The organism is Cryobacterium sp. TMN-39-2 (genome assembly GCF_004402745.1).
In the GTDB taxonomy this organism is placed as follows: domain Bacteria; phylum Actinomycetota; class Actinomycetes; order Actinomycetales; family Microbacteriaceae; genus Cryobacterium; species Cryobacterium zongtaii.
Genome location: NZ_SOFX01000045.1, coordinates 56753 through 113407, shown reverse-complemented (window position 1 = coordinate 113407; position 56655 = coordinate 56753). Strand labels below are relative to the sequence as shown.

The window sequence follows — 56655 nt, the reverse complement described above, 5'->3', positions numbered from 1 at the left end:
TTCCTTTACGGCTCTGGACGAGCTGTTCACGAAAATAAAGCCTGAGTTCGAAGCCGCCAACCCCGGGGTCATCGTCGAGCTCGAGCCGATCCAGGCCAACGACGACGACTACTCCACCAAGCTCGCGCTCTCGCAGAAGTCCACCGAGACCGCACCTGACGTGTTCTACGAGGACACCTTCCGGCTGCGCTCCGACATCGACGCGGGCTACCTGCTCAACATCGACGACCAGCTCGCCGACTGGGACGAGTGGGCGCAATTCAACGAGGGAGCGAAGGCCGCTGGGATGGGTGACGACGGCAGCGTCTATGCGGTGCCGCTTGGCACCGACACCCGGGGCATTTGGTACAGCAAGCCGGTCTTCGCCGCCGCCGGCATCGAGTTGCCGTGGCAGCCGGAAACCTGGGACGACATCCTGACGGCCGCCCGCGCTATCCAGGAGACCCAGCCCGACGTGGTGCCGTTCAACATGTACGCCGGCAAGGGCACCGGCGAGGGCACCGTGATGCAGAGCTTCTACGAGTTGCTCTACGGCACCGGAGACACCCTCTATAACGAGGACGACCAGAAATGGGTGGTCGAATCCCAGGGGTTCAAGGACTCCCTCGAGTTCCTAGAGACGCTCTACGCGGAGAAGCTCGCCCTTGATCCGTCCGAGGCGCTGGACCCGAACGTGTGGAAGAAGGTCTTCGGCGAGTTGTTCCCGCAGGGCAAGCTCGGCGGCACCGTCGAAGGTTCCTACACCCCGTCGTTCTGGCAGACCGGTGGCTCGTACGAGTGGCCGGCGTACACCGAGGACATGGCCGTCGCGACGTTCCCCACCCAGAACGGTGAGGAACCCGGGGGTGTGAGCATGTCGGGTGGCTGGACCCTCGCGGTGGGGGCGAAGACCGCGAACGCCGATCTCGCGTTCGATTTCCTCGCCCTGGCCGTCAGTCAGGAGAACGCCCTCTGGTACGCGATCAACAATTCCCAGATCGCCGTGCGCACGGATGTCGCAAGCGAACCGACCTACCTCGCCGCGAACCCGTTCGTGGCCGACGTGACCGAGCTGGTGGATGTGACCCACTACCGCCCCGCGACGAGCGACTACTCCAAGATCTCCGCTGAAGTGCAGGCGGCCACCGAGGCCGTCATCACCGGGCAGATGAGCGTGGATGAGGCCGCCGCCGCGTACGACACCGCCGTGGAGGGCATCGTGGGCGCCGACAAGGTCACCACGAAGTAGTCCATGACCGCCAACACCGTTTCCCGCCCTCCTCGTGAGACCGTGACCGGGTCGGGACCCTCGGGTTCCGGCCCGCGCCGGCGGCCCCGGGGCCGCACCCTGACCCGGGTGCTGCCCCTGGCGCCGGCCGTTGTGCTCCTCGCGATTTTCTTGCTCGGGCCGGTCATCTGGTCGTTCTACGGCTCCTTCACCGACGCGGCCCTCACCGGCTCGAGCGCGCAGGACCCGCAGTGGGTGGGCCTGGACAACTACCTCACCCTGTTCACAGACCCGGTTTTTCCGCTGTCGCTGTGGCTGACCTTTGTGTTCGTGGTCGCCTCCGCCATCGTCGGCCAGAACTTCCTCGGGCTGGGCATCGCCCTGCTGATGAACCGGGCCAGCAAGGTGGTCAGCGCCGTGGTCGGCACGGCCGTCGTCGCGGCCTGGGTGCTGCCCGAGATCGTCGCCGCCTTCGTCGCCTACGCCTACTTCAGCGAGGACGGCACCCTGAACCAGGTGCTCGCCGCGGCGGGGATGACCGGACCGAACTGGCTGTACAGCTTTCCCATGCTCTCGATCATCCTGGCCAACGCCTGGCGGGGCACCGCGTTCTCGATGATGGTCTACCGGGCGGCGTTGAACGATGTGCCGGTAGAGGTGACGGAGGCCGCCATGATCGACGGCGCCGACGGCATCAAGCGCCTCACCTGGATCACCATCCCGATGATCAAGAACAGCATCGCCACCAACCTGATGCTGATCACCCTACAGACGCTGTCGGTGTTCACCCTGATCTGGGTGATGACCGCGGGCGGACCCGGAAACGAAAGCACCACCCTGCCGATCATGGCCTTCCAGGAGGCATTCAAGTTCGGTGACATCGGCTACGGCACCGCCATCGCGACGGTCATGCTGCTCATCGGTGCCGCTTTCTCGCTTGTCTACATTCGGGCGCTCCGCCCAGAAAAGGTCTGAGCCGATGACCGTCAGCACCCTCGCAACCTCGGTGGCCTCGCCGCGCAAGGCCACCGCCGCGATCCTGGCCAATGCCGTTCTCATCGTCATCGCGCTGTGCTTCCTGCTGCCGCTGGCCTGGCTGGTCCTGGCCTCCCTCGACGTGAAGGCCACCTACCAGACCCAGATTCCCGAGCAACTGTCCCTGGACAACTTTGCCGCGGTGTTCAACCCCGAGCTGACGTTCCTGCCGCTCTGGAACAGCCTGCTGCTCTCCGGCGGCGCCGCCGTCGTCACTGTGCTGGCGTCGGTGCTGGCTGCCTACCCGCTCTCCAGGTACACCATGCGCTTCAACAAGCCGTTCATGTACGGGGTCCTCTTCGGCACCTGCCTACCCATCACCGCAATCATGGTTCCGGTGTACAGCCTGTTCGTTCGCCTGAATCTGCTGGACTCGATTCCTGCCACGATCTTCTTCATGGCGGCGACCTCGCTGCCGATGGCCATTTGGATGACCAAGAACTTCATGGACTCGGTTCCGGTCAGCCTGGAGGAAGCCGCCTGGGTCGACGGGGCGTCCGCGATGAACGCCCTCCGGCGCATCGTTGTGCCCCTCATGCGCCCCGGACTGAGCGTGGTGTTCATCTTCGTGTTCATCCAGGCCTGGGGCAATTTCTTCGTGCCGTTCGTGTTGCTGCTCTCGCCGAGCAAGCAGCCGGCCGCCGTGAGCATCTACAGCTTCTTCGGCCAGTACGGTGCCATCGCGTACGGTCAGCTCGCCGCGTTCTCCGTGCTGTATTCAGTCCCGGTGATTCTGCTCTACGTCCTCGTTTCCCGCGGCATGGGCGGGTCATTCACCATGTCAGGCGCGATCAAGGGTTAGGAACGGTACCAGTCATGCATGATGACAGCACGCTCGTGGAGTTGCGGATCAGCCGGTTCGTCCGGGAACGGCTCCGTCCAGCCCTCAACCGGGCCGCGGTGCCCCTCACCATCGAATCCTGGGATGCTCCGGGTGAGCCCGTACCCTTCATGGACGCCATCCGCCAGGACTACAGCCCGTTCGGTACCGGCCAAACCTGGGGGCGGCCGTGGGGAACGACCTGGTTGCACGTCACCGGCAGTGTTCCGGCCCAGTGGCCGGTCGACGACTCCCTACGGGTCGAACTCCTGGTCGATCTCGGCTTCAGCAAGGCGACGCCGGGGTTCCAGGCCGAAGGCCTGGTCTGGTCCCCGGACGGTGTCATCCTCAAGGCGGTCGAGCCCCGCAACCGCTCCGTCCCTCTGACGGTGGGACCCGGTGGGCGCATCGACCTCTACATCGAGGCGGCCGCCAACCCGGATGTCACCTCCGGCTTCACCTTCGTCGCCACCGATAAAGGCGACCCCGCCACGGCCGGAGCCAACCCGATCTACCGGCTCCGGCAGGTGGACGTGGTGCTCAAGGACCAGACCGTGTGGGAGCTCCTGCAGGATTTCTGGACCCTGACCGGTCTCATGCGTGAGCTTCCCACGGGTCTCGCCCGGCGGGCGGAGATTCTACGGGCGCTGGAACGCAGCATCGACGTCGTGGACCCTGACGACGTCGCGGGCACGGCGTCCCGTGGACGCGCCGCGCTCGCCGAAGTGCTCGCCCGACCGGCGAACGCGAGCGCCCACCATCTGCACGCCGTGGGCCACGCCCACATCGACAGCGCCTGGCTCTGGCCGGTGCGGGAGACCGTGCGCAAGGTGGCACGCACCTTCTCCAATGTGCTGGCCCTGATCGAGGCGAACCCGGACTTCACCTTCGCCGCGTCATCCGCCCAGCAGTATGCCTGGCTCAAGGAGCACTACCCGGAGCTGTTCGCCAGGGTCAAGGCGCAGGTCGCGGCCGGCACGTTTGTGCCGGTGGGTGGGATGTGGGTGGAGTCGGACACCAACATGCCCGGTGGTGAGGCGCTGGCTCGCCAATTCGTCGCCGGGAAGCGTTTTTTCATGGAGGAATTCGGCGTCGAGCCGCTGGAGGTGTGGCTGCCCGACTCGTTCGGCTACTCGGCGGCGTTGCCGCAGATCGTGGCGGCGGCCGGGTCCCGGTGGTTCCTGACCCAGAAGACCTCCTGGAACGAGACCAACCTGATGCCGCACCACACCTTCCGCTGGGAAGGCATCGATGGCACCCGGATTTTCACCCACTTCCCTCCCGTCGACACGTATAACGCGGAGTTGTCGGGGGAGGAGCTGGCGCGAGCGGAGCACCAATATGCCGAGAAGGGGTCGGCCAACACGTCGCTCGTGCCATTCGGATGGGGGGACGGCGGCGGCGGACCGACCACGGAGATGATCGCCGCCGCCCGCCGAACCGAGTCGCTGGAAGGCTCGCCGACGGTGGAGCTGTCCAGCCCGCGACGCTTTTTCGAGGCGGCCGAGGCCGAGTACCCCGAGCCGCCGGTCTGGCTCGGCGAGTTGTACCTCGAGTTCCACCGGGGCACCTACACGTCCCAGGCGCGCACCAAACGCGGCAACCGCCGCAGCGAGCACCTGCTGCGCGAGGCCGAACTGTGGGCGGCCACGGCATCCGTGCGCTCGGGGGTCGCGTACCCCTACGACTTGCTCGAGCAGACCTGGCACACCGTGCTGCTGCAACAGTTCCACGACATCTTGCCCGGCTCCTCCATCGCCTGGGTGCACCAGGAAGCCGAACGCAACTACGCCGCCGTCGCCGACACCCTGACCGACCTGATCGAGACCACTGTGCGGCAGCTGTGCTCCACCGGCGACAGCACCGTGCTGCTGAACGCGGGCCCGTACGCCCTTGACGGCGTGGCGGGCCTGGCCGGCGCGGATGCCGCCCACCCCGATCCGGCGGCGCCGGCGGCTGACGTCACCCTGACCCGCACGGCGGCCGGCCTCGTGCTCGACAACGGACTCGTGGCCGTCACCATCGACGCCGATGGGCTCTTCAGCTCGGTGTGGGACGTGATCGCGCACCGCGAGCTGGTGCCGGCGGGTTCCCGGGGCAACCTGCTGCAGCTGCACCGGGACACCCCCACCCAGTGGGACGCCTGGGACATCGACGAACACTACAAACGCAACACCGTGGACCTGACCACGGCGGAGTCCGTCGAGGTGATCCTGGACACGCCCGACCGGGCCCGCGTGCGGGTGACCCGTGCCTTCGGGACCTCCCGCGTGGTCGAGGACATCACCCTGTCGGCGGGGTCGCCGGCGGTGGACCTGCACTTCGACCTGGACTGGCACGAACGGCAGAAGCTGCTCAAGCTGGCCTTCCCGCTCGACGTGAACGCCGACCGGGCCGCCTCGGAGATCCAGTTCGGCCACGTCTTCCGGGCCACGCACACCAACACCTCCTGGGATGCCGCCCGGTTCGAGACGGTGGCGCATCGGTGGGTGCACGTGGGCGAGCCCGGCTACGGGGTGGCCGTGGGCAACGACTCCACCTACGGACATGACATCAGCCGGTCTCCGGACGGCGCCGGCCGGTCCGCGACCACGGTGCGGCTGTCGCTGCTGCGCGCGGCGGTGTTCCCCGACCCCGCCGCCGATCAGGGCCGGCATGAGCTGCGGGTCTCCCTGCGGGTGGGCTCCGGCATCCCCGAAGCCGTGGCCGAGGGGTACCGGCTGAACCTGCCGCTGCGCACCGTGACCGGGGTGGCCGACGCTGTCGTCGAGCCCCTGCTCCGGGTCGACAACCCGGCTGTGGTGATCGAGGCGGTCAAGCTCGCCGAAGACCGGAGCGGGGATGTGATCGTGCGGCTGTACGAGGCGCACGGCAATCGGTCGACGGCGCGGCTCATCCGGCATTTCGAGGCGACGGATGTGGTGGAGACCGACCTGCTCGAGCGCCCGCTGGCCGAGCCCCGCGTCGAGCTCGCCGCCGGGGCGCCGCTCCCGGTGGAGTCGCACGCCCTCACCCTCACCCTGCGCCCGTTCGAGATCGTCACGCTGCGCTTCATCCGCCGCCAGTAACTCGCGAAAGCGGCCACGTGGTCGTGTCGCGGGTGCGGAGGCAGCCACGTGCCCGCTCTCGCGGGGAGAGCGGACCTCGCGGAAGACCTCGCGAGTGCTGTTAGACCAGCAGCTGGTGCTTGGCCAGGTCGCGGTACAGCGGGGTGGAGAGCACCAGCTCGGAGTGGGTGCCGGTGCCGACGACCTCGCCGTGGTCCAGGACCACGATCTGGTCAGAGTCGACCACGGTGGAGAGCCGGTGCGCGATCACGATCAGGGTGCGGTCCACCGCCACGGCGTCGATGGCCTCGCGCATCAGCTGTTCGTTCATGCCGTCCAGGCTCGAGGTGGACTCGTCCAGCAGCAGGATCGGCGGGGCGGCGAGCAGCGCCCGGGCGATGGCGAGGCGCTGGCGTTCGCCGCCGGAGAGTTTGACGCCGTCTTCGCCGACCGCGGCACCGAGTCCGGCCGGGTCGCGGTCGAGCACCTCGCCGAGGTTCACGGCGTGCAGCACGGCCACGCACTGCTCGTCGGTGGCGTCCGGCGTGGCGAGGGTGAGGTTGTCGCGCAGCGAGCCGGCCAGCACGGGGGCGTCCTGCTCCACGTATCCGATCTGACCGCGCAGGTCGGTGCGGTCCAGGCTGCGGATGTCGAGGCCGCCGAGCCGCACCACGCCGGAGTCGGCGTCGTAGAACCGCTCGATCAGCGCGAGGATGGTGCTCTTGCCGGCACCGGACGGGCCCACCAGGGCGGTGCGCAGACCGCGGGGGGCGCTGAACGAGACGCCGCGCAGCACCGGTGCCGGGGTGGCCGGGCCGACAGCAGGGGCCGTCGTATCGGTACCGGCGAACTCGGTGGAGGCGTCGGGGGTGCTGCCGTCCTCGGCGGCGAGGACCGCCTGGGCGACCGGGCCGGGGCGCACGGCAGCCAGCTGCTCGCCGGTGGCGGCATCCGTCGTGGCGAGCACGGTGGGGGCGTAGTGGAAGCGCACGTCCTCGAACGAGATCGCCGGCGCCTCCGGGTTGACCTTGGCGTTCGCGGCGCCCACCACGATGGCCAGCGGCGCGATGTCGCGGTCGAACTGGTCTTCGCTGGGCAGGTCGATGATCTCCTGGATGCGGCCGAGGGCACCGAGCGCCGAGTTGACCGAGGTGATCGCGCCGAAGAACTGGCCCAGCGGCATGATCATCATGAACAGGAACAGGATGAACGACACCAGGTCGGCGATGGTGATGCTGCCGTCCGCCACCCGGAAGCCCCCGACGCCGAGCACCACGAGCAGCGACACCTGCAGCGCGATGCCGGCGATCGGCACGACCAGGGCCGAGACCTTGGCGACCTTGATGCCCATCTGCCAGGCACCCTCGGCGTCCTTTTCGACCACCGCGATCTCGCGGGCGGTGGCGTTGGCGGCGCGCACCGTGCGTACGGCGCTGATGGCCCGTTCAACGCTGGCGGCCAGGTCGCCGACCTTGGTCTGGGCGGCCAGGCTGGCGGTGCGGATGCGCCGGGACAGCAGCACCACGGTAACCACTGACACGGCGATCACGAGCACCGTCAGGCCCAGCAGCACCGGGTCGATGATGAGCATCGCGATGATGGCGCCGATGAACGTGAGCGAGCCGCCGATGGCCTCCACGGCGCCCTGGGTGAGCACGGCGCGGAGCAGGGTGGTGTCCGAGCTGACCCTGGAGACCAGGTCGCCGGTGCGGCGGGCGTCGAACTGGCTGATCGGCAGGTTCAGCATTCGCCCGATCAGGCGGCGGCGGCTGGAGAGCACCACGCCCTCGCCGGTGCGCTGCAGCAGGTAGTGCTGGTAGCCGCTGATCAGCGCGGAGACCACGACGAGCGCGACGAGCCCCGTGACAATGTTGTCCAGCGGGTCGCCGGCCTCGACGAGGGTGATCACCTGGCTCACCAGCAGCGGCTGGGCCAGGCTCGCGGCGGCGCCGAGCACGCTGAGCACTACGACAACGCTGAGCACGGCCCGGTGTTCGGACAGGTAGGGCAGCAACTGGCTGAAGGATGCCCGCGGCCCTTCGGTCGGGGCGCCGCGGCGGCCCATCCGGGAACGTGTTCTGGGTGCGGGGGTGTCGGACGCGGGGGTGCTGGTGCCGGGGGGTGTCGTACTCACCAGTCGAGCTTAACCGGCGCCCGCGCGGATGCGGGCCTCGCCGGGTGCAGGCTAGCCACGGCCGTACTTCTTGTGCACGGCCTGCCGGGAGACCTCCAGGGCCAGGGCGATCAGCTGCCAGGGTGCATTGGCGTTGCGTGCCCGCCGCACGGCCAGGGCCTCGGCGCGGTCGAGTTCGCCGCGCATCCGCTTGATTGCCCGCAGTGTCTCGATCGGGTCGCCTGAGCCGGCGTCGCCCACCAGTGTTCGTCCCGTGTCATCCAACATGTGTCAACCGTAATTGACAGATCCAATTCGTGTCAACTCAAATTGACATCCGATTGCGCGAAAGCGGCCGTGTGGCTACCTCAGCGAACTGAGACAGCCACATGACCGCTTTCGCGAGCTCTAGTGCGAGCGTGGGCCGAGCCGCGCGGGTCAGCGCTCGAGGTCGAGGTCGCGGGTCTCGCGGCTGAGGTAGAGCGCCACCAGGGTGATCAGGCCCATCACCGAGAGGTAGATGCCCACCCAGAACGGGCTGCCCTCGCCGAGGGTCCACAGCCACACGGCGATGAACGGGGCCACGGCCGCACCGAGGATCGAGCTCATGTTGTACGCGAACGCGGAGCCCGTGTAGCGCACGTGGGTGGGGAACAGCTCGGGCAGCAGCGCGCCCATCGGGCCGAACGTCATGCCCATCAGGGTGAAGCCGAGGATCAGGAAGATCATCACGCCGAGGAACCCGGCGCCCAGCAGCGGCACGAACAGGAACCCGAACACGACGATTCCCGCGGTCACCCAGAGCAGCGTGCGGCGGCGGCCGAACCTGTCCGCCCATGGCCCGGAGGCGAGGGTGAAGATGCCGAAGAACACGACGCCGCCGATCATCATCAGCACGAACGTGGTGTAGCTGTAGCCGAGGCCCGCCACCGGCGCATCCGTGGCGGCACGGCCGTAGCTGAGGCTGAACGTGGTCATCAGGTAGAACAGCACGTAGGTGGCCAGCATGATGAAGGTGCCCAGGATGAGTTCACGCCAGTTGGACTTGAACACCGCGGCGAGCGGCAGCTTGGCGACCTTCTTGGTGGTGACGATCTTGGTGAAAGCGTCGCTCTCCACCAGGCGCAGGCGCACCCAGAGGCCCACGATCACCATGACGGCGCTGAACAGGAACGGCACCCGCCATGCCCACTCGAGGAACGCATCCGACGGCCGGGTCGGGTCGTCGGAGGGCAGCAGCAGCGCGATGAGCAGGAACAGGCCGTTCGCGATGATGAAGCCGAGCGGGGCACCGACCTGCGGGAAGGTGCCGTACCAGGCGCGCTTGCCCTTGGGGGCGTTCTCGGTGGCCACCAGGGCCGCGCCGCTCCACTCGCCGCCGAGGGCGAAGCCCTGGGCGAGGCGCAGGATCACCAGCATCGCCGGGGCGAGCCAGCCGACCATGGCGTAGGTGGGCAGCAGCCCGATCAGGAACGTGGCGATCCCCATCGTGAGCAGCGCTCCGACCAGGGTGGCCTTGCGGCCCTTTTTGTCGCCGAAGTGGCCGAAGAACAGGGCGCCGAGCGGCCGGGCCACCATGGCGGCGCCGAACACCGCGAAGGAGGCGAGCAGGGCGGCGGTCTCGTTGCCGGACGGGAAGAACAGGTGTGGGAAGACCAGCACCGCGGCGGTGGCGTAGACGTAGAAGTCGTAGAACTCGATGGTGGTGCCGATGAGGCTGGCCAGGATGACGCGGCTGCGAGGATTCGTGGGCGCGGGGGCGACGGACGTGGCCGCCGCGGTGGATGCTGACATGAGTGTGGGCGCTCCGAATGAAGGAAATGGCGTGGCTGAGTCTGGGCGCGAGACGGCGGTCAGTCGTCTGGGGCGGACGGGGTGACGCTCAGAAAGACGGCGGCCGCTTGTGGCGGCCTGGTTCACCCTACATTCGGGTGGTCGTGCTGGGCGAATCCGTTTCGGTCGTGGTGCCCGACCGGAGCGGCGAGACGCGGGGGAGGGCCACGGTGACGTGGGTGCCGGTGTGGCCGTCCGACTGCAGGTCGATGGTGCCGCCGAGCCTGTCGACGAGTCCCTTGGTGAGGGGGAGCCCGAGCCCGGTGCCCGCCAGCAACTCGGCGCTCGCCGATCTGAAGAACCTGTCGAAGACCCGCTCGATGTCCTGCGGCGGGATGCCCACTCCGTTGTCGCTGACGGTGAGCAACATGCCGTCGGTGTCGGTCGTGCAGCCGACCCAGACCTGCCCGTGCGGGGGAGTGAACTTGACGGCGTTCGAGACCAGGTTCGTGAGAACCCGACGCAGGTCGGACGCCGAACTGCGCACATCGAACGGTCCGGCGCCGTACTCGGCGGTCAGGCTCACCCCGGCGGCGTGCGCCTGCGGGGCCTGCTCCTCGACACATTCGGCCACCAGCGCCGCCAGGTCAACGGCCTCGTCCTGCCCGGTGTCGGTGTGGGTGCTCATTTTGGAGAGGTCCAACAGGTCCTCCACCAGCTGCGCCAACCGGTGCGAGTTGCGCACGATCACCCGGGTGAACCGGGCCTGATCGGCGTCGAGAGTGGTTTCCTCGAGCTCCTCGGCAAAGCCCAGGATGCTCGTGATCGGGGTGCGCAGCTCGTGGCTGACCGACGAGACGAAGTCATCCTTCTGCCGGTTGAGCTCGCGCAGGGCCTGCACCACCTCCCGTTCCCGGCTGAGGACGTCGTCGCGCTGGGCCAGCTCGGCGGCCAGCAACAGCATCGAACTCGCGAAGGTGACCAGGAAGATTTGCACGTACGGTCCGCTCGTGCCGGTGGCGCCGCTCTGCGCGGCGCTGAAGTAGCCGATCCCGAGCGAGGTGAGCCCCGACGCGACCAATGCCGTGCCGCAGACTTCCCAGGCCACGATCCGGATCCCGAACCTGAAGGCCGCCCAGGTGAGCAGCGGCAGGATGAGGAAGGAGATCGGCAGTGACCGGCCCGGCCCGTACACCACTCCGAGCACCAGCATCATGGCGCCCACCTGGATGAGCAGCTCCAGGCGACGCTCCGCCCGCGCCTGGCTACGGCGCACCAGGGCAAGAGGGACGAGCACAAAAACGGCGAAGGCGTGCGACGGGATGGCGGCAAGCAGCACCGGGCCGAACGAGGCGCCCTCGAACAGCGTCACCGTGCTCGCGGCGACGAGCCCGATGGCGACGGCGCCACACAGAACGGCGATGGTGAACCGCAGCACGTCCCGCACGGTGTCCAGGCGGGCCGGTTCGTCCCGGCGAGCGACGATGGCGCTGAACACCCAGGCCTCGAGGGCGTTGGCGAGACCGAAGCCGAGGGCAACCGGCAGGGGACGGCCGCCGCCGAGGTTCGCGGCCACGGTGACCACGGCCACCAGTATCGCCACCACGGCGCGTTCCCGGCCCCTGGCTACACACATCGCGAGCACGGCGGCGGCCGCGGCGGGCCACCACTGGGCGACACCGGTCGGCGAGGGCGGCGCCGCGAGGGAGGCCCGGCCGAGGCCGTAGGCCACCAACAGAAGCATAAGGATGGCCGCGTAACGCCAGCGGCGCGGCGCGGCCCACAGCGACACGACAAGATTGTTCACTCGCGTGGTGCCTTCCCCGTGAAGCCGACCGCGGCGCGATTGGATATTGTCAACATAGTGTGTCGTGTGCCCAGTGCGGGTGACACGCGCTGAAGATAGACCGCCGAACCAGGGGACACGCCGTATGTCACGCATTTTGATCGTCGAGGACGACGAAGACGTCAGGGCCCTGATCGGCCACAAACTGCGCCGGGCCGGGCACGAGGTGTCCGAGGCGGGCGACGGTGAGGAGGGCCTCGCGGCCGCCCGCGCCGTCTCGCCCGACCTGATCGTTCTGGACTGGATGATGCCCAAGCTCACGGGCATCGAGGTGTGCGCGCAGGTGCGGGCCGACACCGCGCTGACCCAGCCGCGCATCCTGTTGCTCACCGCCAAGTCGCAGGACAGCGACATCGCGCTGGCCCTGGCGACGGGCGCGGATGGCTACCTGATCAAGCCGTTCCGCGCCAACGACCTGCTCGAACGGGTCACCGCGCTCCTCGAATCCCGCTAGGGCCTAACGCTCGCGGAGGGCCTTGAGCACCAGGGCCGTGGCCAGCGCCGCGGTGGCGGCTTCCTCGCCCTTGTCCTCCTTCGAGCCGGGCAGTCCGGCCCGGTCCAGGCCCTGCTGCTCGTCGTCGAGGGTGAGCACGCCGAAGCCCACCGGCTTGCCGGTGTCCAGCGCCACCCGGGTGAGGCCGTCCGTTGCCGCCGCCGACACGTACTCGAAGTGCGGGGTGCCGCCGCGGATGATGACCCCCAGTGCCACCACAGCGTCGGCGCCGTTCTCCAGCGCCACCTTGCTCGCCACGGGCAGCTCGAAGCTGCCGGGTACCCGCACGAGCGAGAACGTCGCCCCGGATGCCTCGAGCACCCGGGTGGCCCCGGCGATGAGACCGTCGGTGATCACGTCGTGCCAGCGGCCGGCGACGATCACCACCTCCAGCCCGGTGCCGTCGACGTCGATGGCGGGGGATCCTGCTCCACTCATAGTGCGAGTCCTTTCACGATCTGGTGTGCTGAGATTTCGTGGCCCATCCGGTCACGCTTGGCGGCGAGGTAGTCCTCGTTGTGGCTGCCCACGCCCACGACCAGCGGCACCCGTTCGGTGACCGTCACGCCGTAGGCCTGCAGCTGGCGCACCTTCTCCGGGTTGTTGGTGAGCAGCCGCACCGAGCCCAGGCCCAGTTCGTCGAGGATGGCGGTGGCCGCGCCGTAGTCGCGGGAATCGGCCGGCAGGCCCAGCGCGAGGTTCGCGTCGAGGGTGTCCAGGCCGTCCTCCTGCAGCTTGTATGCGCGGAGCTTGTTGATCAGGCCGATGCCGCGACCCTCCTGGCCGCGGAGGTACACCACCACACCGCCCTCGCGTTCGATGGTGTCCAGCGCGGCCTGCAGCTGCGGCCCGCACTCGCATTTGAGCGAGCCGAAGGCCTCGCCGGTGAGGCATTCGGAGTGCACCCGCACGAGGGCGCCGTCCCGCGGGCTGCCGGAGACGATGGCGACATGGTCGGCCCCGGTCATCCGGTCGCGGTACGCGCGAATCTGGAACGAGCCGTGTTCGGTGGGCACCGTGGTCTCCACCTCGAAGTCCACCCGCGGCGATTCGCGGATCGGGCTGACCGAGGCGAGGTCGTCGTCGCAGTGGAACTCCTGCAGGTGCGCGATGAGGTCGGCGATGGTGATCACCGGCACGCCCTCCCGCTCCCCGAGGAGGAGTAGCCCGGGTAGGCGCATCATCTCGCCGTCGTCTGCGACGATCTCGGCGATCCCGGCGACGGGGGTGAGACCGGCCAGCTTCATCAGGTCGACCGCGGCCTCGGTGTGGCCGTCGCGTTCCCGCACTCCGCCGTCCATGGCCCGCAACGGCAGGATGTGGCCGGGCCGGTTCAGGCTGGCCGGCGTCGAGCTGGGTTCGGCGAGCACCCGCAGGGTGTGCGCCCGGTCGGCCGCGCTGATGCCGGTGCTCAACCGGTCGGCAGCGTCGACGGTGACGGTGTAGTTGGTGCCGCGCGGGTCCTCGTTGTTGAGCACCATGACGGGCAGGTCGAGGGTGTCGGCGATGTCGTTGGTCATCGGCGCGCAGATGAAGCCGCTCGAGTGCCGCACGGTCCAGGCGATCCACTCCTGGGTGGCGAGTTGGGCGGAGATGATCACGTCGCCCTCGTTCTCGCGGCCCTCGTCGTCGGCGACGATGACGGGCTTGCCGAGCCGGAGTGCCGCCAGTGCGGTGGGGATATCGGCGAGGCTCATGGGGTGCTCCTTAGAACTGCGGATGGTGCGGATGTTTCGGTCGAGGGGGCTGCGGCGCTCGCCGCGAGGGCAAGCATCCGTTGCACGTGCCGGGCGAGGATGTCGGTCTCCAGATTGACCCTGTCGCCCACCGTCAGGCCGCCCAGGGTGGTGGCGGCGAGGGTCTCGGGGATCAGCGACACCTCGAACCACTGGTCGGGCTGGGCGGCCTCGGAGATGCTGCTCACCGTGAGGGAGACCCCGTCGATGGCGATGGAGCCCTTGTCCACCACCAGCGGCGCCAACGCCGGATCGAGGCTGAACCGCACGACCCGCCAGGCATCGCCGGGCACGACGGCCAGCACCGTGCCGGTGCCGTCGATGTGGCCCTGCACGATGTGGCCGCCGAGCCGGCCGCCCACCAGAGCGGCGCGTTCGAGGTTCACCGGGGTGCCCGCGGTGACGCCGGCGAGGGTGGACATCGACAGGGTCTGCGCCATCACGTCGGCGGTGAAGGTCGAATCGGTCTGCTCCACCACGGTGAGGCAGACACCGCTCACCGAGATGGAGTCGCCGTGTCCGGCGCCGTCGACCGCGAGCGGGCCGCGGATGGTGAGGCGGGCGGCATCCTTCGTTCGCTCGATGCGCTCGACGGTGCCGAGCTCCTCAATGATTCCGGTGAACATAGTGGTCCTTCAGCTCGTCTGTGTGTCGGGGCGTGTGCCGGGGTGTGCCGCGGCGGCCCGGGTGGTCTGGTCGGTGGGGCTGGTCTCGGCGGTAGTGGCATCGGTGTCGGCCGGCCGGGCGACCAGCAGCAGGTCCTCGCCGAGGTGCTGCAGCTCTCCGATCCGCAGCCGGCGCTGGGCGTCGATGCCGGTGACGCCGATGTCGCCCAGGGCCAGCCTGTCGCCGCCGAGCAGGGTGGGCGCCAGGTAGACGAGGTACTCGTCGACCAGGCCGGCCCGTACGAAGGCGCTGGCCAGGGTGGGGCCGCCCTCCACGAAGACCCGGCGGATGCCGCGCTCATGCAGCTCAGCCAGCAGCGCGGCGACGTCGTGCCCGGCCAGGAACCACGGGGTGAGCGGATGCCGGTGCACGGCGGCGTCGGCCGGCACCGGGCGGCGCCCCACCACCACGGGCCGCGGCTGATGCGGCAGCAGGGTGCCGTCGGCGGCGCGCGCGGTGAGCGACGGGTCGTCGGCCAGGGCGGTGCCGGTGCCCACCAGGATGGCGTCCGCGCGGGCGCGGCGCTCGTGCACGTCCCGCCGGGCGGCCGGGCCGGTGATCCACTGGCTGGTGCCGTCGGCGGCGGCGGCGCGGCCATCCAGGCTCGACGCCCACTTCACGGTCACGAACGGGCGGCCCAGGCGCGCAGAGACCAGCCAGTCGGCCAGGAAGGCCGCCACCTCGTCGGCGAGCAGGCCGCCGGCCACGTCGATGCCGGCCGCGCGCAGCCGGTCGCCGCCGCCCGACGAGTGCGGTCCGGGGTCGGCGACGGCGTAGACCACCCGGCTGATGCCGGCGTCGATGAGGGCCAGTGCGCACGGCCCCGTGCGGCCGGTGTGGTTGCAGGGTTCGAGGGTGACCACGGCGGTGGCGCCGCGGGCATCGGCCGGGTCGAGCCGGGCGAGGGCATCCACCTCGGCGTGGCAGGTGCCGGCGCCGCGGTGCCAGCCCTCGGCGATGATCTCGCCGGCCGGGCTGAGGATCACGCAGCCGACCCGGGGGTTGACCCCCTCGGCCGGGCCGTTGCCGGCCAGCTGCAGGGCTCGGCGCATCGCGCGCTCGAGCGTGTGCTGCTGGTGCATTCCCTGTCCCGTCGTTTGGGCGCTCCGGGAGGGGATTTCGCGTACGCGAAAACCGTCGACGGTCCACAACGAACCATCGACTCGTGCGCCTCCCATCCGGACTTTAACCGTCGGTGCTGGAATTTCACCAGCTCAACCGGGACCCGAAAAGCAGGTTCCAGCTCGCGGACTTTCACCGCCGGTTCGGATTCTCACCGACCCCGGAGCACGTATCTACTGTCAGTTATATCTCAACGCGTACCGGTCCGGCGTATTCCCGGCGTAACCCGACGACGTCCGCGGCTGGGTCAGGCGTTGGCGACCAGGGCCCGGGCGGTGCTCTCGTCCACGAACAAATCGGTGATCAGGTCGGCTTTCAACGCGCCGCGGAGGCTGGCAAGCTTGGCCGTTCCCGACACGACGCAGAGCCGTCGTGGGGTCTGCCTGAGTACCGTGAAGTCCGGGCCGGTGCCGCGGGCGTTCAGCTGGATGCCGTCGGTGGACCCGTCGGCCCGGTAGAAGATGGTGGCCACATCGCCCACTACCTCCGAGCGGCTGAGCGAGGCGTAGTCCGCCTCCTCGAGGTAGCCGCCGGCGTAGACGTGGCTGGGTACCTCGGAGAACGGCGAGCCGAGGCCGAACAGGGCCACGTCCATCCGGGACTGCATCTCGAGCAGCCGGCTCACGCTGCGTTCGCGCCAGAGGGCCTGCTTGGTGGCCGGGTTGTCGAAGAACGCCGGCACCGGGAACTGGTGGACGTGTGCGCCGAACGCGTAGCCGAACCGGCCGAGGATCTCGCTGGCGTAGCTGAGGCCGGTGGTGCGCATATTGCCGGCGCCGTTGAGCTGGATGATCTGCGACCCGTGGGTCTGCTTGGGTGTCACGTGACGGCTGATGGCGTTCATCGTGGACCCCCAGGCGATGCCCATCACCATGTTCGAGTCGAAGAACTGACCGAGAATCCGTGCAACCGAGAGGGCCACCCGCTCCAATCTGTCCACATCCGTGGCGTGATCGGGCACCGGAACGACGTGCGCGGTGATGTGGAAGCGCTCCTGGATGAGCAGTTCGAGGCGGCTCGGTGCGTCCAGCGGGGAGCGGATCTGGATGTCGACGAGGCCGGTCGCGCGGGCGTGACTGAGCAGGCGGGACACCGAGGAGCGGGAGGTGTGCAGCTCGTGGGCGATGGCATCCATGGTCAGGTCCTGCATGTAGTACAGGTGCGCGGCCGTGAGGGCATCCCGCACCCGATCGGACTGCGCTGACTCGTCGACGAGGCTCACAGCCCCTCCTTGCACGTTTGTTCACCCGGCTTGACCGGATGTGATTGATCTACTCAAGCTTGATTAATCCATATGGAGGGCCCCCGCGCAAACCCGGCTGGGCCGTCCGCACCAATTCAGCCGAACAGCACAGGGTCATCCATCGGCCGAAGAACGAACAAAGGTAGTGAACAGTGCAGTCCATCCCCGTTTCCTCGCCCGCTGATTCCGCCCGATCCGCACTGGCCGCGCGTCCGTCGGCGAAGGTCCTGATCATCGGGGCCGGCATCAACGGCATCGCCACGTTCCGCGACCTGGCGCTGCAGGGCGTCGACGTCACCATCGTCGACAAGGGCGACTTCGTGTCCGGCGCCTCCGCGGCGTCCTCGCACATGATCCACGGCGGCATCCGTTACCTGGAGAACGGCGAATTCAGGCTCGTGAAGGAGTCGGTCACCGAGCGCAACGGGCTGCTCAAGATCGCCCCGCATTACGTCAAGCCGCTGAAGACCACGGTGCCGATGTTCTCCGCCCTGTCCGGGGTGCTCGCCGCGCCGCTGCGCTTCCTCACCCACAAGCAGGGCAAGGCGCAGGAGCGCGGCGCGCTGCTGATCAAGGTCGGCCTGGTGCTCTATGACTCCTTCTCCCGCGACGGCGGCTCGGTGCCCAAGCACGAGTTCCACGGCCGCAAGAAGTCGCTCGAACGCCTGCCGCGCCTGAACCCCGGCCTCAAGTACACCGCCACCTACTACGACGCGTCGATGCACGACCCGGAACGCCTCGCCCTTGACGTGCTCCGCGACGGTCTCGACACCGGCGCGCACGCCCGCGCCGCCAACTACGTCGAAGCTGTGGGCATGGATGCCGACGGCGTGCGCCTGCGCAACACCGTCACCGGCGAGGAATTCAGCTTCGCCGCCGACGTTGTCGTGAACACCTCCGGCCCGTGGACCGACCTGACCAACTCGGCGCTCGGCCAGGCCAGCACCTACATGGGCGGCACCAAGGGCTCGCACATCGTGCTCGACCACCCCGAACTGCTCGCCGCGACCGGCGGCGGGGAGATCTTCTTCGAGAACAACGACGGCCGCATCGTGCTGATCTACCCGCTCGCCGGCCGGGTGCTCATCGGCACCACCGATCTCGAGCACGACATGAGCCAGCCGATCCGCACCACCGAAGACGAGATCGACTACTTCTTCGACCTGGTCAAGCACGTCTTCCCCGACATCGTGGTGGACCGCTCGCACATCGTGTTCAGGTTCTCCGGGGTGCGTCCGCTGCCCCGGCACGATGACGAGGCGCCCGGCTTCGTGTCGCGGGACTACCGCATCGAGTCCAGCCCGTTGGGAGCGCGCCCCGGCACCCTGCTCAGCCTGGTCGGCGGCAAGTGGACCACCTTCCGCGCTCTGGCCGAACACCTCAGCGGTGACATCCTCACCCTGCTCGGCGTTCCGCGCACGGTGTCCACCGAGGGCCTCGCCATCGGCGGCGGCAAGGGCTACCCGGCCACCCCGGCCGCGCACACCGTCTGGCTCGCCGCCAACGGCGACGAGGTCGGCCGCCCCCGCGCCCAGGCCCTGCTCACCCGGTACGGCACCCGGGCCGGCGCGATCATCGACTTCCTGACCGAAGCCCCGGATGCGCCGCTTTCGCACAATCCGCTCTACACCCGCCGGGAGATCGAGTACCTGGCGCGCGAGGAGTCGGTCACCCACCTGATCGACCTGCTGCTGCGCCGCACCAGCCTGGCCTTCGTCGGCGGGCTCACCGTGGCGCTGCTCGACGAGCTGGCCGGGGTGCTCGCGCCCGTTCTGGGCTGGGATGCCGCCACCAGCGCCGACGAGGTGGCCCAGGCCAGCCGGGAGCTGCGTGAGGTGCACGGCGTCGACCTGGCCGCCACGGACGCGGTGAACGCGCTCTAGTTTTTCGAGGTGAGTTGCGGAGGACTTCTCCGCTCCTCACCGCTTGCTGCACGACGGTGTGCGCGGAACCTTCCGCGTGCGCTGAGAACACGAAAGGTCAATGTGGACAATCTCAGTGTGGTATTCCTCTCGGAGCTGGTGGGCACGGCCCTCCTGGTGCTCCTCGGCTGTGGCGTCGTCGCCAACGTCGCCCTCACGAAGACCAAGGGCTTCGGCGCCGGCTTCCTCATGGTCACCCTGGGGTGGGGCTTCGCGGTCTTCGCCGGTGTGATCGTCTCGTACAACTCCGGCGCCCACCTGAACCCGGCGGTGACGCTGGGCCTGGTGGCCTCTGGCGCGACCGAGTTCGGCTCCGGTGTGCCGGTGAACGTGCTGTCGGTGCTCGTGTACATCGCCGCCCAGATGCTCGGCGCGGTGCTCGGCGCTGTCGTGGTCTGGTTGGCGTACAAGCAGCACTTCGACCAGGAGCCCGACCCGGCGAACAAGCTCGGCGTGTTCGCCACCGGGCCGGCCATCCGTTCGTACGGCTGGAACCTGGTCACCGAGATCATCGGCACCTTCGTGCTGGTGCTGGTGATCATCGGCTTCAGTGACGGACGCCAGGGCGAAAACGGTGGCATGGCGGCGCTCGGTGCCCTGCCGGTGGCGTTCCTGGTGATTGTGATCGGCACCTCGCTGGGCGGGCCGACCGGCTACGCCATCAACCCGGCCCGTGACCTCGGCCCCCGCATCGCACACGCGCTGCTGCCGATCCCGGGCAAGCGCGGCTCCGACTGGGCCTACTCCTGGGTTCCCGTGGCCGGCCCGGTCATCGGCGGAGTGCTCGCCGGCTGGGCCTCGCTGGTGCTGCTGCCCATCCTCACCTGATCCTCCGGCATCCCGCCAGACCCTTTCCATCCCTCATCCCATTCCAACCACGTCCCGACACAGGAGTTCCGACATGAGTGACAAGTACATCTTCGCCATCGACCAGGGCACCACGAGCACCCGCGCCATCATCTTCGACCACGCCGGCTCGATCATCTCCACCGGCCAGCTCGAGCACGAACAGATCTTTCCCCGCGCCGGCTGGGTCGAGCACGACCCGATGGAGATCTGGGGCAACACCCGCCAGGTCATCGGCCAGGCCCTGTCCAAGGCCAACCTCACCCGGCACGACATCGAGGCCGTCGGCATCACCAACCAGCGCGAGACCGCCGTGGTCTGGGACCGCACCACCGGCCTTCCGGTCTACAACGCCATCGTCTGGCAGGACACCCGCACCCAGCCCATCGTCGACCGTCTCGCCGCGGATGGTGGCGGTGACAGGTTCAAGGCCACCGTGGGCCTGCCGCTGGCGACCTACTTCTCCGGCACCAAGATCGTCTGGATCCTGGAGAACGTGGAGGGCGCCCGTGAGAAGGCCGAGCGCGGCGACCTGATGTTCGGCACCACCGACTCCTGGGTGCTCTGGAACCTCACCGGCGGGCTGGAGGGCGGCGTGCACGCCACCGACGTCACCAACGCCAGCCGTACCCTGTTCATGAACCTCGAGACCCTCGAATGGGACGACGAAATCCTGGCTGCCTTTGGCGTTCCGCGCTCGATGATGCCGGAAATCCGCTCCTCCAGCGAGGTCTACGGCACCGTCAACGAGCACAGCCTGCTGCGTGAGGTGCCCATCGCGGGCATCCTCGGTGACCAGCAGGCCGCCACGTTCGGCCAGGCCGCCTTCGACCAGGGTGAGGCGAAGAACACCTACGGCACCGGTAACTTCCTGATCTTCAACACCGGCACCGACATCATCCACTCCAAGAACGGCCTGCTCACCACCCTGGGCTACAAGCTCGGCGACGCCGAACCGCATTACGCGCTGGAGGGGTCGATCGCCGTCACCGGGTCGCTCATCCAGTGGCTGCGCGACAACCTCGGGCTGATCAATTCGGCGAGCGAGATCGAGACTCTCGCCGCCACGGTGGACGACAACGGCGGCGCCTACTTCGTGCCGGCGTTCAGCGGCCTGTTCGCGCCGTACTGGCGTGCGGATGCCCGCGGCGCCCTGGTGGGACTGACCCGGTTCGTGAACAAGGGCCACATCGCCCGGGCGGCGCTGGAGGCGATCGCGTTCCAGACCCGTGAGGTCATCGACGCGGTCAACGCGGACTCCGGGGTGCCGCTGACCGAGCTTAAGGTCGACGGCGGTGCCACCGGCAACAATCTGCTGCTGCAGTTCCAGGCCGACATCCTCGGCGTGCCCGTGGTGCGCCCGGTCGTGGCGGAGACCACCGCGCTCGGCGCCGCGTACGCGGCCGGCCTGGCCGTGGGCTTCTGGAGCGGTCTGGGCGAGCTGCGAGCCAACTGGCAGGAAGACGCCCGTTGGGAGCCCGACATGGAGGACGCCGAGCGCGAGCGCCTGCTGCGCAACTGGAAGAAGGCCGTCACCAAGACCCTCGACTGGGTCGACGAAGACGTCCTCTAGCCGACGGCCGCATCCGCCGCTCTTCCGAGCTGTGCGGGTGCGGCGCCGTTATGCGGGTGGCGCGCCACCCGCATAGCGGCGCCTGCCCCGCATATCGCGGCGCCGCCCCCGGCTAGCGCGGCGCGAGGAGCTGCGGCAGGGCGTCGAGGGTGGTGAGGCGGATGACGCCCAGCCGGCGGGCCTCGGCGAGGTCGTCCTCTGGCGGGGGAGGGCCGGCCGTGCCGACCCGGTCCAGCCACACGCCGGTCAGTCCGGCGGCGGCGGCGCCGATGGCGTCGGTGCGCAGCCGGTCGCCCACGTACACGGATGCGTCAGGGTCGGCGCCGAACAGGGCGCAGGCGTGCAGGAAGATCTCCGGCCGGGGTTTGCTCAGGCCGAACTCGGCCGACGTCACCACGTGCTCCACCCGGGCGTCCAGGCCCGTGTCGGCCAGCTTGACGCTTTGGTAGGCGAGCTCCCCGTTGGTGATCAGGCCGAAGCCCACGCCGGGGATGCGCCGGGCCAGCTCGTCGAGGCAGGGCAGTGCGTCTTCGTGCAACCGCCAGTGCGCCCGGTAGTGCACGAAGTAGTCCTCGAACCAGGCACCGGCCTCTGCGTCGGTCAGAGTCACGCCGTGTGCGGCCGCGAAGTCGCGGGCCCTGGCGCTGCGCTGCCCGGCGAAGTCCAGGTCGCCGGCGAGGTAGGCGTGATAGTGCTGCTCCTCGAGCGCGTTCCAGAGTGCCACGACGGTGTGCGGGTCGGCGGTCGCGCCCCGGCCGCCCTGCGCGGCGATGTGCCCGAGGATGCCGTCGGCCACGGCCGCCCGGTGCGCGAACAGGGTGTCGTCCAGGTCGAACAGCACCAGGGCGGGCACGGTCACGGCAGTCTCACCGGCCACAGGCGGCCCAGGGCGGGCACGGCGCCCGTCACGCGCCCACGACCTCGGCCGGCCAGTCCGCGGGCGGTGTGCGGTCGTCGGCGGCGTGCAGCGCACCCTTCCACGACGGCGGATGCGTCCCGTCGCGGTACGCGATTCCGGCGGGTCCCTGTCCGGTGTAGCGGAACCCGGCCTTCCGGGCGGTCCGGGCCGACGCGAGATTGCCGGCGACGCACTCCCAGTGCACGCTGTCGCAGAGGCCGGTGCTGAAGCCCCAGTCCAGCACCAACCGTTGGGCCTCCACCATCAGGCCCCGGCCACGGTGGGCTGCACCCAACCAGAACCCGATCGAACCGGCACGCTCCGCCGCATCTCCGGCCGGCACGCTCAGGCTGATCACGCCGAGAAGCTCCGGTGCCGCAGGATCGCGTACAGCCCAGGTGCATTCCTGGTCGTTCGCCCAGGCCGACGGCACGTACCCGGTGATGAAACCCGTCGCGTCCTCGAGCCGGTACGGCCAGGGCAGGCGGGCCAGATACTGCGGCATCACCGGGTCCTGGCAGTACTCGAACACCCGCTGGGCGTCGTCCGGGCGCGGTTGGTCCAGCCGCAGCAACGGCGAGGACAGCTCGACGGGGTGCATCAGCGCCGCGCCAGGAAACCCATCCGGTCGAACGCGGTCGCCAGGGTGACATCGGCTACCGCGGCAGCCCGGTCGGCGTTGGCGGCGAGGATCCGGTCGAGTTCGGCCGGGTCGTCGAGCAGCTCGAGCACCCGGCCGCGGATCGTGCCGAAGGTCTCGGTGACCACCTCGGCCAGGCCCTTCTTGAAGTCGCCGTAACCGCGACCCGCGTACTCGTCCTCGAGGGACTGGATGGAGCGCTCCGCCATCACGGAGTAGATCGTGAGCAGGTTGGCGACCCCGGGCTTGTTCTCCCGGTCGAAGACCACACCGCCCTCGGCGTCGGTCACGGCCCGCATGATCTTCTTGGCCGTCACCGAAGGCTCGTCGAGCATCCAGATCACGCCGGCGTGCGACTCGGCTGACTTCGACATCTTCGCGGTCGGGTTCTGCAGGTCATAGATCTTCGCGGTGTCGCGGATGATGCTGGCCGTCGGCACCGTGAAGGTGTCGCCGAAGCGGGAGTTGAACCGGGCGGCCAGGTCGCGGGTCAGCTCGACGTGCTGGCGCTGGTCCTCACCCACCGGCACGATCTCGGTCTGGAACAGCAGGATGTCCGCGGCCATCAGCACCGGGTAGGCGAACAGGCCCACCGTGGTGGCGTCGGCGCCCTGCTTGATCGACTTGTCCTTGAACTGGGTCATCCGGCTGGCCTCGCCGAAGCCGGTGAGGGTGTTCAGCGCCCAGGCCAGCTGCGCGTGCGCGGCCACGTGCGACTGCACGTACAGCGTCGACGCGGACGGGTCGATTCCCGCCGCGATGTACTGCGCGGCCGTGGCGCGGGTGTTCTCCCGCAGCTTGGCCGGGTCCTGCGCCACGGTGATGGCGTGCAGGTCCACGATCGAGAAGAACGCGTCGTGGGTCTGCTGCAGTTTCTTCCAGTTCAGCAGCGCACCGATGTAGTTGCCGATCTGCAGCGAGTCGGCGGAGGGCTGCATGCCGGAGTAGAGGCGGGTCTTGGTCATGAGGGGGTGTCTTTCGTCAAGAGTGAGGCCGCGCGAGCGGCGGAAAAGAGGATCAGATGGCGTAGTCGACGACCACGGGGGCGTGGTCGGACCAGCGCTGGTCGTAGGCATCCGCCCTGTCGACGGTGTAGTTGACGACGGATGCCGCCAGCGCGGGCGTCGCGAGCTGGTAGTCGATGCGCCAGCCGGTGTCGTTGTCGAACGCCTGGCCGCGCCAGGACCACCAGGTGAACGGCCCGTCCATCTCGCCGGCGGCCTTGCGGCCCACGTCGACCCAGCCCAGGCCCGCGCCGTTGTTGTAGTCGGCCTCGTCCTCGGCGCCGAGGATGCGGTCGAAGTAGGCGCGCTCCTCGGGCAGGAAGCCGGCGCGCTTGACGTTGCCCTTCCAGTTCTTGATGTCGAACTTGCGGTGCCCCACGTTGAGGTCGCCGAGCACGACGACCCTCTCGCTGTGCGCGGCCAGTTCGGGCAGCCGGGTGAGCATGGAGTCGAGGAAGGTGAACTTCTCCACCTGCTTGGGGGTGTCCACCTCGCCGGAGTGCACGTAGGTGCTCACCACGGTGACGATGGTGCCGTTGACCTCGTAGTCGGCCTCGAGCCAGCGGCCGGCGCTGTCGAAGTCGGGGTGGCCCAGTTCGACCCGGTGGATCGAGGCGGTCTTTCGGCTGGCGATGGCCACGCCGGCGCGGCCCTTGGCGGTGGCGGGGTCGTGCAGGATGTTCCAGTCCGGGCCGAGCAGACCCTCGATGTCTTCGGTCGAGGCGCGCACCTCCTGGATCGCGAGGATGTCGACGTCGCGGGTGGCGAGCCAGTCGCCCATGCCCTTGCGGAACGCGGCACGGATGCCGTTGGTGTTGATGCTGGCGATGCGCAAGGGGCGGGTGGTCTCGGATGCGGGAGAAGACGGCATGCGCCGATTCTACCGAGTGCAGCCGACCCGGGCCGGGGCGGTTACCGTTCCGCGGGCTCGCTGACGCCGTATTTTTCGGCCCGCTGCTTGGCCTTCCGCAGCCGTCGGTTGCTGCCGGGTCGCTGCAACCAGGATGCGCTCTCCCGCGCCAGCCTGGCCTGCCGCAGCTCCACGGTGGCAGCCAGACGCAGCGCCTCCGCTTCCTTCTGGTCGGTCAGCTTCTTGGCCTCGTCGGCGCTCAGCGTGGACGGCGGGATGCCGGCGTCCTGCATGCCGACGGCGATCCAGGCCGCGGAGATCAGGGTGACCGTGGAGGTGAGGTTGAACCAGATCAGCAGACCGATGATCACCGCGAAGCCGGCCAGCAGCGGGTTCCGGGCCGCGCCGCCGAGCAGGGCGGCGCCGAGTACCTTGAGCACACCCAGCGCCACGGCGCCGAGCACCGAGCCGACCAGCAGGTTCCGGAGCGGGATGCGCACCCTGGAGAGCACCCTGAACAGGGCGGCGAGGGTGATGGTGTCGATGATCAGCACGATCAGCAGGGCCACGGCCTGGCTCGACGCGACGAACCAGAACGAGTCGGTGCCCTGGCCGAGCAGGCCGAGGAACCCGCGGAGCAGTTCGGTGCTGATGATCGAGATGACGGCCGACACGACCAGGGCGAGGCCGAAGGCCAGGCCGAGGCCGAGTTCGCGCAGCTTGACCAGCACGAAGAAGGTGGTCTCCTGGCCCATCCCGAAGATGCCGCGAACGGCCTGGGAGGTGGTGTTCAGCCAGCCGAGGGTCGTCGCGAGCAGGCCGATGAGCGCGATGGCGCTGGCCCAGGTGAGGGCGCCGGTGTCGCCGAGGGTATCGGGGTCGATCACCCCACCCTCTTCAATCAGCCCGGGAACCGACTGGTTGATGATCACGAACAGTTGATCCATCAGGGCAGGATTGCTCGCCAACCAGATCCCGGCGACGGAGAAGACCAGCCACAGGGCGGCGAAGATCGCGAAGATCGCCTGGTAGGCCATGCCCGCGGCCAGCACCGGCCCGCGGCTCTGGTTGAAATGGGTGAACACTCGAACGGGGCGGGTGTTCGTGATGCGCGTGACGATGTCGCCGATCTTCATCGCTCCAGCCTAGCCAGCGCGCGCAGCCGCCCAGGGCGGTTAACGACGAACGGCGGCCCGTGGGCCGCCGTTCGTTAGGAGTCCGTAAGAGTTACGGCTTGCCCCGCATGATGGCCTGTTTGACCTCGGCGATGGCCTGAGTCACCTGGATTCCGCGCGGGCAGGCCTCGGTGCAGTTGAAGGTCGTGCGGCAACGCCAGACGCCTTCCCTGTCGTTGAGGATGTCCAGGCGGACGGCGGCGTTCTCGTCGCGGGAGTCGAAGATGAACCTGTGTGCGTTCACGATCGCGGCGGGCCCGAAGTACTGTCCGTCGGTCCAGAACACCGGGCAGCTCGACGTGCACGCGGCACAGAGGATGCACTTGGTGGTGTCGTCGAAGCGTTCACGCTGAGCGACGGTCTGGATGCGCTCCTTGCCGTCCTTGGGCGTGTTCTGTGCCATCAGGAACGGCTGCACCTCGCGGAAGGACGCGAAGAACGGCTCCATGTCCACGATCAGGTCCTTCTCCAGCGGCAGGCCCTTGATGGCCTCCACCGTCACCGGCTTGGTGATGTCGAGGTCCTTGATCAGGGTCTTGCAGGCCAAACGGTTCCGCCCGTTGATCCGCATCGCGTCGGACCCGCAGATGCCGTGCGCGCAGGACCGGCGGAAGCTCAAGCTACCGTCCTGTTCCCACTTGATCTTGTGCAGGGCGTCCAGGATGCGGTCCGTCGCGTACATTTCGACGTCGTAGTTCTCCCAGTGCGGGTCTTCGTCGATTTCGGGGTTGAAGCGTCGCACCGACAGGGTGACCGTGAACGAGGCGATCTCGTCGGGAACCGCGGGGGGCGATTCGAGGGTGGGGGTGCTCACTAGTACTTCCTCTCCATCGGCTGGTAGCGCGTAATGGTCACGGGCTTCCAGTCGAGCGAAATGTGGTCGGCAGCATCCGCGGACAGGGCGTCACCCGACAGGTAGGCCATGGTGTGCTGCAGGTAGTTGACGTCGTCGCGCAGGGGGTAGTCGTCGCGCATGTGGCCGCCGCGGCTCTCCTTGCGGTTGCGGGCGGAGTACACGACGACCTCGGCCAGGTCGAGCAGGAAGCCCAGCTCAACGGCCTCGAGCAGGTCGGTGTTGAACCGGCGGCCCTTGTCCTGCACGCCGATGTTCTTGTAGCGCTCGCGCAGGGTGTGGATGGTCTCGGTGACCTCACGGAGGGACTCGTCGGTGCGGAACACCTGCGCCTTCTCGTCCATGATCTCCTGCAGCTCCCGGCGGAGCACGGCGATGCGCTCGGTACCTGTGGAGGTGCGGATGGTGGTCAGGAGTTCGCGCACGAACTTGGCCGGGTCCTCGGGCAGCGGCACGAACTCGGCCGTCTTGACGTACTCGACGGCGTTGTTGCCGGCGCGCTTGCCGAACACGTTGATGTCCAGCAGCGAGTTGGTGCCGAGCCGGTTGGAGCCGTGCACCGAGACGCAGGCGCATTCGCCGGCGGCGTAGAGGCCGGGCACGACGGTGGTGTTATCGCGCAGCACCTCCGCCTTGACGTTGGTCGGGATGCCGCCCATGGCGTAGTGCGCGGTGGGCATCACCGGCACCGGTTCGGTGACGGGGTCCACGCCGAGGTAGGTGCGGGCGAACTCGGTGATGTCGGGCAGCTTGGTCTCGAGCACCTCGGCGCCCAGGTGGGTGCAGTCCAGGTAGACGTAGTCCTTGTTGGGGCCGGCGCCGCGGCCTTCCGCGACCTCCTTGACCATGCAGCGGGCCACGATGTCACGCGGGGCGAGGTCCTTGATGGTGGGCGCGTAGCGCTCCATGAACCGCTCGCCGGAGGCGTTCCGCAGGATCGCGCCCTCACCGCGGGCACCCTCGGTGAGCAGGATGCCCAGGCCGGCCAGGCCGGTCGGGTGGAACTGGAAGAACTCCATGTCCTCCAGCGGCAGGCCCTTGCGCCAGATGATGCCCACACCGTCGCCGGTGAGGGTGTGCGCGTTGGAGGTGGTCTTGTAGATCTTGCCGAAACCGCCGGTGGCGAAGATGAACGCCTTGCCGGAGAAGACGTGCAGCTCGCCGGTGGACAGGTCGTAGGCGACCACGCCGGACGGCTGGTCGACGCCGTCGACGTTGGTCATGATCAGGTCGAGCACGTAGAACTCGTTGAAGAAGTTGATGCCGCGTTTGACGCAGTTCTGGTACAGGGTCTGCAGGATCATGTGGCCGGTGCGGTCGGCGGCGTAGCAGGCGCGGCGCACCGGGCTCTTACCGTGGTCGCGGGTGTGACCGCCGAAGCGGCGCTGGTCGATCTTGCCCTCGGGGGTGCGGTTGAACGGCAGGCCCATGTTCTCGAGGTCGATGACGGCGTCGATGGCTTCCCTGGCGAGGATCTCCGCGGCGTCCTGGTCGACGAGGTAGTCGCCGCCCTTGACGGTGTCGAAGGTGTGCCACTCCCAGTTGTCTTCCTCCACGTTCGCCAGCGCGGCGGCCATGCCGCCCTGCGCTGCGCCGGTGTGCGACCGGGTGGGGTAGAGCTTGGAGATCACGGCGGTGGATGCGTTCGGTCCGGCCTCGATGGCGGCTCGCATGCCCGCCCCTCCAGCCCCGATGATCACGATGTCGAACTGGTGGTAGTGCACCCCGTCGACGATGGTGGACTCGGGCATGTTGGTCACAGGTGCATCCGTCATGAAAGTTTTTGCAGCTCCTCGAGGGCCTAAACGGCCTGGCAGAAAGTGGGCAGAAGGTCGGCGGGCTGGCCGGCCGGGCAGGCGTCGAAGGTGAACACCACGAGCGTGCCGAGAACGATCAGGATGACCACGGCGGCGAGGATCGACGATTTGAGGATGCCGCGGCTGATGCGCGTCGTGGCGTAGTCGTTCACGAGGGTGCGCATGCCGTTGCCGCCGTGGATCAGGGCGAGCCAGAGCATCGCCACGTCCCACCACTGCCAGAACGGGTTGGACAGCTTGCCGGCGACGAAGGCGAAGTTCAGCGCGCTGACGCCCTCGCCCACCATCAGGTTCACGAAGAGGTGGCCGAAGATCAGCACGATCAGCACGACGCCGGAGACGCGCATGTAGATCCAGCCCCACTTCTCCCAGTTCACGCCGTTCTTGCGGGGGCTGCGGGAGTATGGGCTGCGGGGGGCGACGATTGTCGAGGTCATTTTCGGTCGCCTCCTAGTGGCTGAACACGTTGATCAGGTGGCGGGGCAGGAAGGCGATCATGGTGATCACCCAGAGCCCGATCACGACGTAGAAGAGCACCCGCTGGTGCTTCGCGTTCCAGAAGTCGATGGCGATGATGCGCAGGCCGTTGAAGGCGTGGAACACGATCGCGGCGACCAGGCCGGCTTCGCCCAGCCCCATGATGGGGGTCTGGTACTGGCTGATCACGGCGTTGTACGCCTCGGGGCTGACCCGCACGAGGGCGGTGTCGAGGATGTGCACGAGGAGGAAGAAGAAGATCGCCACCCCGGTGATCCGGTGCAGGACCCAGGACCACATGCCCTCACGGCCGCGGTAAAGCGTTCCGGCCGGACGACGCGAGGTCGTCTTCCGCTGAGCTGTCAGGGCCTCTGCCGAATTCTGTGGCATGACCAACCCTCCCTGGCTGAGTCGTGACCCCTGCTGAACGAGGTGTCATCGTTGAACAAACACGTATCGTCAGTCTATATCTTGACGGCGAGATAAGTCTGGTTAGGGGTGCCTAACCGGGTGGGCGGCCGCCGGTGACCAGAGGCTTTGTACCCGCATCAAGGCTAGTGCGGATCAGCGGCGTTGCGCGGCCGGAACCAGGGTTTCCGCGCGCATGGCGAGGCTTTCGTCGATGACCTGCGTGTAGAACCCGAACAGCGTGGCGCAGACGGTTTCCCAGCTGCGGCCGAGCACGGCCCGCCGGCCCGCCTCGCCCATCCGGTGCCGCAGCGGAGCATCGGTGACCAGCGCGGCCACGTGCCGCCGCAGGTCCCTGTCGTCGTCCGGCGTGAACAGGAACCCGTCGGTGCCGTGCTCGATGAGGTCGATCGGGCCACCGGCGCGCGGCGCCACGACGGGCAGTCCGGCGGCGTGTGCCTCCTGCAGGGTCTGTCCGAAGGTCTCCTCTGTACCGGCGTGCAGGAACACGTCGAAGCTGGCGTACGCCGCCGCGAGCTCGGCGCCGGCGAGCCGGCCCAGCCAGGTCACCGGCATTCCCGCCAGAGCCTTGGCCACCAGGGGAGTGGACGGCCCGTCGCCGACCAGGGCGATGCTGATCCCGCGCAGGCCGCTGAGTGCCCGGAACCTTTCCACCTGCTTCTCCGGGGCGATCCGGCCGACGTACCCGATCACCACCTCGCCGTTGGGCGCCAGTCGCCGGCGCAACGCCGCCACCTCCGGGCCGTGCCGGGTGTTGGGGTGGTAGCTCTCCAGGTCCACGCCCCTGGTCCACCGGTCCAGGCGCTGCACGCCGATGCGGCGGAGGTCGCTCATCGACGCCGTGGACGGCACCAGGGTCAGGTCGGCGCCGTCGTGCACCCACTTCACGAACCGCCAGGCCAGCCCGGTCGCCTGGCCGAGGTGGTTGCGGCTGGCGTAACCGGCCACATCCGTCTGGAACACGGCAACGCTCGGCACGCCCAGGCGGCGGGCGGCGGCGATGCCCTGCGCGCCGAGGAGGAACGGTGACGCCGCGTGCAGCACGTCCGGCGCGAAGTCGGCCAGCAGCCCCAACACCCGCGGATTGGGCAGGCCGACGGGAAACTGCCGATAGGAGAGGGCGGGCACGGTGTGCACTGGAAAGCCGGCGTAACTCGGCGGGGCGCCGAACGGGGCGATCACCAGGGCCTCGTGGCCCTGGCGGCGCAGCTCGTCGAGCACCTTGCAGACGCTCGTGGTGACCCCGCTGATGGTGGGGAGGAAGCTTTCGCTGACGACGGCAACCCTCATGCCGCCACAGTAGACAGCCCGCACGTCTGTGCGGTGAACCCTGGATGAACGGGGCCGACGGACCGGTAGTCTGGCGCAATGTCCCACTCCAGCGATGCCCTCGCCCGCTTCTACAGTGTGATCCCAGCCGGCGGGATCGGATCCAGGCTCTGGCCGCTGTCCCGCGCCGACGCGCCCAAGTTCCTGCACGACCTCACCGGCAGCGGGCAGACGCTGTTGCGCGCCACCTGGGACCGGCTCGCACCGCTGTCCGGCGACCAGCGCATCATGGTCGTCACCGGGCGGGCGCACCGGGCCGCCGTCGAGGAGCAGCTGCCGGAGCTCGGGGACCTGAACGTGGTCCTGGAGAGCGAACCGCGGGACTCCTCGGCCGCGATCGGGCTGGCCGCCGCGATCCTCGAGCGCCGCGAACCCGGCGTGATCATCGGCTCCTTCGCCGCCGACCACGTCATCAAGGGCCCCGCGGCGTTCCGCCAGGCCGTCGTGGAGGCCATCGTCGCCGCCGACACCGGTCTGATCGTCACCATCGGCATCCAGCCCACCGAGCCGGCGATCGGTTTCGGTTACATCAAGACCGGCGCGGCCCTGTCCATCGACGGCGCCCCGAGCGCCCAGTCGGTCAATTCGTTCGTGGAGAAGCCCAGCCCGGCCACCGCCAAGCGCTACCTCTCCAGCGGGCAGTACCTCTGGAACGCCGGCATGTTCATCGCCCGCGCCGACAGGCTGCTCGAGGAGATCGGCGCGAGCGAGCCCGAGCTGCTCGCCGGGCTGCTCGAACTGGCCGAAGCGTGGGACACCCCGCGCCGCGGCGCCGTCGTCGACCAGGTCTGGCCCAAGCTCAAGAAGATCGCCATCGACTACTCCGTGGCCGAGCCCGCCGCCGCGAAGGGCAAGCTGGCCGTGATCCCCGGCCAGTTCGACTGGGATGACGTGGGAGACTTCGCGTCGATCGCCAAGATCCACGCCAACGGCCGCAAGCGCGACCTGGCGATCCTCGGTGAGGGCGCCCGGGTGCTGGCCGACTCCTCCAGCGGAATCGTCGTCAGCCACACCAAGCGCATGATCGCTCTGATCGGCGTCGACGACATCGTCGTCGTGGACACCCCCGACGCCCTGCTGGTGACGACAAGCGCCAACGCCCAGAAGGTCAAGGCCGTCGTCGACGCGCTGCGGCTCTCGGGCAGCTCAGACGTCCTGTAGCTGCGGGCGGCCTCGGCCGCGAGAGTTTCTCAGGAATAGGCCCGGTAGATGACCATTTGTGTCGGCGCGATTTCGAGAATGTCGCGGCTTGATAACCTTTTGGCTACAGTGTCGGTTTGCTCATCTGAGCAGGGCTCTTCTGGGTAACGTGTAGACCATATACCAGCCCGTGCGATCTCACGCCGGGCCTCATCTGGAGGTCAATCTTGACAATCACGACCCGCAAGGCAACGCTCGGCGGCCTTGCCTCACTCGGCGTTCTCGCTCTGCTCGCGGCGTGTGCGCCGGCCCCCACCGAGGACGGCGGCGGCGACGCTGCCACATCGGACTTCCTGCCCTGCATCGTCTCCGACTTCGGTGGCTTCGACGACAAGTCCTTCAACCAGTCCAGCTTCGAGGGCATCTCCCAGGCCTCCGAGGAACTCGGTGTCGAGTTCAAGCAGGCCGAGTCCACCTCTGAGGACCAGTACACCGGCAACGTGACCAGCATGGTCGACCAGGGTTGCAACTTCATCCTCACCGTCGGTTTCGCCCTGGCCAACGCCACCCGCGACGCGGCCCAGGAGAACAGCGATGTGCAGTTCGCCCTCATCGACTCCACCCTCTCCAACGATGACTTCAGCCCGCTGACGCTCGAGAACGTGAAGCCGGTCGTCTACGACACCGCGCAGGCCGCATTCCTGGCCGGCTACCTGGCCGCAGGAACCACCAAGACCGGCACCGTCGGCACCTTCGGTGGCATGCAGTACCCGTCGGTCACCATCTTCATGGACGGCTTCGCCGACGGCATCGCCTACTACAACACCGAAAAGGGCACCGACGTCAAGCTCACCGGCTGGTCGAAGGAATCCCAGGAGGGCCTGTTCGCCGGTGGCTTCGATGACATCAGCGCCGGCAAGACCCTCAGCCAGGGCCTGATCGACGCCGGTGCGGACATCATCCTCCCGGTCGCCGGCCCGCTCTTCCAGGGCACCGCACAGGCCATCGCCGAGTCCGGCAAGGACGTCGCCATCGTCGGTGTCGACAGCGACCTGTTCGAGACCACGCCCGAGTTCGCCGCGCTGTACCTCACCTCCATCATGAAGTCGATGACGGATGCGACCGACGCGATCATCACCGACGCGGCAAACGGCGAATTCAGCTCCGACCCGTACATCGGAACCCTCGAGAACGAGGGTGTCGGCCTGGCCCCGCTGCACGACTGGGAGTCCAAGGTCGACCCCGCCCTGGTCACCGAGATCGACGACCTCAAGGCACAGATCATCAGCGGCGACATCGTCGTGACCAGCGACGCCACGCCCAAGTAACACCCCGTTTCACCCAGCACCACCGTGTAGCAGTACCGCCCCACAGGGCACCGGGGAGGCCAGCCATGCTGGCCTCCCCGTTTCGTTGCGTGGTGTCGCCGGGGCGTAGAGCCACGCCCGGCCGGCACCTCAATAGAATCGACACTATGAAGCTCGAACTTCGCGGCATTACGAAGAGATTCGGTGCCCTTGTTGCCAATGACGACATCAACCTCACCATCGAGGAGGGAGAGATCCACGCCCTGCTCGGCGAGAACGGGGCCGGTAAATCAACGTTGATGAACGTTCTCTACGGCCTGTACCGGGCCGAAGAGGGCGAGATCCTCCTCGATGACGTGCCGCAGCACTTCGCCGGACCCGGCGACGCGATGGCCGCCGGCATCGGCATGGTGCACCAGCACTTCATGCTGATCCCCGTGTTCACCGTGGCCGAGAACGTGATGCTCGGCCACGAACAGGTCAAGGCCGGCGGCAGGCTCGACCTCGCCGCCGCGCGCACCCGGGTGCGGGAGATCTCGGAGCGTTTCGGGTTCGACGTCGATCCCGACGCCCTCGTGGAGTCCCTGCCCGTCGGTGTGCAGCAGCGGGTGGAGATCATCAAGGCGCTCTCCCGCGACGCGAAGGTGCTCGTCTTCGACGAACCGACCGCCGTGCTCACCCCGCAGGAAACCGACGAGCTGATGAACATCATGCGCCAGCTCAAGGCCGCGGGCACCTCCATCGTCTTCATCACGCACAAACTGCGGGAGGTGCGCGAGGTCGCCGACCGGATCACCGTCATCCGCCTGGGCAAGGTCGTCGGCACCGCCTCGCCGACCGCGAGCAACGAAGAACTCGCCACCCTGATGGTGGGCCGCGCCGTCGACCTGACCGTGGACAAGGCGCCCGCCACCCCCGGAGCTCCGGCGCTGGTGGTGACGAACCTCACCGTGATCGACCCTCTCGGCCAGATCCTCGTCAACGACGTCAGCTTCGACGTCAAGGCGGGCGAGATCCTCGCCATCGCCGGCGTGCAGGGCAACGGCCAGACCGAACTGACCGAGGCGCTGATGGGGCTGCAGCCCCGCGTCGTCGGCGAGATCAGCCTCGACGGCACGTCCCTCCGCGGCCACTCGGTTCGTCAGGTTCTCGACGCCGGGGTCGGCTTCGTGCCGGAGGACCGCACCAGGGACGGCCTCGTCGGCGGTTTCACCATCGCCGAGAACCTGATGCTGGACCGCGCCAACAAGCTCCCGTTCGTCAAGCGGTTCAACCTGCAGCTGTCCTACCTCGCCGACTTCGCCCGCACCAAGGTGGCGGAGTTCGACGTGCGGTCCCAAGGCATCGAGACGCCCGTCGGCCGCCTGTCCGGCGGCAACCAGCAGAAGGTCGTGCTCGCCCGCGAACTCAGCCGTGACCTGCGGCTCTTCGTCGCGGCTCAGCCCACCCGCGGCCTCGACGTCGGTTCGATCGAATTTGTGCACGAACGCATCGTGGCGACCCGCGACGGCGGCACCCCGGTCATCGTGATCTCCACCGAACTCGACGAGGTCGCCGCCCTCGCCGACCGGATCATGGTGATGTACCGCGGCCGCATTGTCGGCATCGTCCCGGGCGACACCCCCCGATCCGTTCTGGGTCTCATGATGGCGGGCGAAACCCCCGCAGAAGGAGCCGCAGCATGAGCGCCGCTCAGCAGCCCACCCCGACCCCGGCACCGGCGAAGTCGCCGGAACCGGACGAATCCTCCCGCTGGCACAACGTCTTCCGGGAGATCACCACCGGCAACGCCATCATCTCGGTGTTGGCCGTGCTGCTGGCCCTGCTCGTGGGCGCCGTGATGATCGCGTTCACGAACGCGAACGTGCAGGAGAGCGCGGGGTACTTCTTCTCCAGGCCCGGCGACATGCTCTCCGCCGCTTGGGATGCGGTGTCCGGGGCCTATTCCGCGCTGTTCCAAGGCTCGGTGTACAACTTCCGTCGTCCGAGCTTCGCCGACGGCATCCGGCCGTTCACCGAGACCCTCACCTACGCCACCCCGCTGATCGCGGCCGGCCTCGGTGTCGCGCTCGGTTTTCGGGTTGGCCTGTTCAACATCGGCGGTCGCGGCCAGATGCTCATCGCCGCGACCCTCGGCGGCTGGGTGGCCTTCGCGGTTGACCTGCCCGCCGGCATCCACCTGATCGCCGCACTCGTCGCCGGCGTGCTGGGCGGGGCCCTGTGGGGCGGCCTGGTCGGCCTGCTCAAGGCCCGCACCGGCGCGCACGAGGTGATCACCACGATCATGCTCAACTATGTGGCGTTCTACCTGGTCAGCTTCCTGCTGCGGGACGGGTTCCTCAAGACCCCGGGCTCGAACAACCCCAAGAGCCCGGCCAGCAAGGAGACCGCGGTCTACTTCGACCTGCTCGGCCCGGACTACAACCTGCACTTCGGCTTCATCCTGGTGATCGCCGCCACGGTGTTCACCTGGTGGCTGCTCGCCCGCTCCAACCTGGGCTTCAAGTTCCGCGCCGTCGGCGAGAACCCCAACGCCGCCAAGGTGGCAGGCATCAGCGTGCAGCGCATGTACGTCTACGCGATGCTGTTCTCCGGCGGTCTCGTCGGTCTGGCCGGCATCAACCAGGTGCTGGGCACCACCACCAGCGGCTTCGGTGCCGGCATCGACTCCGGGATCGGCTTCGACGCGATCACGGTGGCCCTGCTGGGCCGCTCCAAGCCGTGGGGCGTGTTCGCCGCGGGCATCCTGTTCGGCGCGTTCAAGGCCGGCAGCTTCTCGATGCAGGCCGCCGAGGGCGTGCCCATCGACATCGTGCTCGTTGTGCAGTCTCTCATCGTGCTCTTCATCGCCGCGCCGCCGTTGGTGCGCGCGATCTTCAGGCTCCCGGCGCCCGGAGCGCCCCGCCGCAGACCGGTTCCCAACGTTTCCCAGGAGGTGGCGGCGAAATGAGCACTATCGCTCCAGTGAACCAGCCCACCCAGCCCACCGGACCCGAGGAGGGTCCGGCGACCGCGGTCATCAAGAGCTGGAAGGTGCCGATCATCCTCGGCGTCTTCACGGTCCTCGGTTTCCTGCTGATGGTGGTCTTCGGCCGCACCGGTACCAGCACCATGGTGCTCTCCACCTCCAGCGACCTGATCCAGCTGCCCGACGTGCTGCTGCCCACCCTGCCGACCGGCATCGTGATCAGCATCCTGCTGGCCGCCATCACCGGGCTCAGCGCCTGGATGGTGCAGACCCGCCGCAAGGTTCCGCTCTGGCTGATCTCGGTGTTCGCCGTGCTGCTCCTGATCGGCTTCCTCACCTGGGCGTCCGCCGACGAACGCATCCCGGTGCCCGGCCTGCTGTTCGGCTCGCTGAGCCTGGCCGTCCCGCTGATCTTCGGCGCCCTCGGCGGCGTCATCTCCGAACGTGTCGGCGTGGTCAACGTGGCGATCGAGGGCCAGCTGCTGGCCGGTGCGTTCACCTCCGCGATCGTGGCCTCGATCACCCAGCAGCCGCTGCTCGGCCTGCTCGCGGCGATGGTGGCCGGTGTGCTGGTGTCGTTTGTGCTCGCGGCGTTCTCGATCAAGTACTTCGTCGACCAGGTCATCGTCGGTGTGGTGCTCAACGTCCTCGTCACCGGCCTCACCGGGTTCCTGTTCTCCGAGCTCCTCGCCCCGAACGCGGCCACGCTCAACCAGCCGCCCAAGTTCGAGCGCATCAACATCCCGCTGCTCAGTGAGATCCCGATCGTCGGGCCGGTCTTCTTCCGGCAGACCCTGATCGTGTACATCATGTACATCGCCGTCGCCGCGGTGTACTTCGGGATCTTCCACACCAAGTGGGGCCTCCGGCTCCGCGCGGTGGGCGAGCACCCGCAGGCTGCTGACACCGTGGGCATCAACGTCACCGGTACCCGGTTCTGGAACGTGTCCCTGGCCGGCGCCGTCGCCGGCCTCGGTGGCGCGTACTTCACCCTGGGGTCGGTGGGCGCGTTCGGTAAAGAAATGACCGCCGGTGCCGGCTTCATCGCCCTCGCGGCGGTGATCTTCGGCCGGTGGGACCCGATCCGGGCGACCCTCGCGGCGCTGCTGTTCGGCTTCGCCAGCAACCTGCAGAACGTGCTGAGCATCATCGGTTCGCCGGTGCCCAGCGAGTTCATGCTGATGCTGCCCTACCTGGTCACCATCTTCGCCGTGGCGGGCCTGGTGGGCCAGTCGCGGGGCCCGGCCGCATCCGGAAAGCCGTATATAAAATCATGACGAATCTGACTGCGAATTCCGGCGACACAACGCCCGAGTCCGGCGACATCGACTGGGGCGTGCTGCGCAGCGCTGCCACCGAAGCGATGACCCACGCCTACGTGCCCTACTCGAAGTTCCCGGTCGGGGCGGCCGCCCTCGTCTCCGACGGCCGGGTGATCAGCGGATGCAACGTGGAGAACGCCTCCTACGGGCTCACTCTCTGCGCGGAATGCGCGCTGGTGAGCGTGCTGCACCTCACCGGCGGCGGCCAGCTCGTCGCGTTCAGCTGCGTCGACGGCAACGGCAACACGCTGATGCCGTGCGGCCGCTGCCGCCAACTGCTCTACGAACACTCGGCACCAGGCATGCTGTTGGAGACCGTCTCCGGCGTGCGCACCATCGACGAGGTCCTGCCGGACGCCTTCGGGCCCCGCCAGCTCGCCGCCTACAGGGAAGACAACTCATGAGCTCCACCCCCGCCCGCACCATCGAAGCCTTCGACGCCGTCGACCTGATCCACGCCAAGCGTGACAAGGGCGAGCTGTCGACTCCACAGATCGACTGGCTGATCGACGCGTACACCCGCGGCTACGTCGGCGACGAGCAGATGGCCGCGATGACCATGGCGATCTTCCTCAACGGCATGTCCCGCCGGGAGATCCGCGACATGACCATGGCCATGATCAACTCCGGCGAGCGGATGAGCTTCACGGGCCTGGGCAAACCGACCACGGACAAGCACTCCACCGGCGGCGTCGGCGACAAGATCACCCTGCCGCTGATGCCCCTCGTCGCGGTCTTCGGCGCGGCCGTGCCGCAGCTCTCCGGCCGTGGCCTCGGTCACACCGGCGGAACCCTGGACAAGCTCGAGTCCATCCCGGGCTGGCGCGCAAACCTCAGCAACGAGGAAATGTTCCAGCAGCTGCAGGATGTCGGCGGCGTCATCTGCGCCGCAGGCAGCGGCCTGGCTCCGGCCGACGGCAAGCTGTATGCGCTCCGCGACACCACCGGCACCGTCGAAGCGATCCCGCTGATCGCCTCCTCGATCATGTCCAAGAAGATCGCCGAGGGTACCGGCGCGCTGGTGCTCGACGTGAAGTTCGGCTCCGGCGCGTTCCTGAAGGACATCGACCGGTCCCGCGAGCTGGCCCGCACCATGGTCGCCCTCGGCGAGGACGCCGGGGTGGCCACCTCCGCGCTGCTGACCAACATGAACGTGCCGCTCGGCCTGGCCATCGGAAACGCCAACGAGGTGCGCGAGTCCCTCGAGGTGCTCGCCGGCGGCGGCCCCGCCGATGTGGTGGAGCTCACCGTGGCCTTGGCCCGCGAGATGCTGGCCCTGGTCGGCCAGAAGGACGTCGACGTCGAGGCGGCCCTGAAGGACGGTCGCGCGATGGACAAATGGCGGGCGGTCATCCGTGCGCAGGGCGGCGACCCCGATGCCGCGATGCCCGTGGCGCGCGAGACCCACGTGGTGCTCGCCGACCGTGACGGGGTGCTCGTCGAGCAGCAGGCTCTGCCGTTCGGTATCGGCGCCTGGCGCCTGGGCGCCGGCCGCGCCCGCAAGCAGGACCCGGTGCAGCACGCCGCCGGCATCGACCTGCACGCCAAGCCCGGCGACACCGTCCGCAAGGGCGAGCCACTGTTCACCCTCAGCGCCGACGAGCCGGAGCGCTTCGCCCGGGCCCTCGAGGCCGTCGAGGGCGCCTGGCGCATCGGCGACCCCGGCGAGCCCGTCCTCGACGGCGGCCCTCTGATCGCCGAGCGCATCGGTAACTAGCCCAGCACCCGCAGGCCCGGCCCCGCCGACTTGCCGCAAAAACCCCCTTCCGCCCCGCCGAAGGGGGTTTTTGGCGCAAGTCGCTGCCGGCGCATCCGCCGACGTGCCGCACATTGCCACTTCCCTCGCGGCGAAGCGCTCTTATGCGGCAAGTGGGTGAGTGCGCGCGCGTCACTCGGGGCGGCTGCCGGGGCGCCAGCCGCGGGAGCGCAGCGCCTGGTCGAGCCGGGAGAGGACTTCGGCATCCGGGGTTTCCTTGAGCACCCTGATGACCCGCCAGTCCTCGGCCATCACACCGTCCAACCTGTCGACGTCACGGGCGAACTGCACGTCGTCCGTACGGTGCTGCTCGCCGTCGTACTCGACAAGGACCCGGTACCGCAGGTAGACCAGATCGCCGCGCACCCGGCGCCGCTGGTATCGCAGCGGCAGGTATACGTTGGTCTCCGGTTCCGGCAGGCCCGCCCGCACGATCAGGAGCCGCAGCCGGGTCTCCTGCCGCGACTCAACTCGGGGTCTCACCCACTCCAGCGCGGCCCGTAGCCGACGGATGCCCCGGTGGCCGGGCCGCTCGGCCACCGCCGTCGTGTCGGCTGCAGACCGTGTGGCCCGCGATTCCGGCGCCCTGCGGCGCCCGGTCGGGGGCGATGACGCTCACATGCAGCCGGAGATCACGGGTGGCGTAGCGGGGCAGAGGCATCCCGAGCAGCAGGGCAGCGGTGGCGTGGCTGAAGAAATGGCCGGTGGGCATCACCGCGGCGTAGGCCCTGGCCAGTTCCCGCACCCCGGTCGGGATGCCCGCGGCGACCCTCACGCCGTGGAACGGCGCCTGCTGGTCGGCCGCCTGCAACCTCCGAGGTGTCACCCCCGCCCGGCGCGCTTCCGCGACGGTGAACCCGTTGAGAGTCAGGCTGCGGGGGAGCTCCGTTGGCTTGCGCATCCGCCCAAGATGTCATTTATTGCCGCTGCCGGTCAGAGTTATCCACCGATGGCGCCCCGCGCTGTGCTGACTTGCGGCGAAGATGCGCTTGGAGTGCGCTGAAGGGGAATTTTGAGGCACGTCGGCGGGCCGGGGCGGATGTGGCGGCTTCGGGATACGCGCGGCGCGGGAGCGATAGATTGGGGGAGTGAATATCAGCTCCGAGGAATACCTGTTGCCCGGCAGCGGCGTGAGCATCAACGCCCTGCCCAAAGTCTCCCTGCACGACCACCTCGACGGCGGTCTGCGACCGGCCACGATCCTCGAGCTGGCCGCGCCGATCGGCCTGGAGCTGCCCGCCACGACCGAGTCCGGCCTCGCCGATTGGTTCGTCAGCCAGGCCACCTCCGGCTCGCTCGCGGACTACCTCAAGACCTTCGAGATCACCGTCGGCGTCATGCAAACCCACGACGCCCTCGTGCGGGTGGCCAGGGAGTTCGTTGAAGACCTCGCCCTGGACGGCGTGATCTACGCCGAGGTGCGCTGGGCCCCCGAGCAGCACCTGGCCGGCGGGCTCAGCCTGGACCAGGCCGTCGACGCCGTGCAGGAAGGCATCGCGGCGGGCATCGAGCGGGTCGCCCAGGCCGGCATCACCATCAAGATCGGTCAGCTGATCACCGCGATGCGGCACGCCGACAGGTCCCTCGAGGTCGCCGAACTCGCCGTGCGGCACCGCGACCTCGGCGTGGTCGGCTTCGACATCGCCGGCGCCGAGGAGGGCTTCCCGGCCGGCAACCACGCCGCCGCGTTCGACTACCTGGCCCGGAACCTCTTCCCGGTCACCGTGCACGCCGGCGAGGCCGACGGGCTGGACAGCATCCGCGGCGCCCTGTTCGACGGTCGCGCCCTGCGCCTGGGCCACGGCGTGCGCCTGGCCGAGGACATCGAAATCGGCCGGGAGGACCAGGAGAACACCTACGTGACCCTCGGCCCGCTGGCCCAGTGGGTGCGCGACAGGGAGATCCCTCTGGAGCTCAGCCCGTCGTCGAACCTCCAGACCGGCGCCATCGCCGCCTGGGGCGACGACATGCTCGACCACCCGTTCGACCTGCTCTACCAGCTCGGCTTCCGCGTCACCGTCAACACCGACAACCGGCTGATGAGCGCCACCACGCTCAGCCGCGAGCTGGCCCTGCTCACGGATGCCTTCGGCTACGACCTCGACGACCTCGAGGCCCTGCAGCTCAACGCGGCCTCCGCGGCATTCCTGCCGTTGGAGGAGCGCGAAGAACTCGCCGACGCCATCGTCGACGGTTTTGCCACCGCCTAGCCCGCCAACGCCCACGCTAGAAAGCAGCCATGTCCCTCCCACCACTTCCCCTTGACGCCATCGACGTCGGCCTGCACGTCCCCGACTGGCGGGCCGCCGTCGGCGCCGCCGGCGCGGCGCTGGAGCGATCCGGTTCCACCGCACCCGGCTACACCGAGCGCATGGTGGGCGTGATCGAGGAATTCGGCGCCTACGTGGTGATCGCGCCCGGGCTGGCCCTGGCGCACGCCCGGCCCGGCCCCGATGTGCTCACCGGGGGCCTGAGCGTCGTGACCCTCGCCGAGCCCGTGGCCTTCGGACACCCGCACAACGACCCCGTCAACGTGGTCCTTGGCCTGGCGGTGACCACGGGCGACGAGCACGTGCACTTCGTCGCCGAGCTCGCCAACGTGTTCAACGATTCGAGCATCATCCCGGCGCTGGCAGCGGCGCCGGACGCAGTATCCGTACGCTCGCTCCTGGGCATCGCGGCACCAACCGGCGCAGACGCCAGCACGGAGGAACACAAATGAAGATCGTCGCACTGTGCGGAGTCGGTATCGGCACATCCGCCATTCTCAAGGTCAACGCCGAACGCGCCCTCGAGCGCCTGGACATCGAGGCTGACGTCACCGCGGCCGACATCGCCAGCGTGAAGCTCGCCGCCGCGGACGCGCAGGTCATCCTCACCTCGTCGGAGCTGGTGCCGTCGATCGGCAAGACCAACGCCGACGTCATCATCATCGACAACTTCTTCGACCTCGACGAGCTGACCGCCAAGCTCGAGATCGCGCTCGGCTAGCCCGGCGCGGATGCCCGGCTGGGCATCCGCGTCCGCACCGCCGGTCAGCCGATCAGCGCTCGCATGCCCCTGTCGAGCTCGGCGAGGGCATCGGATGCGGCCTGCCGGCGTTCGGCGAGGCTGCCGACGCTGCTGTGCGTGTCGAGGTACACCTTGAGCTTGGGTTCGGTGCCGCTGGGCCGCACCATCACCCGGGAGCCGTCGGCGAGCACGATCCGCAGCACGTCGCTGGGCGGCAGGCCGTTGAAGCCGCCGGAGAGATCGTCGATGTGGTCCACCCGGCTGGTGCCGATCATCGCCGGCGGGCTCTCGCGCAAGCGTGCCATCACCCTCTCGATCTCGGTGAGGTCGGTGACGCGCACCGAGATCTGGCCCGAGGCGAAGTAGCCGAACTTCTCGGCGAACGCGTCGAGGTGGTCCGCGAGCGTCAAACCGTCGGCCTTGAGCTCGCTGACCAGCGAGAGCAGCGCCACGGCGGCGGAGATGCCGTCCTTGTCGCGCACGGTGCCGGGGTTGACCAGGTAGCCGAGGGCCTCTTCGAAACCGAAGATCAGGCCGGGAGCGCGGGAGACCCACTTGAACCCGGTGAGGGTGTCGGCGAACTGCAGGCCGTAGGCGTCGGCGACGGCCTTGAGCGCCGGCGTCGACACAATCGAGCAGGCCAGGGTGCCGTCGGCACCGCCGTCGCCCGGCGCGTTGGCGGCCAGCTCGGCGGCCCGCCAGCCCAGGATGGCGCCGACCTCGTTGCCGCTCAGGCGACGGTAGCCCTCCGGCGCGTCGGCGTCCGGGATGGCGATGGCGAGCCTGTCGGCATCCGGGTCGTTGGCGATGATCAGTTCGGCGTCGACCTCACGCGCGGTCTCGTAGGCGAGGTCCATCGCGCCGGGTTCCTCAGGGTTGGGGAACGCGACGGTGGGGAACGCCGAGTCGGGGGCGATCTGCGCGTCCACGAGGGTCGGCAGGGCGAACCCGGCGGCGTCGAGCACGCGGCGGGTGGTGTCCCACCCCACACCGTGCAGGGCCGTGTACACAACGCTCACCTGCGCGCGCGGCGACGCGCCGATGGCGGCGGTCGCATCCACGTAGGCCTGCACGACGGACTCCGGAGCGGTCTCGTACCCGGCCCGCGGCAGCTCGGTGACGAGCTGGGTGTCGGCGACGTGCTGGATCTGGGCGGCGATGGCGACGTCGTCGGGGGAGACGATCTGCGAGCCCTCATCGGAGTCGCCCAGGTAGACCTTGTAGCCGTTGTCGTTGGGCGGGTTGTGCGAGGCGGTGACCATCACACCGGCGCTGGCGCCGAGGTGGCGCACCGCGAAGGCCAGCACCGGGGTGGGCAGCAGGCGGGGCAGCAGCACGGCGCGCACGCCGGCGCCGGCCATGATCGCGGCGGTGTCGGTGGCGAAGACGTGCGAGTTGCGGCGGCCGTCGTAGCCGATGACCACGGACGGGATGCTGCCGGGCCGGCTGCTCGCCGCGGCGGCGAGGAGATAGGCGGCGAGTCCGGCGGCGGCCTGGCTGACCAGAACCCGGTTCATCCGGTTGGAGCCGGCGGCGATCTCGCCGCGGAGGCCCGCGGTGCCGAACGCGAGGCGCTCGTCGAAGCGGGAGTGCAGGTCGGCAACGGCGGCCGGGTCGCGATCCTGGGCCTGCTGGATCAGCACGCGCAGCTCGGCGCGGGTCTCCGGGTCCGGGTCCTGGGCGAGCCAGTCGGTCGCGGTGACCAGCAGCAGGTTGACCGGGTCGGTGGCCGTGGTGTCCAGCACTGCCGTGGCGGCGGGCACCTCTCCGGCCGTCTCGTCCGGTCCGTCGACGGTGTTCAGCACGGCGGTCTGCGGTTCGCGTTCGTCGTCGCCGGCGTGCGCGCCGCGTGGGAGGAGCGGCTCGGCGGGGGTGCCGGGCTGGGTCGGAGTCTCGTCGCCGTGGCTCACAGTGCGGCCACAATGCTGGCGAGGAGGGCGCTGATGGTCGCTTCGGCGGCCTGGCCGGCCTCGAGCACCTCGCCGTGACTGAGCGGGGTCTTTTGAATGCCGGCGGCGAGGTTGGTGATCAGCGACATGCCGAGTACCTCCATGCCGGCCTGGCGGGCGGCGATGGCCTCCAGCGCGGTGGACATGCCCACGATGTGGCCGCCGATGGCCTTGGCCATCTGCACCTCGGCGGGAGTCTCGTAGTGCGGCCCGCGGAACTGGCAGTAGACGCCTTCGTCCAGGGTGGGGTCGATGCCGCGGGCGAGGTCACGCAGCCGCTGGGAGTACAGGTCGGTGAGGTCGATGAAGGTGGCGCCCTCGAGCGGCGAGTCGGCGGTGAGGTTGATGTGGTCGCTGATCAGCACCGGGGTGCCCGGCTTCCACGTCTCGCGGATGCCGCCGGCCCCGTTGGTGAGGATCATGGTCGTCGCCCCGGTCGCGGCGGCGGTGCGCACGCTGTGCACGACCCGGCGCACGCCGTGGCCCTCGTAGTAGTGGGTGCGGGCGCCGATCACCAGGGCACGCTTGCCGCTCGAAAGCAGCACCGAGCGCAACATGCCCGCGTGGCCGGCCAGCGCCGGCGCGCTGAACCCGGTGATTTCCTGCGCGGGGATCGTGTGGGTGGTCTCGCCGATCAGGTCGGCGGCCTTGCCCCACCCGCTTCCCAGCGTCAGGGCGATGTCGTGATGGGCGACACCGGTGGCGTCGGCGATTTCTTGGGCGGCGGTGGCGGCCACGTCGAACGGGTTGGTTTCCGTCGCGTCAAGAGGATTGATCTCGGTCGTGAGCATCCTCCTACTCTAATTGCCTGCGGGGCAGCCGTGGTTTGGTGGGTCGCGCGGTGCAGGACAGAATAAGTGAATGCCTTACGAGTTCGAACGAAAACAACGCATCATTATCATCGGTGGCGGCCCCGGCGGATACGAAGCGGCACTCGCCGGCGCGCAGCAGGGCGCAGAGGTGACCCTGATCGAACGGGTCGGCGTCGGTGGTGCCGCGGTGCTCACCGACGTCGTTCCCTCGAAGTCGCTGATCGCCACCGCGGAAGCGTCGAACTCGATCCGTGAGGCCAACGACCTGGGCGTGCAGTTCTTCGTGCGCGACGCCAAGGGCAAGCCGCTGCACCCCGAGGTCGCGATCAACCTCGCCGCGGTGAACAAGCGCCTGCTCGCGCTGGCCAGGGAGCAGTCCGAGGACATGCGGGAGACCCTCGTCAAGGCCGGCGTCAAGCTGCAGAGCGGCCACGGCCGGCTGGACGGCCGCGACGCGGTCATCGTGTCCACCGGAGACGACGGCTCAGGCACCGATTTCGACCGGATCGAGGCCGACACCATCGTGCTGTCGGTGGGCGCGAGCCCCCGCACGATGCCCACGATGATGCCCGACGGCGAGCGAATCCTCACCTGGACTCAGCTGTACAACCTCAAGTCGGTGCCCAAACACCTCATCGTCGTCGGCTCCGGAGTCACCGGCGCGGAGTTCGCCTCCGCCTACCGGGCCCTGGGCGCCGAGGTCACCCTCGTCTCCAGCCGCGACCAGGTGCTGCCCGGCGAAGACGTCGACGCCGCCGCCGTGATTGAGAACGTGTTCAAGCGCAACGGCATGGTGGTGCTGAACAAGTCCCGCGCCGCCACCGCCGAACGCACCGACACCGGCGTGCTGGTGACCCTCACCGACGGCCGCACCGTCGAGGGCAGCCACTGCCTGATCGCCGTCGGCGCCGTGCCGAACACCCAGGGCCTGGGCCTGGCCGAGGCCGGCGTCCAGCTGGACGAGTCCGGCCACATCCGGGTGAACCGGGTGGCGCGCACCTCGATCCCGAACATCTACGCCGCGGGCGACTGCACCACGGAGATGCCGTTGGCGTCCGTCGCATCCATGATGGGCCGCACCGCGGTTTACCACGCCATGGGCGACGCGGTGAACCCGATCGAAATCCGCAACGTGGCGGCCAACATCTTCACGCAGCCGGAGATCGCGACCGTCGGCTGGACCCAGAAGGAGATCGAGGAGGGAGTGCGCCGCGGCGAGGTGTACAAGATGCCGCTCGAGTCGAACCCGCGCGCCAAGATGATGGGCATCAAGGACGGCTTCGTCAAGCTCATCGCCTCCCGCGGCACCGGAACCGTCATCGGCGGCGTCATCGTGGGCCCCAAGGCCAGCGAACTGATCTTCCCGCTCACCCTCGCGGTCGAGCACGGCCTCACCGTCGACGAGGTCGCCGAGGCGTTCACCGTCTACCCGTCGTTGACCGGGTCCATCACGGATGCCGCACGCGCGATGCACAAGGTGCACTACTGACCCAGCACCCCGGCCGCATCCGCGACTAACTGTCGCCCGTGCGGAAACCTGCGCCCGGTACGCCGGGCGCAGGTGTCCGGTTCGGGCACAGTTGCGCAGCTAGGGGGGTGTCAGCCGACGGTCATGAGCAGGTGGCCGGAGGAGACCGTCGAGCCGACAGCGGCGCCGATGACCCCGACCACGCCGTCCTTGTGCGCGGTGAGCGGCTGTTCCATCTTCATGGCCTCCAGCACCAGCAGCAGGTCGCCCTTGACGACGGTGTCGCCCTCCGTGACGAGGATCTTCACGATGGTGGCCTGCATGGGCGCCTTGACGGCATCGCCCGTTGCGGTGTTCACCGAGTGAGCGGCGGTCCGACGGCGCGGGGCCGGCCCGGCGGTCTTCTCCGACGCGGTACCGGGCAGCAGCTTGCTGGGCAGGCTCACCTCGATGCGGCGGCCGTCCACCTCGACGACCACGCTGTGCCGGGCGTCGGAGCGAGGACGGTCCTCGACGGTACCGCTCCAGGGGGCGATGGTGTTCTCGAACTCGGTCTCGATCCAGCGGGTGTCGATCGAGAACGGTGCACCGTCGGCGGGGGCGAAGGCCGGGTCGCGCACGATCATGCGGTGGAACGGCAGCACTGTGGGCAGGCCGGCCACCTCGAACTCGTCGAGGGCGCGGCGGGCGCGTTCCAGGGCCTGTTCCCGGGTGGCGCCGGTGACGATGAGCTTGGCCAGCAGCGAGTCGAACGAGCCGGAGATCTCGTCGCCGGACTGCACGCCGCTGTCGACGCGCACACCGGGGCCGCCGGCGGCCTTGAAGACGTGCACCGGGCCGGGGGCGGGCATGAAGCCGCGGCCGGCGTCCTCACCGTTGATGCGGAACTCGAACGAGTGGCCGACGGCGATGGGGTCGTCGTAGTCCAAGGTGCCGCCCTCGGCGAGCCGGAACTGCTCACGGACCAGGTCGATGCCGGTGACCTCCTCAGAGACCGGGTGTTCCACCTGCAGGCGGGTGTTCACCTCGAGGAAGGAGACCGTGCCGTCCTGGCCGATCAGGAACTCGCAGGTGCCGGCGCCGACGTAACCGACCTCCCGGAGGATGGCCTTGGACGCCCGGTACATCTCGGTCGTCTGCGCCTCGGTGAGGAACGGTGCCGGCGCCTCTTCGACGAGCTTCTGGTGGCGGCGCTGGAGGGAGCAGTCGCGGGTGGAGATCACGACGACGTTGCCGTGGGCATCCGCGAGGCACTGGGTCTCGACGTGCCGGGGCTTGTCGAGGTACTTCTCCACGAAGCACTCGCCGCGGCCGAAGGCCGTGACGGCCTCACGCACGGCGGAGTCGAACAGTTCCGGTACCTCGTCGCGGGTGCGGGCGACCTTCAGGCCGCGGCCGCCGCCGCCGAAGGCCGCCTTGATGGCGACGGGCAGGCCGTGCTGGTCGACGAAGTCGAGAACTTCGGATGCGTCGGCGACGGGGTTCAGGGTGCCGGGCGCCATCGGCGCGCGCACCTTCTCGGCGATGTGCCTGGCGGAGACCTTGTCGCCGAGCTGCTCGATGGCCTCCGGGGACGGGCCGATCCAGATCAGGCCGGCGTCCAGGACGGCGCGGGCGAAGGCGGCGTTCTCGGCGAGGAAGCCGTAGCCGGGGTGCACGGCGTCGGCGCCGGAGCGGCGGGCGATGGAGAGGATCTTCTCGATGACGAGGTAGGTCTCGGCGCTGGAGGTGCCGTCGAGCCCGTAGGCCTCGTCGGCGAGACGGGCGTGCAGGGCGTCCCGGTCCTGGTCGGCGTATACGGCCACCGAGAGGATGCCGCTGTCCTTCGCCGCTCGGATCACTCTGACGGCGATCTCGCCCCGGTTGGCGATGAGGACCTTCGTTATACGCGACATAGGTACTGAGCCTATTGGTCCGAACCCCCGCAATTTTGGTTCTTTCCCACAAAAACCGCGGCAAGAACACTGCGTGGGGCTACAAAGGCCCCGAAAGAACGGTCAGTCCGGTAGGGCCGAAGTGCCCGTATTCCACAGGCTCGGCCAGTCATAGCCCAGCCGGAGCACCAATCTGCGCAGGGTCGGCAACGACAGTCCGACGACCGTGGACGGGTCGCCCTCGATGCGGCTGATGTACGGCGCGCCGAGGCTGTCGATGGTGAAGGCGCCCGCGACGAAGAGCGGTTCACCGGTATCGATGTAGGCGTCGAGCTCCGAATCGGAGAGGTCGTCGGCGAACGTCACGTCGGCGACGGCGACGGCACCGACGGCACGGCCGGGCCGACCGTCGATGTGCTCGATCAGCCAGTGGCCGGAATAGAGCTGCCCGGTGCGTCCGCGCTGGGTGTGCCAGCGCTCCCTGGCCCGCTCGCTGGTGTGCGGCTTGCCGTAGATCACACCGTCGAGGACGAAGACCGAGTCCCCGCCGAGGATCAGCCCGTCGATGCCCCGCTCGGCACCGTCGGCCGCGACGGCCTGGGCCTTCGCCCGCGCCAGCAGCTCGACCACGTGGTGCGGTGTCAGGGGCTCGCCCAGGCGTTCAGCCTCGGCCGCCGCGACGGCATCCTCGTCGACATCGGGCGAAATGGTGACGGGTTCGATGCCCGCCGCGCGCAGCAGCGCCAGCCGGGCGGGGGAGGTGGAGGCGAGGTAGAGGCGCATGGAACCCTTCAGGCGGCAGGCAGATGTGGGATGCTCATTCAATGGGCACCAACACTAATCGTCAGGCAAGTCAGAGCACTCCAGAGGGCGAGATCGGCACCGAACTCGACCTCGATATCACCAACGTAGCCCACGGCGGCATCTTCGTTGCCCGGCACGAGGGCCGTGTGGTCTTCGTCAGCGACACCCTCCCGGGTGAACGGGTGCGCGTCAGGCTCACCGACGCGAACAAGAAGAGCTTTTGGCGGGCCGAGACCGTCGAGGTCCTGGACGCGGCCCCCGAACGTCAGCCGCACATCTGGGCCGCAGCGGCCATCGACCGGGATCCTGCCGACCGTGCCGGCGGCGCAGAATTCGGCCACATCGAACTGGGCCACCAGCGCGAGCTCAAGCGCCAGGTCCTCACCGATGCACTGCACCGGATGGCCGGACTCGACAGCGATGTCACCGTCGAGGCCGTGCCGGTGGCAGCGGATGCCTCGCCGGGCGACGCCATGGACGGCACCGGCTGGCGCACCCGGGTGCGCCTGCATGTCACGGAGACCGGCATCGTCGGCCCATACGCCGCCCGCTCGCACCGGGTGATCCCCGTCGACGACCTGCCGCTGGCCGTGCACGCCCTCGAAATGGCCGCGCCGCTGGACAAGCTGTTCGCCGGCGCCGCATCCGTCGACGTCGTCGCCCCCAGCGTCGGTGAAGTGCAGATCCTGGTCGCTGAGCAGGACGACAAGGGCCGCCGGCGCCGCACCGCGCCCAAACCGATCACCGAGCGGGTCGGCGACCGTGAGTTCCGGCTCGACGCCGCCGGTTTCTGGCAGGTGCACGCGCGCGCCGCGGAGACCCTGTTCGCCGCCGTGCAGGACGCCATCGACCCGGACCTGTTCGACCCCAAGGCCGCCAACCTCGACCTGTACGGCGGTGTGGGGCTCCTCGCCGCCGCCGTCGGCGACAGGTTCGGTTCCGACGTGCGCATCACCTCGGTGGAGAGCGACGCCCAGGCCACCGAGAACGCCGGCGCGAACCTCGCCGAGTGGGTCGGCGCCACAGCGCAGACCGGCAGGGTGGACACATTCCTGACCGGACTCACCCGCGACGCCGACGCTGCCGAACGGGCCCGTCTGCAGGCCGCCACCGTGGTGCTCGACCCGCCGCGCTCCGGCGCCGGCGGCGAAGTCGTCGACACCCTGGCGTTCCTCGCGCCGGCCCAGGTGGTCTACGTCGCCTGCGATCCGGTGGCCCTGGCCCGCGACGTCGCCCTCTTCGCCGGGCTCGGGTACACGCTGCGGAGCCTGCGCGCCTTCGACCTGTTCCCCAACACCCACCACGTCGAAGCCGTCGCCCTGCTCACCAGATAGCTAGTCTTAGCACCAAGAACGAAGACGAGAGATGACAACCGTGACCGTGACCGAGCCTGACACCGCGACCGACCTGGCCGACCGCCCCGTACGCGTGGGCATCGCCGACGACCATGAGTCGGTGCGGCTGGGCCTCAAGGCCGCCTGTGAGAACACCGGCTTCGAGGTGGTCTTCGAGGCCGCGACGGTACGCGAACTCGTCGACGGCATCGCCGGCCGCCCGGTGGATGTGATCGTGCTCGACCTGTCCCTCGGCGACGGGTCCCTCGTCACCGACAACGTGCACCTGGCCCGCGGCACCGGCGCGTCGGTGTTGGTGCACAGCATCGCCGACAGGGTCGCCCTGGTTCGTGAGGCCCTGGCCGCCGGCGCTGCCGGCGTCATCCCCAAGTCGTCGCCGACGACCACGGTGATGGCCGCCGTCGCCTCCGTGGCCCGCGGTGACGTGCTCAACAACCTCGAGTGGGCCACCGCCATCGACGCCGACCGGGACTTCGCCAAGGCCCAACTGGGTCGCCGTGAACGCGACGTGCTGCACCTCTACGCCTCCGGCCTGCCGCTGAAGATGGTGGCGATGCAACTGGGCATCGCCCACTCCACGGCCCGGGAGTACCTCGACCGCATCCGCGTGAAGTACGTCGAGGTGGGCCGCCCGGCGCCCACGAAGGTGGACCTGTTGCGCAGGGCCGTGGAAGACGGCATCCTGCCGGGTCTCGACCTGGAAGGCGGGGATGGGCGCTCCTAGTCCGGCCGAGGTCCTGCCGGTCCGGTCGTTCAGGCTGTCGCCGGGCCGGGTCGCACCCGAACAGCTCGGTGCCGACCTCCTCAACGAATCCAAGCAGCCGCGCAAACCCATCAGTCGCGCGCAGATCGAGCGGGTGGTGTCGCGGGCCGCCGGCGGCGTCGGCCTGATCTTCGCCCTGCAGACCTATCCCGCGATGCTCGGCCAGCTGGACAGCCTCAAGCCCGGTCTCGGAGTGGCGCTCAGCGTCGCGATCTTCGGCGGTCTGGGCGTGGCGACCATCGCCACGCTGGTGAAGAAATACGTCAGAGTCACCAGCGGAGTGTTCGCGGGGGTGTACCTCGTCGCCCTGATCGGCTGGCCGGCGATGCTGAACACCCCGGAAGGCACTCTCGAGGGCAAGCCCTGGCTCTGGTATCTCTGCACCGTCGCGACAGGTTTCGCCGCCGTCTCGTTCTCCAAGTGGTGGGCGATGATCTACACCTTCCTGGCCCCGATCGTCTACGGCATCGTGCGGGTGCTGCCCGCAGGCGGCGGCGCCGATCCGATGCTCGGCGCCCTCGACGCCGTCTACGCGATCATGCTCGGCCTGGTGATCCTGATCATCATCACGATGCTGCGTCAGGCCACCGCCGGGGTCGACATCGCGCAGACCAACGCGCTGTCCACCTACTCCGCCGCCGTGCGCCAGCACGCCACCGAGGTGGAGCGGGTGCAGGTGGACTCCCTCGTGCACGACAGTGTGCTCGCAGCCCTGTTGTCCGCCGCGGCAGCCGGCACGCCGAAGGCGGCCGAGCTGGCCGCCACGATGGCGGAGGACGCCATTGCCAGGCTCAACGAGGCCGGGTCGCTCCCGGCAACCGACGACAGCCTGGTTCTGTTCAGCACACTCAAGGACCGCATCCGCGCGTTCGCGGACCGGTTCGACGAGCCGATCGAGTTCATCGACTGCGAAGCGGAGAGGCTCAGTCTGCCCGCGCATGCCGGCGAGGCCCTCTACGCCGCCAGCGCCCAGGCGATCGTGAACAGCATCCAGCATGCCGCTGTCCCCGGCGACCCGGTGACGAGGTCGGTGCGGATGAACTCCAATCTGCTCGGCGGCTGCGTCATCGAGATCGCCGACTCCGGTGTCGGGTTCGACCCCGCCACCGTGCCCAGCGAACGTCTGGGCCTGCGGATCTCGATCCGGGAGCGGGTCGCGAAGGCCGGCGGTGTCGTCCAGGTGAGCAGCGGCCCCGGCCGGGGCACGTCGATCCTGATCGAGTGGCCGCTGGGCGAGCGCGGTGGCCGGGCATGATCTCCGTCCCGCGCGGGCTGATCCTCTCCCTGGCCGCCCTGTTCTCGACCTATCACGTGATCCTGGCCCTCTATTCGCTGGATGTGCCGGCGTCGCCGGTCCCGGCGCTGATCGCGATCGTGCTCTACGCTGCGGCCACCGTGGCGAGCCTGTGGCCGACCAGTCCGGCCCGGATGTCGCTCTGGTTGGGGTTCTTCAACGTGGCCGTGTGCATCGCGGTGCCTCTGCTCGTGGGCAGCCAGCTGGACGGGTCCGTGGCCGACAACGGCTACGCCACCTGGTACGTGGCCGCCGTCGGCACCCTGATGACCATCACGGCCACGCGCCGGCGGGCGACCCTCGCCTGGATCGGGGTGGGCTTCCTCATCGCTCACACCGTCGTCTGGGCCGGTGCGGGCTCCCTCGCGTCGATGGGCGTCATCGGCAGCGCCGTGTGGGTGTTCGTGGCCGTGACGCTGGCCAGGGCGCTGGCCAAGGCGGGCCGGGACGCGCGGCAGTACGGCCTGGCTGAACGGGAGGCCACCGAGTGGCAGGCGGCGCAGGAAGCGCACCTCTACGAGCGCCAGGTGCGCCTGGCCCAGACCATCCGGTTGTCGGCGCCGATGCTGCGCCGCATCATCCAGGAACGCGGCACGCTCAGCGACGGGCAGCGCCTGGAGTGCCGGTACCTGGAGGCCGCGATCCGTGACGAGATCCGCGGGCGCCGGCTGCTCAACGATGCCGTACGGCATGAGGTGATGGCGGCCCGGCGGCGTGGCGCCATCGTCACCCTGCTCGACGAGGGTGGCATCGACGACCTGGCCGGCACCGATCTGGAGGTCGTGCTGAACACTCTGGCCGACGCCATGGCCGCCACGACGGCGTCCACGATCATCGCCAGGACGGCGGCCGACGGCTCGGGGACCGCCGTCACCGTGGTGGGCATCAACAGCCCTGACCCGCGACTGAGTGCCCTCGGCCAGGAATCGCCCGACGAAGAAGTGGACCTGTGGTTGGAGATCCCGCGGGCCGTGCACGCGCAGGGCGCTTCGGCCGGCCAGCCGACCCGCCGGCACTGACCGGACATGCGAAAGGGGACCCACCCGGGGGCGGATCCCCTTCCGACATTTCCGTGTCAGGGCGACAACCCGAATGTCGCCTAGACGCGCCCCCAACACATTCGCCTGCTTACCCTAGTCGGCGAATGATTGGTCGTGTTGCCCGAGAGCAACACCCAGCAATACCAATAGTGCCGACCCGGCGATCCCCTGAAAAGTCGTCATTTAGGGGGACAACCGAGGTGCGGCGTCAACCGGCTCAGGCCGTGAAGCCCCGCCAGCGCTCGTCGCCCCGCGGCAGCGGCGCCCTGATGGCCCGCTGGCTGTCCTGCCAGGGGCTCGCGGGGCCGTTCGGCGTGGCCCGCAGGTTGTCCGACTCGGCGCGCAGCAGGGCCCGCAGGACGGCGGTCACCGCGGCGGCCTCCTGTTCGGAGACCCCCGTCGTGACGAAGGTGAGCTCGGCCGGGTCGAAGCCGGCGGGGTTCTCTGAGACTGTCATGGCAGCGCCGCCTACAGCGGGATGTTCCCGTGCTTCTTGGCGGGCAGGCTGGCGCGCTTGGTGCGCAGCGCCCGCAACGCCTTGACGACGGAGACCCGCGTCGCGGACGGTTCGATGATCCCGTCGAGCTCGCCGCGTTCGGCGGCGAGGAACGGGCTGGCCACGTTGTAGGTGTACTCGTTGGCGAGCCGGCTGCGGACGGCAGCGACATCCTCGTTGGCCGCTTCGGCCTTCTTGATCTCGGAACGGTAGAGGATGTTCACGGCGCCCTGGCCGCCCATGACCGCAATCTCCGCGGTCGGCCAGGCCAGGTTGATGTCGGCGCCGAGCTGCTTGGAGCCCATCACGATGTAGGCGCCGCCGTAGGCCTTGCGCAGGATCACGGTGACCAGCGGCACCGTGGCCTCCGCGTACGCGTAGAGCAGCTTCGCGCCTCGACGGATCACGCCGGTCCATTCCTGGTCGGTGCCTGGCAGGAAGCCGGGAACGTCGACGAGGGTGAGGATCGGGATCGAGAACGCGTCGCAGAACCTGACGAACCTGGCGGCCTTCTCACCGGCCTGGATGTTGAGGGTGCCGGCCATCGCGTTGGGCTGGTTGGCGACGATGCCGACGCTGCGGCCCTCGATGCGGGCGAAGCCCACCACGATGTTCGGCGCGAACAACGGCTGGGTCTCGAGGAAGTCGCCGTGGTCGACGATGTGCTCGATGACGGTCTTCACGTCGTACGGCTGGTTGGGCGAATCGGGGATCAGCGTGTTGAGCTTGAGATCGGAATCCGTGGTCTCGAGTTCGACCTCGCTGTCGAAGACGGGCAGCTCGGCGAGGTTGTTGTCCGGCAGGAAGCCGAGCAGGGTGCGCGCGTAATCGAGGGCGTCGGACTCGTCGCTGGCCAGGTAGTGCGCCACACCGGAGATGGTGTTGTGGGTCAGCGCGCCGCCGAGCTCCTCCATGCCCACGTCTTCGCCCGTGACGGTCTTGATCACGTCGGGGCCGGTGACGAACATCTGGCTGGTCTTGTCGACCATGATCACGAAGTCGGTCAGGGCGGGGGAGTACACGGCGCCGCCGGCCGCCGGCCCGCAGATGATCGAGATCTGCGGGATCACGCCGGATGCGGCGGTGTTGCGGCGGAAGATCTCGCCGTACTTGCCCAGCGCCACGACACCCTCCTGGATGCGCGCTCCGCCGGAGTCGAGGATGCCGATGATGGGCACCCCGGTCTTGAGAGCCAGGTCCATCACCTTGATGATCTTCTCGCCGGCCACCTCGCCGAGCGAACCGCCGAAGATCGTGAAGTCCTGCGAGTACACGGCCACCTGACGGCCGTGGATGGTGCCGGTGCCGGTGACGACGGAGTCGCCGTACGGGCGCTTCTTCTCCATGCCGAACGCGACGGTGCGGTGCCGCACGAATTCGTCGAGTTCGACGAACGAGCCCGGATCCAGCAGCTCGGCCACCCGTTCGCGGGCGGTCATCTTGCCCTTGGCGTGCTGCTTCTCGATGGCGGCCTCGCCGCTCGCGGTCACGGCTTCGTGGTAGCGCATCTTGAGGTCGGCGAGCTTGCCAGCCGTCGTGTACAGGTCGGGTCCGGTCGGGTTCTCAGTCACGCCGTTCACTCTACCGGCCTCACCCCGCACCGCCCCCAGAGCGTGTCGGCCCGGTGCCCCACCAAACCTGGGCAGAATTGCAGGAGTTATGATCCCCGCGGGGTGTGAGAAGAGGCGTCAGCATGGAATTTCCGATCAGCCGCGGCATCGGGGCACGGTTCGAGTACCTCGACGAGGCCGGCTCCACCAACGATGTGCTGGTGACCCGGGCCACGGGCCCTGATGCGTCGGCCTGGCCCGACCTGTCGGTCATCGTCACCGACAACCAGACCAGCGGCCGCGGACGGCTCGGCCGCACCTGGCTGGCGCCCAGCGGCAAATCGCTGGCCATCTCGGTGCTGCTGCGACCGCGGCTGGAGAGCGGCCCGCTGCCGCCGAACCGGTACGGCTGGTTTCCCCTGCTCGCCGGTGCGGCCATGACCCAGGCCGTGCGTTCGGTCGTGCAGGCCGCGGCGCCGCCGCCCGGCGACGAGGACGCACCCCGGCACGAGGTGACGCTGAAGTGGCCCAACGACGTGCTCATCGACGGCTACAAGGTCTCCGGCATCCTTTCGGAGCTGTTGCCGGATGCCAGCGGCCTGTGCGTCGGCACCGGACTGAACCTGAGCCTGGACGAGCACGACCTGCCCACCCTCACGTCCACCTCGCTGATGCTCGTCACCGGCAGCATCCCGAACGCCGACGAGGTGCTCGCCGCGTACCTGGACGCGCTGCGGAGCCTCACCGCGAACTTCCTCGCCGCCGGGGCGGACCCCGTGGCCAGCGGCCTGCACGCCGAGGTGTCCGCCCTGTGCGGCACCCTGGGCGCCG

The 56655-nt window shown here is 68.9% G+C and carries 51 protein-coding genes and 1 riboswitch (2 of these 52 only partly in view); of the genes, 24 read left to right on the top strand and 27 right to left on the bottom strand.

What is annotated here, in order from left to right; translation table 11 throughout:
• The 4 genes in view from E3O57_RS17335 to E3O57_RS17320 are tightly spaced (at most 14 nt apart) and all read left to right on the top strand, a layout consistent with a single transcriptional unit that may run on beyond the window.
• Positions 1 to 1228, top strand: the 3' portion of a protein-coding gene (locus E3O57_RS17335) for an extracellular solute-binding protein (RefSeq protein WP_103478837.1). The gene continues 134 nt to the left of window position 1, outside the view; the window shows 1228 of its 1362 coding nt (coding positions 135–1362); its start codon lies off the left edge, out of view; its stop codon occupies positions 1226 to 1228.
• Between the two features lie 3 nt (positions 1229 to 1231).
• Positions 1232 to 2182, top strand: coding sequence for a carbohydrate ABC transporter permease (locus E3O57_RS17330; RefSeq protein WP_103478838.1), 951 nt, complete (start codon positions 1232 to 1234; stop codon positions 2180 to 2182).
• 4 nt (positions 2183 to 2186) lie between these two features.
• Positions 2187 to 3044 carry a carbohydrate ABC transporter permease gene (locus E3O57_RS17325; protein WP_103459317.1) on the top strand — a complete coding sequence of 286 codons (858 nt, stop codon included), beginning with the start codon at positions 2187 to 2189 and terminating at the stop codon, positions 3042 to 3044.
• A 14-nt stretch (positions 3045 to 3058) separates the two neighbouring features.
• Complete coding sequence (locus E3O57_RS17320; RefSeq protein WP_103459318.1) at positions 3059 to 6130, top strand: glycoside hydrolase family 38 C-terminal domain-containing protein; 3072 nt, start codon at positions 3059 to 3061, stop codon at positions 6128 to 6130.
• 100 nt (positions 6131 to 6230) lie between these two features.
• Here the strand turns inward: E3O57_RS17320 and E3O57_RS17315 are convergent, their stop codons facing one another.
• The 4 genes from E3O57_RS17315 to E3O57_RS17300 form a co-directional block, all read right to left on the bottom strand.
• The gene (locus E3O57_RS17315) at positions 6231 to 8174 is read right to left on the bottom strand and encodes an ABC transporter ATP-binding protein (RefSeq protein ID WP_103478839.1); all 1944 of its coding nucleotides are present in this window, start codon (positions 8172 to 8174) and stop codon (positions 6231 to 6233) included.
• Between the two features lie 120 nt (positions 8175 to 8294).
• Complete coding sequence (locus E3O57_RS17310) at positions 8295 to 8510, bottom strand: hypothetical protein (protein WP_088455228.1); 216 nt, start codon at positions 8508 to 8510, stop codon at positions 8295 to 8297.
• A gap of 150 nt (positions 8511 to 8660) precedes the next feature.
• Positions 8661 to 10016 carry an MFS transporter gene (locus E3O57_RS17305; RefSeq protein WP_088455229.1) on the bottom strand — a complete coding sequence of 452 codons (1356 nt, stop codon included), beginning with the start codon at positions 10014 to 10016 and terminating at the stop codon, positions 8661 to 8663.
• Between the two features lie 127 nt (positions 10017 to 10143).
• Complete coding sequence (locus E3O57_RS17300; protein WP_165787878.1) at positions 10144 to 11802, bottom strand: ATP-binding protein; 1659 nt, start codon at positions 11800 to 11802, stop codon at positions 10144 to 10146.
• Positions 11803 to 11926: 124 nt separating this feature from the next.
• On the opposite strand from E3O57_RS17300, the gene E3O57_RS17295 reads away from it, so the two are divergent.
• Positions 11927 to 12295: a response regulator transcription factor gene (locus E3O57_RS17295; RefSeq protein WP_103478873.1), complete on the top strand. Its 369-nt coding sequence runs from the start codon at positions 11927 to 11929 to the stop codon at positions 12293 to 12295.
• Between the two features lie 3 nt (positions 12296 to 12298).
• On the opposite strand, the gene ribH is transcribed toward E3O57_RS17295, so the two are convergent.
• From ribH to E3O57_RS17270, 5 genes are all read right to left on the bottom strand, one after another.
• Entirely contained in the window at positions 12299 to 12772 is a 474-nt protein-coding gene (gene ribH, locus E3O57_RS17290; protein ID WP_088455232.1) for a 6,7-dimethyl-8-ribityllumazine synthase, read from the bottom strand.
• The gene (gene ribA, locus E3O57_RS17285; protein ID WP_103459321.1) at positions 12769 to 14031 is read right to left on the bottom strand and encodes a GTP cyclohydrolase II; all 1263 of its coding nucleotides are present in this window, start codon (positions 14029 to 14031) and stop codon (positions 12769 to 12771) included. The genes ribH and ribA overlap by 4 nt, the downstream gene beginning before the upstream one ends.
• A complete protein-coding gene (locus E3O57_RS17280) occupies positions 14028 to 14696 on the bottom strand; it encodes a riboflavin synthase (protein WP_103459322.1) in 669 nt (222 codons plus the stop codon). The genes ribA and E3O57_RS17280 overlap by 4 nt, the downstream gene beginning before the upstream one ends.
• 9 nt (positions 14697 to 14705) lie before the next feature.
• Positions 14706 to 15818: a bifunctional diaminohydroxyphosphoribosylaminopyrimidine deaminase/5-amino-6-(5-phosphoribosylamino)uracil reductase RibD gene (gene ribD / locus E3O57_RS17275; RefSeq protein ID WP_241990480.1), complete on the bottom strand. Its 1113-nt coding sequence runs from the start codon at positions 15816 to 15818 to the stop codon at positions 14706 to 14708.
• Between the two features lie 80 nt (positions 15819 to 15898).
• A riboswitch (FMN riboswitch) is annotated at positions 15899 to 16030 on the bottom strand.
• A 75-nt stretch (positions 16031 to 16105) separates the two neighbouring features.
• The gene (locus E3O57_RS17270; RefSeq protein WP_088457859.1) at positions 16106 to 17008 is read right to left on the bottom strand and encodes a sugar-binding transcriptional regulator; all 903 of its coding nucleotides are present in this window, start codon (positions 17006 to 17008) and stop codon (positions 16106 to 16108) included.
• Between the two features lie 254 nt (positions 17009 to 17262).
• On the opposite strand from E3O57_RS17270, the gene E3O57_RS17265 reads away from it, so the two are divergent.
• The 3 genes from E3O57_RS17265 to glpK all read left to right on the top strand — a co-directional run bounded on the left by E3O57_RS17265 (position 17263) and on the right by glpK (position 21442).
• Positions 17263 to 18984, top strand: a complete 1722-nt coding sequence (locus tag E3O57_RS17265; RefSeq protein ID WP_241990484.1) for a glycerol-3-phosphate dehydrogenase/oxidase — start codon at positions 17263 to 17265, stop codon at positions 18982 to 18984.
• A 117-nt stretch (positions 18985 to 19101) separates the two neighbouring features.
• Positions 19102 to 19851 carry an MIP/aquaporin family protein gene (locus tag E3O57_RS17260; RefSeq protein WP_240632368.1) on the top strand — a complete coding sequence of 250 codons (750 nt, stop codon included), beginning with the start codon at positions 19102 to 19104 and terminating at the stop codon, positions 19849 to 19851.
• Positions 19852 to 19924: 73 nt separating this feature from the next.
• Complete coding sequence (gene glpK, locus E3O57_RS17255) at positions 19925 to 21442, top strand: glycerol kinase GlpK (RefSeq protein ID WP_088455236.1); 1518 nt, start codon at positions 19925 to 19927, stop codon at positions 21440 to 21442.
• Between the two features lie 112 nt (positions 21443 to 21554).
• Here glpK and E3O57_RS17250 read toward each other — a convergent pair whose 3' ends face one another.
• The 10 genes from E3O57_RS17250 to E3O57_RS17205 all read right to left on the bottom strand — a co-directional run bounded on the left by E3O57_RS17250 (position 21555) and on the right by E3O57_RS17205 (position 30875).
• Positions 21555 to 22301: an HAD family hydrolase gene (locus E3O57_RS17250; protein WP_103478841.1), complete on the bottom strand. Its 747-nt coding sequence runs from the start codon at positions 22299 to 22301 to the stop codon at positions 21555 to 21557.
• Positions 22302 to 22347: 46 nt separating this feature from the next.
• On the bottom strand, positions 22348 to 22941 hold the full coding sequence (locus E3O57_RS17245; protein ID WP_103478842.1) for a GNAT family N-acetyltransferase: 594 nt from the start codon (positions 22939 to 22941) through the stop codon (positions 22348 to 22350).
• Positions 22941 to 23945: a tryptophan--tRNA ligase gene (gene trpS, locus E3O57_RS17240; RefSeq protein WP_103461207.1), complete on the bottom strand. Its 1005-nt coding sequence runs from the start codon at positions 23943 to 23945 to the stop codon at positions 22941 to 22943. Before trpS ends, E3O57_RS17245 begins: the two co-directional genes overlap by 1 nt.
• A 52-nt stretch (positions 23946 to 23997) precedes the next feature.
• Complete coding sequence (locus E3O57_RS17235) at positions 23998 to 24855, bottom strand: exodeoxyribonuclease III (protein ID WP_088455239.1); 858 nt, start codon at positions 24853 to 24855, stop codon at positions 23998 to 24000.
• Between the two features lie 41 nt (positions 24856 to 24896).
• Positions 24897 to 25970 (bottom strand): YihY/virulence factor BrkB family protein, encoded by a 1074-nt coding sequence (locus E3O57_RS17230; RefSeq protein WP_103478843.1) that lies wholly within the window; start codon positions 25968 to 25970, stop codon positions 24897 to 24899.
• 91 nt (positions 25971 to 26061) lie between these two features.
• Positions 26062 to 26823, bottom strand: coding sequence for a succinate dehydrogenase iron-sulfur subunit (locus E3O57_RS17225; protein ID WP_088455241.1), 762 nt, complete (start codon positions 26821 to 26823; stop codon positions 26062 to 26064).
• The gene (gene sdhA, locus E3O57_RS17220; RefSeq protein ID WP_241990479.1) at positions 26823 to 28637 is read right to left on the bottom strand and encodes a succinate dehydrogenase flavoprotein subunit; all 1815 of its coding nucleotides are present in this window, start codon (positions 28635 to 28637) and stop codon (positions 26823 to 26825) included. Before sdhA ends, E3O57_RS17225 begins: the two co-directional genes overlap by 1 nt.
• 26 nt (positions 28638 to 28663) lie before the next feature.
• Positions 28664 to 29116, bottom strand: a complete 453-nt coding sequence (locus E3O57_RS17215) for a succinate dehydrogenase hydrophobic membrane anchor subunit (RefSeq protein ID WP_088455242.1) — start codon at positions 29114 to 29116, stop codon at positions 28664 to 28666.
• Positions 29117 to 29129: 13 nt separating this feature from the next.
• Positions 29130 to 29546, bottom strand: coding sequence for a succinate dehydrogenase, cytochrome b556 subunit (gene sdhC, locus E3O57_RS17210; protein WP_088455243.1), 417 nt, complete (start codon positions 29544 to 29546; stop codon positions 29130 to 29132).
• Between the two features lie 174 nt (positions 29547 to 29720).
• Positions 29721 to 30875, bottom strand: coding sequence for a glycosyltransferase family 1 protein (locus E3O57_RS17205; protein ID WP_103478844.1), 1155 nt, complete (start codon positions 30873 to 30875; stop codon positions 29721 to 29723).
• A gap of 78 nt (positions 30876 to 30953) precedes the next feature.
• On the opposite strand from E3O57_RS17205, the gene E3O57_RS17200 reads away from it, so the two are divergent.
• The 7 genes from E3O57_RS17200 to E3O57_RS17170 all read left to right on the top strand — a co-directional run bounded on the left by E3O57_RS17200 (position 30954) and on the right by E3O57_RS17170 (position 39368).
• Positions 30954 to 32075, top strand: a complete 1122-nt coding sequence (locus tag E3O57_RS17200) for a mannose-1-phosphate guanylyltransferase (protein ID WP_088455245.1) — start codon at positions 30954 to 30956, stop codon at positions 32073 to 32075.
• Positions 32076 to 32281: 206 nt separating this feature from the next.
• A complete protein-coding gene (locus tag E3O57_RS17195; protein ID WP_103461204.1) occupies positions 32282 to 33382 on the top strand; it encodes a BMP family protein in 1101 nt (366 codons plus the stop codon).
• Positions 33383 to 33528: 146 nt separating this feature from the next.
• Positions 33529 to 35046: an ABC transporter ATP-binding protein gene (locus E3O57_RS17190; RefSeq protein ID WP_103430355.1), complete on the top strand. Its 1518-nt coding sequence runs from the start codon at positions 33529 to 33531 to the stop codon at positions 35044 to 35046.
• Positions 35043 to 36311: an ABC transporter permease gene (locus E3O57_RS17185; protein WP_103478845.1), complete on the top strand. Its 1269-nt coding sequence runs from the start codon at positions 35043 to 35045 to the stop codon at positions 36309 to 36311. Before E3O57_RS17190 ends, E3O57_RS17185 begins: the two co-directional genes overlap by 4 nt.
• Positions 36308 to 37606 (top strand): ABC transporter permease, encoded by a 1299-nt coding sequence (locus E3O57_RS17180; protein WP_088455249.1) that lies wholly within the window; start codon positions 36308 to 36310, stop codon positions 37604 to 37606. Before E3O57_RS17185 ends, E3O57_RS17180 begins: the two co-directional genes overlap by 4 nt.
• The gene (locus tag E3O57_RS17175; RefSeq protein WP_103461203.1) at positions 37603 to 38055 is read left to right on the top strand and encodes a cytidine deaminase; all 453 of its coding nucleotides are present in this window, start codon (positions 37603 to 37605) and stop codon (positions 38053 to 38055) included. Before E3O57_RS17180 ends, E3O57_RS17175 begins: the two co-directional genes overlap by 4 nt.
• Entirely contained in the window at positions 38052 to 39368 is a 1317-nt protein-coding gene (locus tag E3O57_RS17170) for a thymidine phosphorylase (protein ID WP_103430351.1), read from the top strand. Before E3O57_RS17175 ends, E3O57_RS17170 begins: the two co-directional genes overlap by 4 nt.
• A 171-nt stretch (positions 39369 to 39539) precedes the next feature.
• On the opposite strand, the gene E3O57_RS19120 is transcribed toward E3O57_RS17170, so the two are convergent.
• Together E3O57_RS19120 and E3O57_RS19115 are read right to left on the bottom strand one after the other, a co-directional pair.
• Positions 39540 to 39890: a hypothetical protein gene (locus E3O57_RS19120; protein ID WP_103461201.1), complete on the bottom strand. Its 351-nt coding sequence runs from the start codon at positions 39888 to 39890 to the stop codon at positions 39540 to 39542.
• On the bottom strand, positions 39874 to 40308 hold the full coding sequence (locus E3O57_RS19115; protein ID WP_174776359.1) for a hypothetical protein: 435 nt from the start codon (positions 40306 to 40308) through the stop codon (positions 39874 to 39876). Before E3O57_RS19115 ends, E3O57_RS19120 begins: the two co-directional genes overlap by 17 nt.
• Before the next feature lie 193 nt (positions 40309 to 40501).
• Here E3O57_RS19115 and E3O57_RS17160 point away from each other — a divergent pair, with 193 nt between their 5' ends.
• The 3 genes from E3O57_RS17160 to E3O57_RS17150 are packed head-to-tail and all read left to right on the top strand — an operon-like array spanning position 40502 to position 42398.
• Positions 40502 to 41617 carry an adenosine deaminase gene (locus E3O57_RS17160; protein WP_370290221.1) on the top strand — a complete coding sequence of 372 codons (1116 nt, stop codon included), beginning with the start codon at positions 40502 to 40504 and terminating at the stop codon, positions 41615 to 41617.
• Between the two features lie 29 nt (positions 41618 to 41646).
• A complete protein-coding gene (locus tag E3O57_RS17155) occupies positions 41647 to 42129 on the top strand; it encodes a PTS sugar transporter subunit IIA (RefSeq protein WP_103478846.1) in 483 nt (160 codons plus the stop codon).
• Positions 42126 to 42398 (top strand): PTS sugar transporter subunit IIB, encoded by a 273-nt coding sequence (locus tag E3O57_RS17150; protein WP_088455255.1) that lies wholly within the window; start codon positions 42126 to 42128, stop codon positions 42396 to 42398. The genes E3O57_RS17155 and E3O57_RS17150 overlap by 4 nt, the downstream gene beginning before the upstream one ends.
• A 44-nt stretch (positions 42399 to 42442) precedes the next feature.
• Here the strand turns inward: E3O57_RS17150 and E3O57_RS17145 are convergent, their stop codons facing one another.
• A complete protein-coding gene (locus E3O57_RS17145; RefSeq protein WP_241990483.1) occupies positions 42443 to 44164 on the bottom strand; it encodes a phospho-sugar mutase in 1722 nt (573 codons plus the stop codon).
• Positions 44165 to 44325: 161 nt separating this feature from the next.
• Positions 44326 to 45159: a purine-nucleoside phosphorylase gene (locus E3O57_RS17140; RefSeq protein WP_103478847.1), complete on the bottom strand. Its 834-nt coding sequence runs from the start codon at positions 45157 to 45159 to the stop codon at positions 44326 to 44328.
• A 70-nt stretch (positions 45160 to 45229) separates the two neighbouring features.
• On the opposite strand from E3O57_RS17140, the gene E3O57_RS17135 reads away from it, so the two are divergent.
• Positions 45230 to 46669 carry an NAD(P)H-quinone dehydrogenase gene (locus E3O57_RS17135; RefSeq protein WP_088455257.1) on the top strand — a complete coding sequence of 480 codons (1440 nt, stop codon included), beginning with the start codon at positions 45230 to 45232 and terminating at the stop codon, positions 46667 to 46669.
• Between the two features lie 110 nt (positions 46670 to 46779).
• Here the strand turns inward: E3O57_RS17135 and E3O57_RS17130 are convergent, their stop codons facing one another.
• The gene (locus tag E3O57_RS17130) at positions 46780 to 48543 is read right to left on the bottom strand and encodes a biotin carboxylase N-terminal domain-containing protein (RefSeq protein WP_103478848.1); all 1764 of its coding nucleotides are present in this window, start codon (positions 48541 to 48543) and stop codon (positions 46780 to 46782) included.
• A gap of 102 nt (positions 48544 to 48645) precedes the next feature.
• On the bottom strand, positions 48646 to 49305 hold the full coding sequence (locus tag E3O57_RS17125) for a nucleoside triphosphate pyrophosphatase (protein WP_103461197.1): 660 nt from the start codon (positions 49303 to 49305) through the stop codon (positions 48646 to 48648).
• A 41-nt stretch (positions 49306 to 49346) separates the two neighbouring features.
• Here E3O57_RS17125 and E3O57_RS17120 point away from each other — a divergent pair, with 41 nt between their 5' ends.
• From E3O57_RS17120 to E3O57_RS17105, 4 genes are read left to right on the top strand one after another with little or no spacing between them, the layout of a single operon-like run.
• Positions 49347 to 50660, top strand: coding sequence for a class I SAM-dependent RNA methyltransferase (locus tag E3O57_RS17120; protein WP_103461196.1), 1314 nt, complete (start codon positions 49347 to 49349; stop codon positions 50658 to 50660).
• Between the two features lie 31 nt (positions 50661 to 50691).
• Positions 50692 to 51405 carry a response regulator transcription factor gene (locus tag E3O57_RS17115; RefSeq protein WP_103430344.1) on the top strand — a complete coding sequence of 238 codons (714 nt, stop codon included), beginning with the start codon at positions 50692 to 50694 and terminating at the stop codon, positions 51403 to 51405.
• On the top strand, positions 51392 to 52699 hold the full coding sequence (locus tag E3O57_RS17110) for a sensor histidine kinase (RefSeq protein WP_103478849.1): 1308 nt from the start codon (positions 51392 to 51394) through the stop codon (positions 52697 to 52699). The genes E3O57_RS17115 and E3O57_RS17110 overlap by 14 nt, the downstream gene beginning before the upstream one ends.
• Positions 52696 to 53757 (top strand): hypothetical protein, encoded by a 1062-nt coding sequence (locus E3O57_RS17105; protein ID WP_103461195.1) that lies wholly within the window; start codon positions 52696 to 52698, stop codon positions 53755 to 53757. Before E3O57_RS17110 ends, E3O57_RS17105 begins: the two co-directional genes overlap by 4 nt.
• 238 nt (positions 53758 to 53995) lie before the next feature.
• Here E3O57_RS17105 and E3O57_RS17100 read toward each other — a convergent pair whose 3' ends face one another.
• Positions 53996 to 54235 carry an acyl-CoA carboxylase epsilon subunit gene (locus E3O57_RS17100; protein ID WP_103430341.1) on the bottom strand — a complete coding sequence of 80 codons (240 nt, stop codon included), beginning with the start codon at positions 54233 to 54235 and terminating at the stop codon, positions 53996 to 53998.
• Positions 54236 to 54246: 11 nt separating this feature from the next.
• On the bottom strand, positions 54247 to 55782 hold the full coding sequence (locus E3O57_RS17095; protein ID WP_088457865.1) for an acyl-CoA carboxylase subunit beta: 1536 nt from the start codon (positions 55780 to 55782) through the stop codon (positions 54247 to 54249).
• A gap of 185 nt (positions 55783 to 55967) precedes the next feature.
• Here E3O57_RS17095 and E3O57_RS17090 point away from each other — a divergent pair, with 185 nt between their 5' ends.
• On the top strand, positions 55968 to 56655 hold the 5' portion of the coding sequence (locus tag E3O57_RS17090) for a biotin--[acetyl-CoA-carboxylase] ligase (RefSeq protein ID WP_103478850.1). The gene runs 146 nt beyond the window's last position; only the first 688 of its 834 coding nucleotides appear in the window; the start codon lies at positions 55968 to 55970; the stop codon falls past the right edge of the window.

Excerpts from the sequence above, each read along its gene's own strand:
- E3O57_RS19115 (WP_174776359.1), bottom strand. The coding sequence starts at position 40,308 with ATGCGCAAGCCAACGGAGCTCCCCCGCAGCCTGACTCTCAACGGGTTC.
- ribA (WP_103459321.1), bottom strand. The coding sequence starts at position 14,031 with ATGAGCCTCGCCGATATCCCCACCGCACTGGCGGCACTCCGGCTCGGC.
- E3O57_RS17110 (WP_103478849.1), top strand. The coding sequence starts at position 51,392 with ATGGGCGCTCCTAGTCCGGCCGAGGTCCTGCCGGTCCGGTCGTTCAGG.
- ribH (WP_088455232.1), bottom strand. The coding sequence starts at position 12,772 with ATGAGTGGAGCAGGATCCCCCGCCATCGACGTCGACGGCACCGGGCTG.
- sdhA (WP_241990479.1), bottom strand. The coding sequence starts at position 28,637 with ATGACGGATGCACCTGTGACCAACATGCCCGAGTCCACCATCGTCGAC.
- E3O57_RS17200 (WP_088455245.1), top strand. The coding sequence starts at position 30,954 with ATGTCCCACTCCAGCGATGCCCTCGCCCGCTTCTACAGTGTGATCCCA.
- E3O57_RS17100 (WP_103430341.1), bottom strand. The coding sequence starts at position 54,235 with ATGACAGTCTCAGAGAACCCCGCCGGCTTCGACCCGGCCGAGCTCACC.
- ribD (WP_241990480.1), bottom strand. The coding sequence starts at position 15,818 with ATGCACCAGCAGCACACGCTCGAGCGCGCGATGCGCCGAGCCCTGCAG.
- E3O57_RS17140 (WP_103478847.1), bottom strand. The coding sequence starts at position 45,159 with ATGCTCACGACCGAGATCAATCCTCTTGACGCGACGGAAACCAACCCG.
- E3O57_RS17325 (WP_103459317.1), top strand. The coding sequence starts at position 2,187 with ATGACCGTCAGCACCCTCGCAACCTCGGTGGCCTCGCCGCGCAAGGCC.
- E3O57_RS17330 (WP_103478838.1), top strand. The coding sequence starts at position 1,232 with ATGACCGCCAACACCGTTTCCCGCCCTCCTCGTGAGACCGTGACCGGG.
- E3O57_RS17175 (WP_103461203.1), top strand. The coding sequence starts at position 37,603 with ATGACGAATCTGACTGCGAATTCCGGCGACACAACGCCCGAGTCCGGC.
- E3O57_RS17150 (WP_088455255.1), top strand. The coding sequence starts at position 42,126 with ATGAAGATCGTCGCACTGTGCGGAGTCGGTATCGGCACATCCGCCATT.
- E3O57_RS17270 (WP_088457859.1), bottom strand. The coding sequence starts at position 17,008 with ATGCAGGACCTGACCATGGATGCCATCGCCCACGAGCTGCACACCTCC.
- E3O57_RS17205 (WP_103478844.1), bottom strand. The coding sequence starts at position 30,875 with ATGAGGGTTGCCGTCGTCAGCGAAAGCTTCCTCCCCACCATCAGCGGG.
- E3O57_RS17245 (WP_103478842.1), bottom strand. The coding sequence starts at position 22,941 with ATGCACCCCGTCGAGCTGTCCTCGCCGTTGCTGCGGCTGGACCAACCG.
- E3O57_RS17320 (WP_103459318.1), top strand. The coding sequence starts at position 3,059 with ATGCATGATGACAGCACGCTCGTGGAGTTGCGGATCAGCCGGTTCGTC.
- E3O57_RS17130 (WP_103478848.1), bottom strand. The coding sequence starts at position 48,543 with ATGTCGCGTATAACGAAGGTCCTCATCGCCAACCGGGGCGAGATCGCC.
- E3O57_RS17120 (WP_103461196.1), top strand. The coding sequence starts at position 49,347 with ATGGGCACCAACACTAATCGTCAGGCAAGTCAGAGCACTCCAGAGGGC.
- E3O57_RS17155 (WP_103478846.1), top strand. The coding sequence starts at position 41,647 with ATGTCCCTCCCACCACTTCCCCTTGACGCCATCGACGTCGGCCTGCAC.
- glpK (WP_088455236.1), top strand. The coding sequence starts at position 19,925 with ATGAGTGACAAGTACATCTTCGCCATCGACCAGGGCACCACGAGCACC.
- E3O57_RS17235 (WP_088455239.1), bottom strand. The coding sequence starts at position 24,855 with ATGCCGTCTTCTCCCGCATCCGAGACCACCCGCCCCTTGCGCATCGCC.
- E3O57_RS17315 (WP_103478839.1), bottom strand. The coding sequence starts at position 8,174 with ATGGGCCGCCGCGGCGCCCCGACCGAAGGGCCGCGGGCATCCTTCAGC.
- E3O57_RS17095 (WP_088457865.1), bottom strand. The coding sequence starts at position 55,782 with ATGCGCTACCACGAAGCCGTGACCGCGAGCGGCGAGGCCGCCATCGAG.
- E3O57_RS17135 (WP_088455257.1), top strand. The coding sequence starts at position 45,230 with ATGCCTTACGAGTTCGAACGAAAACAACGCATCATTATCATCGGTGGC.
- trpS (WP_103461207.1), bottom strand. The coding sequence starts at position 23,945 with ATGACCAAGACCCGCCTCTACTCCGGCATGCAGCCCTCCGCCGACTCG.
- E3O57_RS17185 (WP_103478845.1), top strand. The coding sequence starts at position 35,043 with ATGAGCGCCGCTCAGCAGCCCACCCCGACCCCGGCACCGGCGAAGTCG.
- E3O57_RS17230 (WP_103478843.1), bottom strand. The coding sequence starts at position 25,970 with ATGAAGATCGGCGACATCGTCACGCGCATCACGAACACCCGCCCCGTT.
- E3O57_RS17280 (WP_103459322.1), bottom strand. The coding sequence starts at position 14,696 with ATGTTCACCGGAATCATTGAGGAGCTCGGCACCGTCGAGCGCATCGAG.
- E3O57_RS17295 (WP_103478873.1), top strand. The coding sequence starts at position 11,927 with ATGTCACGCATTTTGATCGTCGAGGACGACGAAGACGTCAGGGCCCTG.
- E3O57_RS17310 (WP_088455228.1), bottom strand. The coding sequence starts at position 8,510 with ATGTTGGATGACACGGGACGAACACTGGTGGGCGACGCCGGCTCAGGC.
- E3O57_RS17190 (WP_103430355.1), top strand. The coding sequence starts at position 33,529 with ATGAAGCTCGAACTTCGCGGCATTACGAAGAGATTCGGTGCCCTTGTT.
- E3O57_RS17170 (WP_103430351.1), top strand. The coding sequence starts at position 38,052 with ATGAGCTCCACCCCCGCCCGCACCATCGAAGCCTTCGACGCCGTCGAC.
- sdhC (WP_088455243.1), bottom strand. The coding sequence starts at position 29,546 with ATGCCACAGAATTCGGCAGAGGCCCTGACAGCTCAGCGGAAGACGACC.
- E3O57_RS17115 (WP_103430344.1), top strand. The coding sequence starts at position 50,692 with ATGACAACCGTGACCGTGACCGAGCCTGACACCGCGACCGACCTGGCC.
- E3O57_RS17180 (WP_088455249.1), top strand. The coding sequence starts at position 36,308 with ATGAGCACTATCGCTCCAGTGAACCAGCCCACCCAGCCCACCGGACCC.
- E3O57_RS17305 (WP_088455229.1), bottom strand. The coding sequence starts at position 10,016 with ATGTCAGCATCCACCGCGGCGGCCACGTCCGTCGCCCCCGCGCCCACG.
- E3O57_RS17125 (WP_103461197.1), bottom strand. The coding sequence starts at position 49,305 with ATGCGCCTCTACCTCGCCTCCACCTCCCCCGCCCGGCTGGCGCTGCTG.
- E3O57_RS17215 (WP_088455242.1), bottom strand. The coding sequence starts at position 29,116 with ATGACCTCGACAATCGTCGCCCCCCGCAGCCCATACTCCCGCAGCCCC.
- E3O57_RS17105 (WP_103461195.1), top strand. The coding sequence starts at position 52,696 with ATGATCTCCGTCCCGCGCGGGCTGATCCTCTCCCTGGCCGCCCTGTTC.